General features: G+C 42.2%; 51 protein-coding genes (2 of these 51 cut by a window edge). 31 read left to right on the forward strand and 20 right to left on the reverse strand.

All coding sequences use genetic code 11. From position 1 onward, the window contains the following. From ffh to HWQ42_RS24110, 5 genes are all read left to right on the forward strand, one after another. Nucleotides 1-237, forward strand: the 3' portion of a protein-coding gene (gene ffh / locus HWQ42_RS24090; protein WP_292816729.1) for a signal recognition particle protein. Its footprint begins 1,227 nt before the window's first position; 237 of the gene's 1,464 nt are visible here — the last part of the coding sequence; its start codon lies off the left edge, out of view; the stop codon is at nucleotides 235-237. A gap of 222 nt (nucleotides 238-459) precedes the next feature. After that, nucleotides 460-720: a 30S ribosomal protein S16 gene (gene rpsP, locus HWQ42_RS24095; protein WP_012409382.1), complete on the forward strand. Its 261-nt coding sequence runs from the start codon at nucleotides 460-462 to the stop codon at nucleotides 718-720. Beyond that, entirely contained in the window at nucleotides 683-1,117 is a 435-nt protein-coding gene (locus HWQ42_RS24100) for a KH domain-containing protein (protein WP_292735743.1), read from the forward strand. Before rpsP ends, HWQ42_RS24100 begins: the two co-directional genes overlap by 38 nt. A gap of 404 nt (nucleotides 1,118-1,521) precedes the next feature. After that, nucleotides 1,522-2,475, forward strand: a complete 954-nt coding sequence (locus tag HWQ42_RS24105; protein ID WP_292816731.1) for a PhoH family protein — start codon at nucleotides 1,522-1,524, stop codon at nucleotides 2,473-2,475. Nucleotides 2,476-2,783: 308 nt separating this feature from the next. Continuing rightward, nucleotides 2,784-3,188: a ChuX/HutX family heme-like substrate-binding protein gene (locus tag HWQ42_RS24110; protein WP_292816733.1), complete on the forward strand. Its 405-nt coding sequence runs from the start codon at nucleotides 2,784-2,786 to the stop codon at nucleotides 3,186-3,188. Between the two features lie 5 nt (nucleotides 3,189-3,193). On the opposite strand, the gene HWQ42_RS24115 is transcribed toward HWQ42_RS24110, so the two are convergent. Then, the gene (locus HWQ42_RS24115; protein WP_292816735.1) at nucleotides 3,194-3,532 is read right to left on the reverse strand and encodes a carbon dioxide-concentrating mechanism protein CcmK; all 339 of its coding nucleotides are present in this window, start codon (nucleotides 3,530-3,532) and stop codon (nucleotides 3,194-3,196) included. Nucleotides 3,533-3,648: 116 nt separating this feature from the next. Here HWQ42_RS24115 and HWQ42_RS24120 point away from each other — a divergent pair, with 116 nt between their 5' ends. Then, on the forward strand, nucleotides 3,649-4,449 hold the full coding sequence (locus tag HWQ42_RS24120; RefSeq protein ID WP_292816737.1) for a DUF6816 family protein: 801 nt from the start codon (nucleotides 3,649-3,651) through the stop codon (nucleotides 4,447-4,449). A gap of 87 nt (nucleotides 4,450-4,536) precedes the next feature. Next, nucleotides 4,537-6,357 carry an ABC transporter ATP-binding protein gene (locus HWQ42_RS24125; RefSeq protein WP_292816739.1) on the forward strand — a complete coding sequence of 607 codons (1,821 nt, stop codon included), beginning with the start codon at nucleotides 4,537-4,539 and terminating at the stop codon, nucleotides 6,355-6,357. 433 nt (nucleotides 6,358-6,790) lie between these two features. Here HWQ42_RS24125 and HWQ42_RS24130 read toward each other — a convergent pair whose 3' ends face one another. Continuing rightward, nucleotides 6,791-7,747 (reverse strand): hypothetical protein, encoded by a 957-nt coding sequence (locus HWQ42_RS24130; RefSeq protein WP_292735760.1) that lies wholly within the window; start codon nucleotides 7,745-7,747, stop codon nucleotides 6,791-6,793. 506 nt (nucleotides 7,748-8,253) lie between these two features. Here HWQ42_RS24130 and HWQ42_RS24135 point away from each other — a divergent pair. Beyond that, on the forward strand, nucleotides 8,254-10,359 hold the full coding sequence (locus HWQ42_RS24135; RefSeq protein WP_292816740.1) for a M3 family metallopeptidase: 2,106 nt from the start codon (nucleotides 8,254-8,256) through the stop codon (nucleotides 10,357-10,359). A gap of 77 nt (nucleotides 10,360-10,436) precedes the next feature. Here the strand turns inward: HWQ42_RS24135 and HWQ42_RS24140 are convergent, their stop codons facing one another. From HWQ42_RS24140 to HWQ42_RS24165, 6 genes are all read right to left on the reverse strand, one after another. Next, the gene (locus tag HWQ42_RS24140) at nucleotides 10,437-11,237 is read right to left on the reverse strand and encodes a DUF928 domain-containing protein (protein ID WP_292816742.1); all 801 of its coding nucleotides are present in this window, start codon (nucleotides 11,235-11,237) and stop codon (nucleotides 10,437-10,439) included. Between the two features lie 218 nt (nucleotides 11,238-11,455). After that, nucleotides 11,456-13,798, reverse strand: coding sequence for a CHASE2 domain-containing protein (locus HWQ42_RS24145; protein ID WP_292816744.1), 2,343 nt, complete (start codon nucleotides 13,796-13,798; stop codon nucleotides 11,456-11,458). A gap of 184 nt (nucleotides 13,799-13,982) precedes the next feature. Further along, entirely contained in the window at nucleotides 13,983-14,951 is a 969-nt protein-coding gene (locus HWQ42_RS24150) for a DUF1822 family protein (RefSeq protein ID WP_292816746.1), read from the reverse strand. Between the two features lie 312 nt (nucleotides 14,952-15,263). Next, nucleotides 15,264-17,969: a CHAT domain-containing protein gene (locus HWQ42_RS24155; protein ID WP_292816748.1), complete on the reverse strand. Its 2,706-nt coding sequence runs from the start codon at nucleotides 17,967-17,969 to the stop codon at nucleotides 15,264-15,266. Nucleotides 17,970-18,269: 300 nt separating this feature from the next. Continuing rightward, complete coding sequence (locus tag HWQ42_RS24160) at nucleotides 18,270-18,920, reverse strand: sigma-70 family RNA polymerase sigma factor (protein ID WP_292735778.1); 651 nt, start codon at nucleotides 18,918-18,920, stop codon at nucleotides 18,270-18,272. Between the two features lie 365 nt (nucleotides 18,921-19,285). Beyond that, the gene (locus HWQ42_RS24165; RefSeq protein WP_292816750.1) at nucleotides 19,286-19,714 is read right to left on the reverse strand and encodes a DUF4363 domain-containing protein; all 429 of its coding nucleotides are present in this window, start codon (nucleotides 19,712-19,714) and stop codon (nucleotides 19,286-19,288) included. Nucleotides 19,715-20,100: 386 nt separating this feature from the next. On the opposite strand from HWQ42_RS24165, the gene HWQ42_RS24170 reads away from it, so the two are divergent. Then, on the forward strand, nucleotides 20,101-20,385 hold the full coding sequence (locus HWQ42_RS24170; protein ID WP_292816752.1) for a peptidase: 285 nt from the start codon (nucleotides 20,101-20,103) through the stop codon (nucleotides 20,383-20,385). A 219-nt stretch (nucleotides 20,386-20,604) separates the two neighbouring features. Here HWQ42_RS24170 and HWQ42_RS24175 read toward each other — a convergent pair whose 3' ends face one another. Further along, on the reverse strand, nucleotides 20,605-21,999 hold the full coding sequence (locus HWQ42_RS24175; protein WP_292816754.1) for a DUF2330 domain-containing protein: 1,395 nt from the start codon (nucleotides 21,997-21,999) through the stop codon (nucleotides 20,605-20,607). A gap of 67 nt (nucleotides 22,000-22,066) precedes the next feature. Next, on the reverse strand, nucleotides 22,067-22,942 hold the full coding sequence (locus tag HWQ42_RS24180) for an RnfABCDGE type electron transport complex subunit D (RefSeq protein ID WP_292816756.1): 876 nt from the start codon (nucleotides 22,940-22,942) through the stop codon (nucleotides 22,067-22,069). Between the two features lie 210 nt (nucleotides 22,943-23,152). Between HWQ42_RS24180 and HWQ42_RS24185 the strand changes: the two genes are divergently transcribed. Next, the gene (locus tag HWQ42_RS24185) at nucleotides 23,153-23,830 is read left to right on the forward strand and encodes a polysaccharide deacetylase family protein (protein WP_292816758.1); all 678 of its coding nucleotides are present in this window, start codon (nucleotides 23,153-23,155) and stop codon (nucleotides 23,828-23,830) included. A gap of 101 nt (nucleotides 23,831-23,931) precedes the next feature. Here HWQ42_RS24185 and HWQ42_RS24190 read toward each other — a convergent pair whose 3' ends face one another. Continuing rightward, on the reverse strand, nucleotides 23,932-24,363 hold the full coding sequence (locus HWQ42_RS24190) for a DUF6006 family protein (protein WP_292816760.1): 432 nt from the start codon (nucleotides 24,361-24,363) through the stop codon (nucleotides 23,932-23,934). A gap of 458 nt (nucleotides 24,364-24,821) precedes the next feature. Between HWQ42_RS24190 and HWQ42_RS24195 the strand changes: the two genes are divergently transcribed. Further along, the gene (locus tag HWQ42_RS24195; RefSeq protein WP_292816762.1) at nucleotides 24,822-25,025 is read left to right on the forward strand and encodes a hypothetical protein; all 204 of its coding nucleotides are present in this window, start codon (nucleotides 24,822-24,824) and stop codon (nucleotides 25,023-25,025) included. On the opposite strand, the gene HWQ42_RS24200 is transcribed toward HWQ42_RS24195, so the two are convergent. Beyond that, the gene (locus HWQ42_RS24200) at nucleotides 25,022-25,999 is read right to left on the reverse strand and encodes a carbohydrate kinase (protein ID WP_292816764.1); all 978 of its coding nucleotides are present in this window, start codon (nucleotides 25,997-25,999) and stop codon (nucleotides 25,022-25,024) included. The genes HWQ42_RS24195 and HWQ42_RS24200 overlap by 4 nt on opposite strands. A gap of 363 nt (nucleotides 26,000-26,362) precedes the next feature. On the opposite strand from HWQ42_RS24200, the gene HWQ42_RS24205 reads away from it, so the two are divergent. The 4 genes from HWQ42_RS24205 (at nucleotide 26,363) to rfbB (ending at nucleotide 30,094) form a co-directional block, all read left to right on the forward strand. After that, complete coding sequence (locus tag HWQ42_RS24205; RefSeq protein WP_099103136.1) at nucleotides 26,363-26,626, forward strand: helix-turn-helix transcriptional regulator; 264 nt, start codon at nucleotides 26,363-26,365, stop codon at nucleotides 26,624-26,626. A gap of 408 nt (nucleotides 26,627-27,034) precedes the next feature. Then, the gene (locus HWQ42_RS24210) at nucleotides 27,035-27,736 is read left to right on the forward strand and encodes a DUF6391 domain-containing protein (protein ID WP_292816766.1); all 702 of its coding nucleotides are present in this window, start codon (nucleotides 27,035-27,037) and stop codon (nucleotides 27,734-27,736) included. A 222-nt stretch (nucleotides 27,737-27,958) separates the two neighbouring features. Continuing rightward, nucleotides 27,959-28,954, forward strand: a complete 996-nt coding sequence (locus HWQ42_RS24215) for a glycosyltransferase (protein ID WP_292816768.1) — start codon at nucleotides 27,959-27,961, stop codon at nucleotides 28,952-28,954. 78 nt (nucleotides 28,955-29,032) lie between these two features. Further along, nucleotides 29,033-30,094, forward strand: a complete 1,062-nt coding sequence (rfbB, locus tag HWQ42_RS24220; RefSeq protein ID WP_292816770.1) for a dTDP-glucose 4,6-dehydratase — start codon at nucleotides 29,033-29,035, stop codon at nucleotides 30,092-30,094. Here the strand turns inward: rfbB and HWQ42_RS24225 are convergent. Continuing rightward, on the reverse strand, nucleotides 30,021-30,872 hold the full coding sequence (locus tag HWQ42_RS24225; protein WP_292816772.1) for an ImmA/IrrE family metallo-endopeptidase: 852 nt from the start codon (nucleotides 30,870-30,872) through the stop codon (nucleotides 30,021-30,023). The genes rfbB and HWQ42_RS24225 overlap by 74 nt on opposite strands. Before the next feature lie 27 nt (nucleotides 30,873-30,899). After that, complete coding sequence (locus HWQ42_RS24230; protein WP_292816774.1) at nucleotides 30,900-31,163, reverse strand: HigA family addiction module antitoxin; 264 nt, start codon at nucleotides 31,161-31,163, stop codon at nucleotides 30,900-30,902. 220 nt (nucleotides 31,164-31,383) lie between these two features. Between HWQ42_RS24230 and HWQ42_RS24235 the strand changes: the two genes are divergently transcribed. Then, nucleotides 31,384-32,577: a serine/threonine-protein kinase gene (locus HWQ42_RS24235; protein ID WP_292816776.1), complete on the forward strand. Its 1,194-nt coding sequence runs from the start codon at nucleotides 31,384-31,386 to the stop codon at nucleotides 32,575-32,577. Between the two features lie 128 nt (nucleotides 32,578-32,705). Here HWQ42_RS24235 and msrA read toward each other — a convergent pair whose 3' ends face one another. Then, entirely contained in the window at nucleotides 32,706-33,374 is a 669-nt protein-coding gene (gene msrA / locus HWQ42_RS24240; RefSeq protein WP_292816778.1) for a peptide-methionine (S)-S-oxide reductase MsrA, read from the reverse strand. Between the two features lie 173 nt (nucleotides 33,375-33,547). On the opposite strand from msrA, the gene HWQ42_RS24245 reads away from it, so the two are divergent. The 7 genes from HWQ42_RS24245 (at nucleotide 33,548) to HWQ42_RS24275 (ending at nucleotide 40,994) form a co-directional block, all read left to right on the forward strand. After that, nucleotides 33,548-33,985, forward strand: coding sequence for a DUF202 domain-containing protein (locus HWQ42_RS24245; RefSeq protein WP_292735831.1), 438 nt, complete (start codon nucleotides 33,548-33,550; stop codon nucleotides 33,983-33,985). Nucleotides 33,986-34,208: 223 nt separating this feature from the next. Next, complete coding sequence (locus HWQ42_RS24250) at nucleotides 34,209-35,060, forward strand: STAS domain-containing protein (RefSeq protein WP_292816780.1); 852 nt, start codon at nucleotides 34,209-34,211, stop codon at nucleotides 35,058-35,060. A gap of 13 nt (nucleotides 35,061-35,073) precedes the next feature. After that, nucleotides 35,074-35,487, forward strand: coding sequence for an STAS domain-containing protein (locus HWQ42_RS24255; RefSeq protein WP_292816782.1), 414 nt, complete (start codon nucleotides 35,074-35,076; stop codon nucleotides 35,485-35,487). Then, complete coding sequence (locus HWQ42_RS24260) at nucleotides 35,426-35,872, forward strand: anti-sigma regulatory factor (protein ID WP_292816783.1); 447 nt, start codon at nucleotides 35,426-35,428, stop codon at nucleotides 35,870-35,872. The genes HWQ42_RS24255 and HWQ42_RS24260 overlap by 62 nt, the downstream gene beginning before the upstream one ends. A 1-nt stretch (nucleotide 35,873) precedes the next feature. Next, entirely contained in the window at nucleotides 35,874-36,881 is a 1,008-nt protein-coding gene (locus tag HWQ42_RS24265; RefSeq protein ID WP_292816784.1) for an ATP-binding SpoIIE family protein phosphatase, read from the forward strand. Then, a complete protein-coding gene (locus tag HWQ42_RS24270) occupies nucleotides 36,878-39,028 on the forward strand; it encodes an ATP-binding protein (RefSeq protein WP_292816786.1) in 2,151 nt (716 codons plus the stop codon). Before HWQ42_RS24265 ends, HWQ42_RS24270 begins: the two co-directional genes overlap by 4 nt. Next, on the forward strand, nucleotides 39,021-40,994 hold the full coding sequence (locus tag HWQ42_RS24275) for a response regulator (protein WP_292816788.1): 1,974 nt from the start codon (nucleotides 39,021-39,023) through the stop codon (nucleotides 40,992-40,994). The genes HWQ42_RS24270 and HWQ42_RS24275 overlap by 8 nt, the downstream gene beginning before the upstream one ends. Nucleotides 40,995-41,097: 103 nt before the next feature. Here the strand turns inward: HWQ42_RS24275 and HWQ42_RS24280 are convergent, their stop codons facing one another. Next, the gene (locus HWQ42_RS24280; RefSeq protein WP_292816790.1) at nucleotides 41,098-43,305 is read right to left on the reverse strand and encodes a recombinase family protein; all 2,208 of its coding nucleotides are present in this window, start codon (nucleotides 43,303-43,305) and stop codon (nucleotides 41,098-41,100) included. Between the two features lie 78 nt (nucleotides 43,306-43,383). Between HWQ42_RS24280 and HWQ42_RS24285 the strand changes: the two genes are divergently transcribed. Both HWQ42_RS24285 and HWQ42_RS24290 read left to right on the forward strand, forming a co-directional pair. After that, the gene (locus HWQ42_RS24285; RefSeq protein WP_292816792.1) at nucleotides 43,384-44,739 is read left to right on the forward strand and encodes a proton extrusion protein PcxA; all 1,356 of its coding nucleotides are present in this window, start codon (nucleotides 43,384-43,386) and stop codon (nucleotides 44,737-44,739) included. A gap of 118 nt (nucleotides 44,740-44,857) precedes the next feature. Further along, on the forward strand, nucleotides 44,858-46,150 hold the full coding sequence (locus tag HWQ42_RS24290; protein WP_292816795.1) for a murein transglycosylase A: 1,293 nt from the start codon (nucleotides 44,858-44,860) through the stop codon (nucleotides 46,148-46,150). 146 nt (nucleotides 46,151-46,296) lie between these two features. Here HWQ42_RS24290 and HWQ42_RS24295 read toward each other — a convergent pair whose 3' ends face one another. The 4 genes from HWQ42_RS24295 to HWQ42_RS24310 all read right to left on the reverse strand — a co-directional run bounded on the left by HWQ42_RS24295 (nucleotide 46,297) and on the right by HWQ42_RS24310 (nucleotide 49,077). Continuing rightward, a complete protein-coding gene (locus HWQ42_RS24295) occupies nucleotides 46,297-46,530 on the reverse strand; it encodes a DUF3134 domain-containing protein (protein ID WP_094350689.1) in 234 nt (77 codons plus the stop codon). Between the two features lie 207 nt (nucleotides 46,531-46,737). Continuing rightward, a complete protein-coding gene (locus tag HWQ42_RS24300) occupies nucleotides 46,738-47,166 on the reverse strand; it encodes a hypothetical protein (RefSeq protein ID WP_292735864.1) in 429 nt (142 codons plus the stop codon). Between the two features lie 258 nt (nucleotides 47,167-47,424). After that, nucleotides 47,425-47,559, reverse strand: a complete 135-nt coding sequence (locus HWQ42_RS24305) for a hypothetical protein (RefSeq protein ID WP_292816797.1) — start codon at nucleotides 47,557-47,559, stop codon at nucleotides 47,425-47,427. A 237-nt stretch (nucleotides 47,560-47,796) separates the two neighbouring features. Further along, complete coding sequence (locus HWQ42_RS24310) at nucleotides 47,797-49,077, reverse strand: substrate-binding domain-containing protein (RefSeq protein WP_292816799.1); 1,281 nt, start codon at nucleotides 49,075-49,077, stop codon at nucleotides 47,797-47,799. Between the two features lie 1,396 nt (nucleotides 49,078-50,473). Here HWQ42_RS24310 and HWQ42_RS24315 point away from each other — a divergent pair. The 6 genes from HWQ42_RS24315 to HWQ42_RS24340 form a co-directional block, all read left to right on the forward strand. Beyond that, nucleotides 50,474-51,664 (forward strand): choice-of-anchor tandem repeat GloVer-containing protein, encoded by a 1,191-nt coding sequence (locus HWQ42_RS24315; protein ID WP_292816801.1) that lies wholly within the window; start codon nucleotides 50,474-50,476, stop codon nucleotides 51,662-51,664. Between the two features lie 579 nt (nucleotides 51,665-52,243). Further along, entirely contained in the window at nucleotides 52,244-52,855 is a 612-nt protein-coding gene (locus tag HWQ42_RS24320) for a hypothetical protein (RefSeq protein WP_292816803.1), read from the forward strand. Between the two features lie 14 nt (nucleotides 52,856-52,869). Beyond that, nucleotides 52,870-53,241: a hypothetical protein gene (locus HWQ42_RS24325; RefSeq protein ID WP_099101832.1), complete on the forward strand. Its 372-nt coding sequence runs from the start codon at nucleotides 52,870-52,872 to the stop codon at nucleotides 53,239-53,241. Continuing rightward, nucleotides 53,195-55,942, forward strand: coding sequence for a hypothetical protein (locus HWQ42_RS24330; protein WP_292816805.1), 2,748 nt, complete (start codon nucleotides 53,195-53,197; stop codon nucleotides 55,940-55,942). The genes HWQ42_RS24325 and HWQ42_RS24330 overlap by 47 nt, the downstream gene beginning before the upstream one ends. Before the next feature lie 429 nt (nucleotides 55,943-56,371). Continuing rightward, the gene (locus tag HWQ42_RS24335) at nucleotides 56,372-57,205 is read left to right on the forward strand and encodes a hypothetical protein (RefSeq protein WP_292735882.1); all 834 of its coding nucleotides are present in this window, start codon (nucleotides 56,372-56,374) and stop codon (nucleotides 57,203-57,205) included. A 100-nt stretch (nucleotides 57,206-57,305) separates the two neighbouring features. Beyond that, nucleotides 57,306-57,671: the start of a hypothetical protein gene (locus tag HWQ42_RS24340; RefSeq protein ID WP_292735885.1), read on the forward strand. The gene runs 684 nt beyond the window's last position; the window shows 366 of its 1,050 coding nt (coding positions 1-366); it begins with the start codon at nucleotides 57,306-57,308; the stop codon falls past the right edge of the window.

Raw genomic sequence — 57,671 nt, forward strand, 5'->3', positions numbered from 1 at the left:
TCTGATGTGACGAAACTGGTGGGTGATTTCCAAAAAATGCGATCGCTCATGCAGCAAATGGGTCAAGGTGGCTTCCCTGGAATGCCAGGAATGTTCGGCGGTGGCGGTATGGGCAACGCCTTCGCAGGTGCTGGTAATCGTCCCGCAGCCCCAGGATGGCGAGGTTATGATGGTGCCCCAGCCACGAAAAAGAAAAAACCCAAAGATAAAAAGAAAAAAGGCTTTGGTAATCTTTAGTCATTAGGCATGGGGCATTGGGCATTGGGCATTGGTAATTTGCAAATGACTAATGACTAATAGCAGCAAATGCTAGGCAGTGCTAAAATTAGCATTTCGACCTCAGAATTTATTAGCAGAGGAAACTAACCCTTAATTTATCGGCAGCAGCCAGATTTAGGTTACTTTCTCACCAATTAATTGCTAATTAATATCTAACTACAGGAGAATGATTCTTCAACCATGATCAAACTGCGCTTGAAACGATTCGGTAAAAAGCGGGAAGCAAGTTACCGCATTGTCGCCATTAACAACCTCGCTCGCCGCGATGGCCGTCCCTTAGAAGAATTGGGTTTTTATAACCCCAGAACTGATGAAGTGCGACTAGACGTTCCCGGTATCGTCAAGCGACTACAACAAGGCGCTCAACCCACTGACACCGTTCGTCGCATTCTAGTAAAAGCTAATGTTTTTGAGCAGGTCAGTGCAACAGCCGCATCATAATTTCGGAACAAAACTCCCAACAGCTAGCCCCAACTATGTTGAGCTGGTTCGGTTTTTGGTGCAGCCGTTTTTGGAATCTCCAGAGACATTAAGCGTCGATTGTGAAATTTCTCAGGCCCTCAACCGGGTTTGGGTTCGCATCGCCTTTGAAAGCACAGATAAAGGAAAAGTCTTTGGTCGAGGGGGACGCAATATTCAGGCGATTCGTACAGTAATTGCCGCAGCCGCAGCCGCAGCTGGGCAATCAACATACCTGGATATCTACGGCAGCACCACTCCGGGCCGCGAGGGTATGTCTTTTGATGAAGAGACAGAAGAGCGATCGCCACCACCGACTAAGAGAGAACCGCGTGCAAATGATGGGCCAAAACCCATTGTTAAACCACGCCTCCGCTAGGTTGAAACTAGAGAGCAAATCTGAGCGGTTGTTGTTACCTCCGCTCAGAATTTTTATAACGATGGAAAGTAGCAAAAAGATTTTTAAATCTTTTTTTGGACTCTTCACCAGTAGGAGCGTACAGCTTTGCATTGGTGTCAACTTCAGATGAAATCTTCTGAGTGCATGAGTTTTGCCCTCACCCCCAGCCCCTCTCCCATGTTGGGAGAGGGGAGTAAATTCTCCAATACCCCTTCTCACTATAGGGAGAAGGGGTTAAGGGATGAGGGCAAGCTGTACGCCCCTACCACGATTAATTTGTCGCAAAAAATTTTCAAAATGTAGGTAATAAAAGCATAATTTCGCCGTTAGCGAGAAAAAATTAACCTTTGTCAAATACAGATCCTCACCAATTAAGAAATACTATGGCAGGTGCCTTAACAATTCAGCTGCCGAATATTCCCAGTGCGATCGCTCTAGCCGGAGATGGAGAAGAAAATCTCAAAATCCTATCTCGGCAAACAGGAGCCGCTTTAGTGCTACGCGGACAGGAATTAGTGATTTCTGGTACTGAAAAGCAAATTGATCTGGCTTCTCGATTAGTGCGATCGCTTGAAGACCTCTGGATTAAAGGCAATACTATTTCCAGTGCCGATATTTTAACAGCCCGTCAAGCCATAGATAGCGATCGCCAAGGGGAACTGCAAGATTTACAGCGAGATGTCCTCGCCAAAAGTCGCCGGGGTGAAGAAGTCCGTGCCAAAACTTTTCGCCAGCGCCAATATATCGACGCGCTCCGTAAACGCGATCTCACTTTTGGGATTGGACCTGCTGGTACTGGCAAGACTTATCTCGCTGTTGTTGTCGCCGTGCAAGCACTCCTTGCCAACCAAGTTGAAAAGCTAATTTTAACTCGCCCTGCCGTCGAAGCCGGTGAAAAGCTCGGTTTTTTGCCTGGAGACTTACAGCAGAAAGTTAATCCTTATCTTCGCCCACTTTACGATGCTATTTATGAATTCATCGACCCAGAAAAAGTACCCAGTTTAATGGAACGCGGTGTAATTGAAGTTGCACCACTCGCCTATATGCGGGGACGCACTCTCAATAACGCCTTTATAATTGTCGATGAAGCTCAAAATACTACACCCGCTCAGATGAAAATGGTTTTGACTCGTTTGGGTTTCCGTTCGCGGATGGTGATTACAGGCGACATGACACAAACTGATTTACCGCTTCATCAACAATCGGGTTTAGGAGTGGCTTTACAAATTTTAAAACACGTTGAAGGCATTGCCTTTTGCGAATTTTCCCAAAGAGATGTTGTACGCCATCCTCTAGTTCAGCGTATTGTCGCGGCTTATGAACAATATGAAAAATAGGGATTGGGAATGGGGCATGGGGCATTGGGCATTGGGCATTAGCCCTCTTCTGTCACTCTCCGGGAGGGCGATTGCTAGAAACCTTATGAGGCAATGAATACAAGCTATACTATTAGAAAAAAATCGGTCTTGTATTTGTTATTAGAAAATAATCGTGCGATGCCTGCGGCGGGCTACGCCTACGCAGGCTATACAAAAGCTCTAGAATTCAGAAATGGCAAATCTTTTCGGAGAGTGACAGAAGAGGGTTAGTTAGGAATTATCGTTTAACCAACGACAAATGACAAATGACAAAGGACAAATGACAAATGACCACAACATTAAAAGACTTTTTAGAAGCTTGTGAGACTCTTGGAACGTTGCGTTTAATTGTTACTAGTAGCGCTGCTGTTTTAGAAGCACGGGGTAAGATAGAAAAATTATTTTATGCAGAATTGCCTAAAGGTAAATATGCGAATATGCATACTGAAGGCTTTGAGTTTCACTTGAATATGGATAAAATCACTCAGGTGAAATTTGAAACAGGTGAAGCAAAGAGGGGTAACTTTACAACCTATGCCATCCGGTTTTTAGATGATAAACAGGAGCCTGCTTTAAGCCTCTTTTTGCAATGGGGTAAACCAGGAGAATACGAACCAGGACAAGTGGAAGCTTGGGAAACTCTAAAAAAGAAGTATGGAGATATTTGGGAACCTTTACCAGCAGAAATTTAATACAGCTAAACTGATAGGGGTGGAGGAAATCGGATATCTGCACTGAATTGCTTGATATTAACGCTGCGATGAATCGGTAAAACATATTCTAAATTTTCGTGGGGACGGGGAACAATGTGATTAGAAAGTACCTCGCCACCGTCAACTCGCAGCACCGCATTTAGTCCTGCTGTCACTGCTACATTCACCTCGCCTATAACTCCTCGAATTAAAACAGTAATTCGTCCCAAATCAGTGTTTTCATAACCAACAAGGGTTACACGGGCAGCTTTACACATGGCATCTCCCACTTCCACTGCTGTGGGAACGCCATAAACTTCAATCATGCCTAATGCCAATGTCATGCTATCACTATAAATTCGGGATAGGGCTAATTATCTCACTACAAAGTTTTAATTTATTACAGAAAATTACTTAATTTTTAATCGATAAACAATAATTATTAAATACAAAACTGCTAATGCTTGTAATGAAGGTAATTTGGAGTTTTTACTTGCTATTTTTATTCCTTATGTGGGGTGGTGAAGCTTTTGCAGGGGAGTTGTCTGAAAGGTTAGCAAATTTTCCCCAATGGGAAAAGCTAACTTCAGTGCAACCGGCTTCAGGTGATTTAGTTTACCCTGAATGGATGGCTGGTTCTTGGAAAGTTACAAGTACCTTAGTAGATTTAGCTTCACCTTTGGCGCCAGAAATTGTAACTCCAGGATTTGAAGGTAATCGCCGACAGTTAAATCAGCCTGTGAGTTTTGTAGTAAAATTTGTGAGGGAAGAAGCACATACTTCTTGGTTAAAAACATTACCTGAGATAGATGATAAATCACCCAATTTAGTAGCAGATAGAGCGTTTAATAGCTTGAACTTGGCAAGGGCTTATTTAGGGGATGAAGCAGTGTTATCAGTCAAAGTAGATCCAGATTCACCTAATCGTCAAATTACGTTCTTGCGTAGCAGTCGCCAACTAGTTTCTATTGTGACTGCACGTGCTACAGAAACTACCCCTAATGGCAAGTTCATCACCACAGAAGTGTTTCAACAACTATTTAAAGGTGGCTCACGCCCCTATTTAAACTCTGTAGAATCGACTACGGCTTATCATAAAGTTTCAACATCTAATCCGACGATTGAAGCAGATCAAGTTACTGCTGTTTATCTTTCACCCCAAGATCCAGATTACTTTAAAGCGGTTTCTCAACCAGTTGCTCTCTACCGCTATCGCCTCGAATTTTTTCCTCAAGAACTACCAACTACTCCCAAAGAGTGATTTGTCATCTAGCTCTTGACTATCTTGTAATACGTTTGTAGTATATAAATTCCAAGTTTACGATCGCGCTCTTGGACGGTGTGCATCATGGCCAAATTTCAGGATATTGTCAATTACTTTCGCTCTTACTGGAAGCTGAGTGTTTTCAGTATTACAGCATCTAGCGTTTACGAAATTATTGATTTGATTGTTCCTTATGCGATCGGGCAGATTTTAAACGTTTTGTCTGCTCAACCTTTGGACAAACCACTTCAAAGTGCGATCACAAGTTTTTCGGATATCACCAATTACCCAGTTAATAAAACTCTATCTTTGGGTGTATTACTGGGTTTAATTTTCGTTGTCACCGTAGTGAGAGCGCCAACACAACCCTGGTTAACCAATTGGTTTCATTGGGATATAGCCTTCAGGTCGCGTCGAGAAAAAAACGAAACAGCGATCGCTAAAGTTCTGACTCTGCCACTAGAATTTTATGATGAAAATAACCCTGGACGCATTGCCGGAAGAGTAGCTAGAGGTATTTCTAATCATACTTTTAGTTACCCTGAAGTTGCCGGACAGTTGATTCCTAAACTGGCTCGTGTGCTGGGTATTTTTGTGTTTATCTTATTCATTGAGTGGCGGATTGCAATTTTATATCTAATTTCTTTTGTAATTATTCTCAGCTTTAGCTTGAGGAGTTTACAACAGCTAATTAGGTACGAAAGTCGTCTGGATAAGTATGGAGAGGACACCGAAAGCCGCACTTCCGAATTAATTACCAATATCAAAACGGTAAAAGCATTTGCTACAGAAGCTAGGGAACTGAAACGGCAAAATCAACGTTTAGATCGCGAACTAACGGTGCTTGATTACCGCATCCACAAAGGTTATACGATATTGGGTACTTGGCAAAGAACCGTAATTCAGTTTTGTGTATTTACAATTCTGGGTTTGACTTTAGCAGCAACAGTAAATGGGAGAATTTCTCTCGGTCACTTTGTCATGACCTTAACTCTTTCTAGCATGGCTTATGCCGAATTAGAACCTATTAGTAGCTTGGCAGAAGTTTTTGCCCGTCGTTATTCTCCTATGCTGCGGTTTCACGAATTTTTGCAAGAACCAACTGCATCTGATTCAGCTAGTCTTTTAGAAGAAAGCAACCAGACAGAATCACCTTATAAATTTACTGGAAAAGTTGAGTTATCGCACCTCAGTTTTGGATATGATGCCAACCGTCAAGTTTTGCAAGATATCAACTTGTTGATTGAGCCATACCAAACGGTGGCATTAGTGGGGCGCTCCGGTTCTGGTAAGTCTACTTTAGTAAAATTGCTGTTGCGATATTTTGAACCTCAATCAGGTCAAATTCTGATTGATGGTCAAGATATCCGCACTCTGGATGTGGGTAAGTATAGACGGAGGCTAGCGATCGTTCATCAAGAAGTAGACGTTTTCAACGGTACTATATTGGATAACCTGACTTATGGCAGAACAAATGCCAGTTTGGAGCAGGTTAAGGAAGCCTGTAGAATTGCCAGAGTCGATGAAGTAGTGCAGCACTTACCCCAAGGTTATTACACCGTCGTGGGAGAACGAGGTGTCAGGTTATCTGGAGGACAAAGACAACGCTTGGGAATTGCTAGGGCGTTGTTAGTGGAACCAGACGTGCTGGTTTTTGACGAAGCTACCTCTAGTTTAGATTATGAGTCTGAGCGTTCAATTCAGCTAGCGATGCGATCGATTCAGGGCACTTGCACCACCATCGTTATTGCCCACCGCTTAAGCACAGTACGGGAAGCCGATAAAATTGTCGTTCTAGAGCAAGGAAAGATTGTAGAAGTGGGTAGCCACGATGAACTCTTGCGTCACGAGGGTATTTACCGCCGCTTGCACTCCCTGCAAGAAACAGGAGAACTCCTGAGTTAGGAGACATACGCATTTTGGGTTTTGGATTGACCCCACAAATAAATCCGCTTGATTAAATCGACTTTATTCACAATAAGGTCGATTTTTTATAGACATCTCCAGAAATTAAATACAGCAGTTTTCTTTTACATAAAGTACAAAGTTATGAGTTTTAAGGCAGGAGGTAGAAACTCTTTATATTTGATGCGTAAGCCCTGCATTTGTACCTCAGTTACTTACAAGCTGCTGTATGTGTTATCCAGAATCCTTTTGCGACTATTCGGCGGCACAACTAATATTATCAAGTGGGGAATTTACTCCCATTCCCCAAGAAAAGCGTTAGCCATTGAAATTAGTTTTACGCGCTTGGATGAAGCGTGATAAGTAAAGTAAATAATCCATTTCCTACTGCTGGAATACTAATCATTAATCGCAGTCTTCCAATCAGAAAAAACTAAGATTTGCTCTTATCTGCTTCTTTCTGTGCCGCCTCAGTGTATTTTTTATAAAGTTGAGTACGAATCTTGGCTTCTTGATAACGGCTGTGGGTTTGTGGTACCGTACTCATTAAATCTGAAGCCCGTTGCCACTTAGCAGCGATCTCTAACCACTGAGTTGAGGTTGTAGCTGTTTTACCAGATGCAGAAGCTTGGTTGGCAATTCGCACAGATATTTGAAATGGATCGTCAGATGGCTCAGAAAAGTTATTGTTAGGAGAGCGAGATGGTGTTTGGGCTTTCCTATCGTTAGTATTTTCTGTAGTTAAAGATTTGGAACTTTCTGGTTGTATTAGGTTTTTCAGTTTATTACCTAGTTGGGCATAAACAATCCAACTAAGCAACAACAGCGAGCATAAACCAGCTGCTGCTAATATCTTTGTTTTAGGTTTATTTTTGTATTTTTCTTTGTTAATAAGTACTAAAGGACGAGAGACTTGAGTTTTAGGATAATTTGGTTTTCCTAGTTCAGCTTGAGCTTCTGTAAAATCTTTAATTAATTGCTTTACAATATTTGGCTGAATTAATGTAATTTCCTGTGACCAAAGCAATTGATTTTCGCGATCGCTATCTATTTCTTTTAACCATAGCAATTGTTGTTCTCGAACAATCCGACTGTTGATTTTGACGCGGCGAATGTGACGCGGGGCGATAGACTCAAGAATTTGCTGGATTTGTTCTACCAGGGGAGATTGCTCAAGTTGCTCTACTTTAGCTGCCTCGCAGAGAATTTGTAAGACACCATCAGAAAAAATGGCTCTAGTTCTGACACACGACTGGGCTAGCTTTTCGTTCAATAGCTGAATAATCGCTGCAACGCTGCCTTGGTGAGCTTGCCAAGCTATATCGTTTATCCGGTCTACCACCTGAAATTTAGTGATAGCTCTTCCACCCTGACTGATTAACGTATTCATTAATTTAGGGACTCTTTTCTACTGACCTTGATCTTGTCTTCGATTTTATGAGTAAAAAGATGAGTTGCCAAATAATATCATAAATATGGAAATCTGGAGCCTTCCTTTTCGGTTTGCTCGCTGACGCTCAGTTAATTTGTACGCTTCTACGCCTTGAAAACGTGGAATTATTCAGCTAAAACTGCGGTTTCAAGGTAACGCCCATGCTGACGGACGAGTTACCTGTTTGACATAATACACGATCGCGTCTTTTTGCGTAGGCGTAGCCCGCCATAGGCATCGCCTTTAGTCAGAGTGAGGTAGGTCAATACACTCTGTTACCGATGCGATCGCAAGGTTCATAAACTAAACAAAATATTCCTATCGGGATATTTTTGTGAGGAATTATAGTTTTTTTTACCTTTTTGCCACAATGGCAATACTAAATAGCACAGCGATCGTTACATTAGAAGATATATAAGTAAAAATCAACAATGATTTTTTTCGTTCGCAGTTCACACAAAATCATGAGTGCAAGTACCATTATTTCCGATAATCCCTTACTCCAAGGCACTGGTTTACCTCCCTTTGCAGAGATTAAACCAGAACGAGTAGTACCAGCCTTTAATCAGTTGCTAGCAGAACTTGATCGGCAACTTGCCACCTTAGAGGCTAGTGTACAGCCTACTTGGAGTGGTTTAGTAGAACCCTTAGACAATCTGACAGAGCGGCTTACCTGGAGTTGGGGGGCGGTAAATCATTTAATGGGTGTTAAAAATAGCCCGGAACTGCGCGAAGCTCATGAAATCGTACAGCCACTAGTTGTACAATTTATCAACAAACTCGGTCAAAGCCAACCCATCTACAATGCATTTAAGGCACTCCGTAGCAGTGATAGTTGGGCAACTTTAGAATTAGCCCAACAGCGCATTGTAGAAGCCGCCATTCGAGATGCAGAACTTTCTGGTGTTGGCTTAAAAGGAGAAGCAAGAGAGCGTTTTAACGCCATTCAGATGGAGTTGGCAGAACTTTCTACTAAATTCTCTAACCATGTACTTGATGCCACAAAAGCCTTTAGCTTAACCCTAACAACAAAAGCGGAAATTGACGGTTTACCACCAAGTTTGGTGAGTTTAGCCGCCCAAGCTGCACGTGCGGCAAAAGAAGAGAACGCTACACCAGAAAATGGCCCTTGGCGCATTACTTTAGACTTCCCCAGCTACGGCCCTTTCATGCAGCACAGCACCCGTCGAGATTTGCGTGAAAAGCTCTACAAAGCTCATATAACTCGCGCTTCTAGTGGCGATTTAGATAATAATCCGTTAATTGTGCGTATGTTGGAGTTACGGCAAGAACTCGCAGATATACTTGGGTTTAAGAGTTTTGCCGAGTTGAGCCTTGCAAGTAAAATGGCTCCTAATGTTGAGGCAGTCGAAGCACTATTAGAAGAACTACGCCAGGCCAGTTATGATGCTGCTGTCAAAGACTTAAAAGAACTCCAAGGTTTTGCTGCATCACATGGAGAAGAATATCAGGATTTAAAACATTGGGATATCAGCTTTTGGGCAGAACGCCAACGAGAAGCAAAATTTGCCTTTACCGCTGAAGAATTACGTCCCTATTTTCCCCTTCCCCAAGTGCTAGATGGCTTGTTTGGACTTGTTAAGCGGCTGTTTGGTGTTACAGTAACCCCTGCCGATGGTAAAGCCCCAGTATGGCATGAGGATGTCCGTTATTTCCAAATAGCCGATGAAACTGGTTCTCCCATCGCTTACTTCTACTTAGACCCCTATAGCCGTCCTGCAGAAAAACGCGGTGGTGCTTGGATGGATGTATGCATTAATCGTGCCAAAACTGAAAATGGTGTAACTGCCATCCGCTTGCCTGTGGCTTATTTGATATGTAATCAAACTCCCCCAGTAGATGGCAAGCCGAGTTTGATGACTTTCTATGAAGTAGAGACTTTGTTCCACGAATTTGGTCATGGATTGCATCATATGCTCACCAAAGTTGACTATGCGGGAGCCGCAGGCATCAATAATGTGGAATGGGATGCAGTGGAACTACCCAGCCAGTTTATGGAAAACTGGTGTTATGAGCGACCCACTTTTTTTGGCATGGCTAAACATTACGAAACTGGAGAAGCCCTACCAGAGCATTATTATCAAAAGCTGCTAGCGGCACGTAATTATAGGAGTGGTACTGCTATGTTACGGCAAATTCACCTTAGCAGTATTGATTTAGAATTACACTACCGCTATCGTTCTGGTAGCAATGAAACTCCAGCAGATGTGGGTCATCGCATAGCCAAAACTACTACTATTTTACCACCACTTCCAGAAGATTCATTTTTGTGTTCTTTCGGACACATTTTTGAGGGTGGTTATGCAGCAGGTTACTACAGTTACAAATGGGCTGAAGTACTTAGTGCTGATGCTTTTGCCGCTTTTGAAGAAGCTGGGTTAGAAAATGAAGAAGCTATAAAAGCTACAGGTCGGCGTTATCGGGATACGGTGCTAGCACTCGGTGGTGGCAAGCATCCAATGGAGGTGTTTAAAACTTTCCGGGGTCGTGAACCAAGTACGATCGCTTTGCTCAGGCACAATGGTTTAGTAAGTGCTGCTGCAAACTAAACAACACATCTGTAGAGATGTTGTATTGCAACCTCTCTACATTAAATATTGGCTTAACTAAACATTATTTTTTTAGTTTAAGGTGTTCCTAGAAGAATCGGTTCTCCAGCAACATCATCTAAGCGGATGCTGCCTAACAAATTTCGCCACTCTGCTTTCAGGGCTGCGTCTTGAGGATTTTTTTGACGCAGTTCAGCCAACGTCGTCAGTGCCTCGTACCATATCCCATTTTGGGCATAGATAGAATAGCGCTTTAGAGGTTCTGCCATTTCTATTTCTTTGACTGTTGGTTGACTCAGATTAACTCGTTTTATTACCCCTTCAACAAAAGTTGGAGGAGCATTCTTTTCCTTGTCACAGTTAATGGTGAAAAACCAACGGTATTGTGTGTTTACTGCTAAAGCGGGTGCAGTGCTAGGCAAAGAAACGCTGATGACTCCTGGCTTATCCGATAAAGCGATCGCTTTTTTGTATACCTCGTTAGCGTCCCCATCTTGCAGCACAAATTCAACTGTATATGGCGAATCTTTGGTATATGGCACATAGAAAAACCAACTTGGATGTTCTACTGTTGTTTGTCCCCAGACATTAATTACAGAGTTAGCTTCCTGAGTAAAGGGCACTAAAGCAGTCAAGTCAATTTTAGGTGTAGGGCATCCAGATTCCCCGCGCTTCGCTCCACCACGAACGCGACCTCCAGGAGGGGAGCCAGCTGGAATTGGAGGTTGATTAAAGGTTTTGGCTTGAGCAAGGATCGTTTTAGCATCAGAGCGATTAGGGGTTGGTTTCGCCAGTACTGGACTGAGACTAGCTAATAAACTTGTACAGCTAAAAGCTACTACTAAAAACAGTTTTATCGGTTGTGAATTTGAATTCATAGAAACCTGACCTCATAGGATTTTAGATTTTAGATTTTAGATTTTAGATTGGGCACAAGAGGCAGAGGGGCAGAGGAGAGAGATTCTTTATCGTAAATTCAAGGGTTTAGGACCCCTACATCTATATGTAGCATTAGTTTCAGTCAGGGTTTAAATCCCCGTCTGAAATGTCTTTAATTTTGAATTTTGAATTTTGAATTGTTAATGCTCCCCTGCCCCTATTCCCCATTTCCCACCCGCACTTTTGTTTTTGAATTATTATGAATTGACATCAAGCCCACCATACCTACCAACGATAAAGCCGACGGTACAAAAGGCACCCAAGCACCCGAAATTAACAGACCAAAACAAAGTAAATACAAAACGCTAGAAGTAACAGCGATTGCCAATGCCAACCAGGGTAAGGAAAGCCTACGCCAAGCCAGGACTCCCCCAATAAAAGACCAGCCCCAAATCCAAGCGACCTCAGCCCACCATGACCAAGCCCCCAGCAAAGGCCGCCCATCCTGGACTGCACCAAGGATCTGGCTGACCATGTGAGCTTGTACCAGTACTCCTGGCATTTGCTCATCTAAAGGAATGCCATAAGGTGTAGGCCAGGTGTCTGGAGAATCCCCCTTTGCAGTCACACCAATCAGAACAATTCGGTCTTTGATGGCGTTGGGGTTAATTGGACTAGATAAAAATTGCGTTAGCTTTACCTGTTCGGCTATTTCTTTGGAAGCACGATAGTTGAGTAAGATTTGACCGCCATTAGCATCAATATTTTGATAGGCACCAGTACGAGACTTCAGATTCGGAAAAATAGTCTTACCCAACTGCAAATTTCCTTCAGGGGTGAACTTTGTTTGAATTCCTAAAGGGTGCAGATAAAGGGATGCTAGTTGTAAACTGAAGGAATATGGAGCAGAACACAATGATGTCGTCTCCTGATTCATGAACAGAAGATGCCGGCGAATAACTCCATCGCGATCGTGAATAAAGTCACTGAATCCCAGATTTGCTGGAGGGATTTCTGGTGGCGCCTTAATGCCTTTGATATTTCCTGAGCGATCGCTCCCCTTGCATATGCCAACTAAGTTCTGAGTTTGCTGGAGACGAGTAATTAAATCTGGCTCTTTGGCCTGAAAATCACGGTAGACATCCAATCCGATCGCACGGGGTTGGTATTGATTTAGTTTTGTTAAGAGTTTATTGAGAGATTTTTCGGAAATAGAAGCTCCGATCAAGTACTCGCCATTTTGTCTTTGAGTCGCTAGATCCTCATCGTCAATTGTGATGATCAACAGTCGGGGATCGAGACCTTCGGCAGGGCGCGATCGCATCATCAGGTCAAAAGCTTGAATCTCTGGATTTTCTAGCAATCCCACCAATCTCACGCCAAAAACCAAGACTGTAACTGCCAAGCTGAATAACACAGTTCTCTTCAATTTGCGTCTGTTAGACAAAGGTAAACTTGCTTGCTCTTCACCTTCAGATTTTGTAGACCTTAATTCATCCCAAGTCGGTGGTATCTGCGCCGGATTTTGGCAAATTACTGGTAGCCAAGTCGCACAAGGAAATCTATCCTCAAGTCCTTGCAAGCGTTCCCGCGCTTGGCGTACCGCTTGATATAAAGACTCGCCACCGGCAAAGCCTTGGAGAAAATATTTTAAAAACTCCTTAGCAACTTGGTCTGGGACGGGTTCGCGCATGACAATTATTTGAGGAATTTGCAAATCAGCTAATTCTCGCGCCAAACCCAATCCATCACAGGAGTTGAATATAGCTAATTGCAAACCATTTTCAATAGCTTTTTTGAGAGCGTACTTCAACTCGCCAATGGTAAGACTATCAGTTCTATTCAGGTAAATTCGTCCGCTTTCTCCATTTTTGTTACTGGAAGTGTGACCGGCAAAGAAGAGAATATCCCAGTTTTTTCCCCAGAGATGCTCAGTCAATTCCTTACGTTGTGGTTCTACCAAAAAGCTCACCTCTGCGTTACTACACTGTTGCAGTAAAGCTCGATCGGCTTGGGTGTCAATCCCCTTACTATTGCCCACGATTGCCAAAATATTGACTAATTGATTGAGAGTGCGTGGCTTGTGAATGTGATCGTAGGATGGTGAAGAAAGGGCAATTTCAGCTTTGGGATAGCGTTCTAATAAGTCCCACAAATGCCAGGGTAATAGCTGCAATTGGGTATTTTCTGTTTGCAAAATCACCCGTACTTCGTCGCTGGACGATAATCTTTCTAACCATTTTTCCCTCAACGGGCGAAACTCCTCTGCTCGCAGCCAGGTATTAAAGCGTGCCCGCAAAATATGAGAAGCGTTTTCGCAGTCTTGCACCATCGATACATTCGTCACCTGCATTTTGTCAGCATGGAGGCGATAACGATTGCCTATTTGCCGATAACTAGACTGCCAATGACTATAATAGAGCGGCATTTCCGGGAATGATGGGAGCCTCCCGGTGATTTCGGTTGTAGCACGCTCGTGTTCTTCACCAATTTGGAGGGTGACAGCAAACCCCTGCTCAAAACTACCCTCTCCGAATTTGATCGCCACTAACTTACTCATAACCGTCGCTATCTCCCTGTGCCATATCGTCCCCTGTTCTAATGTCCGATCGCAAGCTTCATTAAGCGTCTACAGATTTTTTTCAAAATCCCTAAAAGCTGGCTTGGATTTTTAATTTTTAATTTTTAATTAATGAATTATCTCTTAATAAAGTACCGACAAAAAGGGAAGATAGCTATATCTTTCAAATTCGGAAATATTCGGTAATGCTGGTATTATCCAAGGCTACTCTAACGCTAAATTCTTCTGTGGGTTCACCACGAAACTGCAACTGAATGTAGTTGTCTGATTTTCTAGATTGAGCATCTAGAAATACTGCTCCTGAACTATCTAGAACAGTGAGATGAACTCCTGGTGGTAAGTATATTTGATTTCCAGTGGCGTGCAATTGGAGATGAATACTAGTTTGTTGATCTTTTTCGGGGCTGATTTCCACAATTAACATCACAGGTTGGTTGTGGATTTGGATACCTAAATCAATTACTTTTGCCCGTTTAGTAATTGATTCTGGTTGTTTGAGGGCATCTAATTCCAAAGTTTCAATACTGCGAAAGGCATAAGTTGGTCTGAATTCCGGCACGTTCCACAGCGATTCAATAGTCTCCCAGCCCGTCTCAAATATACCAGCAAACCACTGACTCAAATTCACTAATGAATTAACTGGGGATTGACGCAGTTCCCAGATGTGGTCAATAAAAGCTTCCAATGGTTGCAGTTGCGCTAAAGGAACTGTTTCAGTGGCCACACTAGGGATAAAACCAAGCAGCCTTGTTTCTTCGAGCGATTCATCAAATTGAACTACTAAATAACCCACCCGTTCTTGCCAAGTTTCTGGAGGAATAGAACATATCTGCTGATGCAGATGCACGGGACGACACTCCAGCCGGCCAATTGAGGGCACTTCTAAATCAGCGACATCCCCACAAAGGCGCATGATCGGGTTCCAACTGTCACTAGCTTGAAGATCGGTAGGAATATCCATCATCTGCAAGTAATCATTCACCACCCATACAGCTAAAGTATTCAGCCGGACTTGCTCTGCTTTTTCAGGATTTGGCTGCTGGTTAGCAAATTCCTGGGCAGTTATGCGAGCTGTTTGGGAAATTGGCAATGTTAAAGCGAAATCATCTAGCTGATAGGTGGAGTTATTCATAAGTCAATTTCTAGGGATCAATGCTGCTATATATCTATCACCCGCATTCAATAAATTTATGCCACAAAATTGAATACTGGAAAAAAAACTGAATACTGGAAAAAGACAATTGGGGACTAGGGATTAGGTAAAAATATCCCATAAAATTAAAAAATTGTATATTGAAATGATCTGGGAGATAGAGGTTTTGAGTATTTATACTTTTATGAAGATATCTTCAAGCTGCTAAAAGCGGTTTATCAACTAGCACATAGGTTGCCAATTTTTGAGCGGACAATTTGAGCGATGAATTACGAAAATTTGCTCCTCAAATCACAACCAATTGCCAATCAATACATAGGCAGACCAAAAGCTTGGCGCTCTGTAGTTGGGATGTTTCAGGAGTTGTAGCTGGGCACGATGGACTGCTTCGGCTTTGGTGATTTTGCCACTCTTGAGTTCTCTATAGAAGGCACTAACAAACATTGCTGTTGATTCATCATCAATTTGCCACAGGGAAGCTATTGTACTACGTGCCCCAGCTCGGACAGCTGCTCCTGCTAGACCGAGTGCTGCACGGCTGTCTCCTGTTGCTGTTTGGCAAGCACTCAAAACTAATAACTCTACTACGGTTTTACCCTGACTGCGGAAGAGGGTATCAAAATCTTTGACATTGATCTGACCATCGAAATCTAAAATAAAAGTGTCTTCAAGGCGGGAACTAAACTGACCGTGGGTTGCCAAATGCACTATGTTAAATGAAGTAGCATCAATTTCACTTTCCAAATTCTTTTTCTTAAAATCTCCATCCAATAGGCTGGTTGTCGAAACTCCTGCTTTCGCAATACCGTCAAATTCAGATTTGATCGCCAGTAATGGTGCAAACTTGGGAAATCCTGGCGGCGGCTGAGTTAATCCTGCGGTTAGCGCTCTCAGCTGCTGTTTGATTAGCGGTTTCGGGTCGAGGAGTTGTAGACCGACGCTCAGGGCGATCGCATATTTCTCTACTAAATATTGTTTACCATCGTAGAGAGCTGCCATTGGTAAATTGCGTAATGGCCCATCTAGGACGAACACTAACGTATCGACCCCACTTTGCTGCAATTGCGACTCAATGGGTTTAAGCAGCCAGCTGTAAACTTTTTGCGATTGGGTTTGGACGATCTTAGTAGCAGTTGGATTGACAAGATTTCTTCGCAGTTCTATTAACAGTTTCTCTACTTCTGCTTGGGAAATCTTGGTACTGTAGCTTTGCAGAGGTTGTTTGGGAATTTTGACAATTACCTGGAGTTCGTCACGAAGAATAATTGGATAAAGGATGCCAGCCTTAGAATTATCTTTGTCTACTACTCGATCTAGAGCCACTTTCTGACCTTGCAGACAAGCTTCCTGAAAGAAGTCGTCTAATTCTGCTAGTTGCAGTGCTTCAATCCGCTCGCGTGCTTTCTCCAATATTTTTTCATTTGGTTTTCCTTTTTGAGATTGCAGTAGTAACTCTACTGACTGGCGGTAGACGGGTTCTACGCTGTCCCGGAAGTCAAATTGCACATCTTGGTTCACTAAATCTTTATTGACTATTAAATCTTTGCGGAGAGACTCAAGAGTATCTACAGCAGCATCATAAGCGGCGATCGCACCATTAATATCTTTTTGTGCCCAAAGCAATCTACCTAATTGCCACTCCAAGCTATAGGTAATTTCTGGTGCATTGCTACTCTGTGCCAACGCTAATCCTTGTTTGGTCAAGTCTTGCGCTTCTGACCACTGTTTGGTTTCTTCGTACAAGCCGCCTAAACTCTTCAGAGCATAAGCCTCTGCCCGCTTGTCTCCTAAACTGCGGGATTGCTGGATGGCACTAGCGAGTAATTTTGCTGAGTCTTTTGTACTTAATCCTGAGTAAAAACCCTGACTTGATGCTTGCAATACACCACTCTTGACTTTTGCCAAACTTTGTGAAAAGTTGACATGAGCGTAAATACTCGCACGGCTGAGGGGAAGTTGGTCGAGGTGGGACTCAATGGACGGCAAAAGAGTTTGCACTTTTGCCCATTCTTTATCTTTAATCAGTAGTCCCAGGTGATTGAGTTGCGCTTGAACTTTTGTGAGGGGTGAAGGAGATACTGCGACTGTTTGTTGATAATAGGCGATCGCCTGTTCCTTTTGGTTTTGTTTACGGGCATTATTCCCCAAGCTGAACAGACTAGCCCCAATATCAGCGTTTGAGTGGAGATTTTGAGCAATCCTCAGACTTTCTTCTAGGGCTTGGCGTGACTTTTTCAAATCGCCCAATACCAAAAGGGCATCACCGAGCGATCGCAAACTCACTGTCTTTTCTAGAGAATCTGGTTGAGATTTTAACGTCTGACTTATTCGATCGAGTGTTTTGATCGCTCGCGGGTAAAATCCTTGGGTGCGCCAGGCCTGTGCTTGATTGATTAGCGATCGCACCACGCCACTTTTATCATCTGCTTGTTTGTAAATTTCTTCTGTCTGCTGCCAAGTTGCCAAAGCCGCCTCGGACTTTCCCATTGCCAATTGCAGACGACCTTGTATATCGAGTGATTGGGCAAATATTTGCAGATTTTGGTTTTTATCCTGTCCTTGGAGTAAATTTAAGCTTTCTGTAATTGCTTGCTGCGCCTGACTCCATGCACCGAGTTGTTGATAAGCTAGGGAAAGATTACCCAATGTGGCTGCTAGTGCAAGGCTCTCCCCTTGCTGCTTATATATTTGGACAGCTTGTTGTAATACTTCTACAGCTTTGGCAAATTTGCCATTACTGTATAAAACTTTGCCCTGCTGTAAGAGTGAGGCAGCATCAGTGGGCACAGTCAGCGATGTTGGACTATTTATTGGCAGTTGGGATGAAGAATTGATTGAGCCAGGAACTTTTGCTAGCACTGGTGAACCGACAATGCATAGCAAAGCGACTAGGAAGTACAAAGGTAAACGTAAAAAGTGAGCTAGGGAGGTAAGCCAGCGAACCCTGCTTTTAAACTTTAGAGAATTCGCGCCAAAAATCCTAGTTGTTTTAGCCATAAGTATGACGAGAGATAGGTGATAACCAGAAACACATAGGATGAACTATTAGGCTAACAGGGTAATGTTACCATTCCCATTCCTCAGCAATCTTTGAGCTTCCACAATTTTCTTTATGGCGATCGCTAACCTTAACCAACAACCCATCGAAACAGTGCCGAGTAAAAAGTAAAGTTAACTAGGTCTAGACATTAAATCAATTTCGAGGAATGAATACCTCGGCTGAAAATGAGAATGATTCATCAGTACTACCTCTGACTCAGCACTGGCTCAACCCTAGCTATCTGCTAACAGCACCAATCATAATAATCCCTCCAATTCTGCAAATTTACGCAAACGTGGTAAACATTGGCGTTGATAAAAACTGCTTAATGTCGGAATTGACAACCCAAATTCCTCAGATAAATCTTTCCAGCTAACTTCTGGGGGTAAACGTTTGAGAATTAATACCTGACAATTCACATCTGGACGCCCTTTAATGTAAGTACCGCGCAGTTCCCCATCCGAATCTGTCTTCGCCCATATCTCCAAGTCTTCCAAAATCGGAGGTGCTTGGGGGCTAGCCGGTAGATTATCTACAGGATCAATAGTTTCACTTGTTCCACCGGATGTAGACTGACGAATTCTCAGAGGGACTGTTGTGGCTTGTTCTCGGTTCTGGTTAAGGTAAAAATCTTGTAGTCTCCTTTTTAAGTAAGCATTCAGCCAGGTGATCACACTGCCATAATTGGGATCGTAGATTTGACCTGTCAAACCTTCACAAACATTGCGACAGAAATACAACCAAGTTTGTTGTAGTGCGTCTTGATAGTAGGGAGTAGTTTCCCTCCAGAGTCTACTTGCTGTCAAGCGAATAATTTGCGTAAGCAGCTTCTGACGCTGAGGACTTCCAGGTTTGTGTCCACAGGCTTCTGTAACTAAGCGGCGTAGCTGTTCATCGAATTGAACCATGACAATCTTGGCGAAGAAAGCAAGAATATCTTAGTATTGCGTATAACAACACCCGAAAAAATTACCTTTAGTCAAGATACTGGATCTTTTTTAAAAGGCAGTAGGGAACGGGCATAGACTATTGGGAGATTTGAGGTTCTGAAGTAAATAGAACTTAGATTTGACACTCTCCGGGCTGAAGTGATCGAAGATTCCTAAGACATCGAGCGCCTTAATATCCTGGTTGCTTGGGTTCTCAAACTCACCACGTTTGCTCATAGAGCTTGGTTATACACTCAATTTACCGCTCTTTTGCCTACCCTATGAGTAAATTCAAGGGTAGGCAGAAAGATGGTGCATTCAAGTTATTTTGAATGCATATTTAGTTAAGTTTTTGAAACAGTAGTAATAGTTTTTTCTAATGACTGCAATGCTGTCAATAATTTGTCTTTTTGGGGTTTAGAAGCTTTAAGTTCTTCTGTAACCTGATCCATATTTGTCTCTATAGTTTCATAATTATTACGAGATTTAACTTTAATACCGTCTTCAACTTCTTTCCAAGAATCCTCAAATTTGTCAAATTCTTTTTTAGCTTGAACAAAGTTGCCGGATGTAACTGCGGCTTTAGTTTTGGATACTATAGTTAGTAAACTACTATTACCTGTAGTGGATGTTGTCGCCGGGGTTGATGTTGCGCTAGCATTAGGAGTCACCGCTGGGGTAGTTTGGGTAGTAGCTTGTTCGGGACTGTTACAGCCTACCAAAGCTAGCAAGCTTATACCTACAACGCTCGATATTAGTTGAAAAAACTTCATTGTAAAACTCCTTGATTAATTATTAAGCTGTCGTTGACAAAAAAAGAGTTTGATGTTTGCCAGAATTAACAGCAACATTTATAGGGATGGTCTCTACTAGTTAAATATATCATTTAATCCTATACTTATTTCCATAGTAAGTTTGCAACGGCGAAAAAACGTCAAAAACTCAAAGCCGCTGGAGCAAAAGATGATTTTATCAAAACTGTTTGCCGGTTTGGTATCGGCTTAACCAAAACTTCTATAAATAAAACCAAACTTGCAGTTAAGCGGTCAGGATGCTCACCCCACAAGATGGATAATTTATTTCTTGTCAGTCCCTAATTCAGCAACGCCTAATTTTAATAACCACTAGTATAAAATAATAATCTTTCTGGAGAATGACTATGAAACGAGCATTTCGCAAGTATCACCGCACGATTGGTATGATAATTTGTCTACCTTTAATGTTAACTGTGTTGACTGGAATGCTGACAACTATTGTTAAGGAATGGCCGATTAGTACTGGGCTTTCTTCTAGTTTTCTGTTAAGAATTCATACAGGAGAAATTTTCCATTTAGAAGCGATTTACCCAATTTTCAATGGATTAGGGCTGATTGGGTTGCTGGTTACAGGAATAAGTATGTCTGGATTATTCAATCGTAAAAAACGGAGCGACATCAATAATTAAGATTAGCTTATTCGAGATTTGAGAGATCCGGTGAGGAGTACTTACAACAATACCTTAATTTTTATCATTTGATAAAAATTAAGGTAAGAAAATTACGGCAGATTTAAAGTTAGGGAGTTACACTAGCTAACTCTGTTACCAAGATATAAAACAGGTTTTACTCCTGAATTCTGAATTCTGCTATATCCGATTTTATTTTTATCTTACTCCCCACTCTCCTTAATATAATCCCAGCCAGGATAAGACATTTTCCCACCAAGAATATCGCAGATCACCTACACTCAACTTCATTTTGTTGCGAATATCTTGGATTTTCCAGTTGGTTAGTTTAGCTAGAGTTTGCGCCTCTTGTTCAAAACGCTTGGGCAAAGACCGCTTATATTCTCTACCAGCTTGACATTTAAGTTCCCCTTGGAACGGATGTTGTAAAACATAACGTCCTTGGAAAGATTCACTGTTGGCAGTTTGTTGAAATATCAAGTCTTCAGGGAATTTGTCGCGCGTATAGCGAACATGCAACCGGGAGATAAAAACGTTACTTCTAGGAAAGGGACGACGAAAGCTGGGTGATACTGGCACATTACTTGTAGAATTATCATCTAGCCAAAATACACCTGCTTGCTTGAGTTCTTCTGGAGTCAGAGGTTCGGCAGAACAAGGATCGCAACTACCCATATCCCAAGCGTATTCTAAAAAACCAACTTTCCTGTCTTCTTTGGTATAGATAGTTTGAAACATGGATTTATAGAATTCACCAAATTCATCTTTGACAAATAAGGGAATGTTCGCGTCAGAGGGAATTTTCACAGTCCGATAGTTGGTGATTTCTGCTTGTCCTTGGGGCGAGAGGATGTAGACAATTAAATCCTGCTCTGTCGTAGCATTGATCATGCCTAAACGAATTGGCAGCATGAATTTGGGCGATTGGTAGGAAATTTGTAGCGGACGGAGGAACTGATAGCCAGATTGCTCAAATTTATCTAAGTTGACTTTAGCAACAAAGAATTTCATCGAGGAGCGAATATAAGGCTGAAGTAACTGTTTCGCACCTCTGGGGATCTTGTAGCCATTGCGTTTGAGCCAAGTTTCCAGTCCACCAGATTCTTTCGCACTGAGGATCACAATGTCATATTCGCCAACGTTAAAACGTGCTTCAACCGTCACACCCAAACTAGCATCGCCCCTTGCACCTCCCGCTTCACTTCTCGCGGCGGCTGGCGCTGCTGATAACTCTCTATCGTAAACTGGGGCACAAGGATCTGGGTCGAAATATTCAACCAATCGCGGCGCACTAAAAGCATCTAGCCGCTCGATAATCTTCGGTTCAGTGACGCGAACTTGCTCTTTTTGCAGCACCGTTGGCACTGGTACTACCATTGCAAAATCTTTGACTTCGCCTTGAAAATCGTTTGCCATTGTCATAACAGTGCGATCGCCCTTGGTGTTGGCAAAGCCATCGCTATCCCGCGCGATCACAACCTGAGATGCTTTGTTATACAATTTTGTATCAGCTTTGGCTACATAAAATCCACAAAATGCCCAAGCTGCGGGGGCAAAGCACAAAACAGCTACAATTGCTAACAATAATGGTGGTAAAAGTCGAAAAAACTTCATTATTTTATACCTCTATCTTTTTTAGTGCTAGAGACTAGAGACGTGATGAATCGCGTCTGTACAAGAGTTAGGAGTGCTGAGTTAGGAATTCTACCCCTGCTTCCTCATCTTTCTCTTGCCAAGAAAACCTTGGGGCTAACCAGAAAACATCTAGCAGGATGCTCAACGGTGCAAGAATAAACAGCGCCCAAAAAACTGCTGTGGAAACAAAGAAATAATTTCGCAGGATAAAAGTTAATCCGGCGATGCAGATTGCCCAAACTACACGCCCAATTCGGGAATTAGGAATCGATCGCGGATCTGTAATCATAAATAGGGCGAACAAGAGCAAAGATCCACTCATCAATCGATGCCAGTAAACATCCCAAGTCCAACCCAGCCAGAAATTGCGAATCGCCTCTAGCAAAGAGTAGGAACCCAAAAAAGCTGCTGTGGTGTCCCAGCGACCAATGCGCTGCAAAATCATGCCGCCAGTGCCGAGAAATAATAGCCCATACCACCACTCTTCACCCCATTGCCCCGGCGAAACCCAAGCATCAGGGGTGAGAATCAAGGCAGATATGATGCCAAAATTGGCGGGATTGAAGAAATGCTTATCGCCAACTTGGAAGATAAATTTGCTGACGATCGCAAGAACTGCGGCTATTGCCATTGTCGTCCAGTGGTCAGCCCGTAACAATAGACTCAGTCCCAGTGAGGTAATTAAAGCACTGCGAAAATTTGGGCTTTGTCCTACCCTGCGGGAAGCCGCTAGGGCGTCTATGTCATTTGCTAATGACCAATGACCAATGACTAATGACAATATCCATTGAGTTGCTAGACTTGTGGCGATCGCTACTCCAATTAACTCTGGTCGTAGCGTCCAATCTCGTGTACCGATTCCCAGCACTAGGAATAAGCCGAGAAATAGTATTTGATAATCTCGTATATCTTTAAGCAACATTACCCTTTTATTCAGGGATTCCCCGTAGATTTCTCATCAATTTAGACGAGAGATAGCTCAAATAGCATTGCTGTTACAGATTTTGTTACAAAATAAGATAGTTAAGTCTATAAGTCCCCAATTATTTATGTATTGGCGCATAGATTTAAAATTAGACAGTTTTGAGAAATGAATGTATGAAATTTCTTGACAGTTACGGAAAGACTCGAAATGCAATTTGCACCTCTGTTCCCAATTTTCTACCGCATTCTCCAGCCGAGTTTTCCCAACTGCCTTTGGAGTGGAAATCCCGGTTCTAAAGCGATCTCACTCACATTTGATGATGGGCCCCATCCGCAATACACACCCGAAGTCTTGGCAGTGTTAGATCGTTACAAGATTACAGCGAGTTTTTTTTGGTTGGGTGTTTGCGTCAACCGTTCACCAGCCATTGCTAAAGCCGTTAGCGATCGCGGACACTGGATCGGATTGCATGGCTACGATCATCGCTCTTTTCCTATGCTTTCCCCAAACGACCTAAAGGACAGTTTAGAAAAAACCCAAGCTGCCATTTACAATGCCTGCAATCTGCAACCTGAACAAGTGCGAGATGTTCGCCCCCCCAATGGTTTCTTTACACCCGCGACTTTAAAGTTGTTCTTTCAGTGGAATTACCGCCCAGTAATGTGGAGTGTTGTACCAGAAGATTGGGTGCGGCCAGGTGTCATCACTGTGGTACAGCGAATTATGCAACAGGTCAAAAATGGTTCAATAATTGTCTTGCATGATGGTGCTTGCGGTGGACAAGATGTTGCTGCCACTATTCAAATTCTCATTCCACAACTGCTACAACAAGGTTATGAGTTTGTAACCGTTGATACTCTATGGCAGCAAACTCAGGCTAACTAAAGTATTAGCCTGTCAAGTTAAATAAAAATGTGCTACTGGCGTGTTTAGTACTCAAAGTTAGCGATCGCTTACTTACATATTTTGCATAATTTGGCAAATGTTTATCTGCGATTACGACATTGTAGTGGATAACGCTTACCCCGCCATGTCGTCCAACCATCTGCTATTTTAGTACGACTGTTATATTTGAGATACCAGTTATCTTGTTCTGCACCTAAATAACGAATACCTAAATCCTGTTTTTGTCTGCTGGAAAAACGTTTTCCTAGAGGAACCCACGCACTACCGTTATCACTAAACCGCCCGACGAGACGGACACCAGAAGTAGTAGAGCAAACATCACCGTTACAACTAGTTTGTGGATCATCGACTACTTTCCACTGCATTTTCGCTGGTCTACCGTCAATATTACAATCCCAGAGACCAAAGAACCACTCACCAGCAATTTGACTGGCTTTAACATGACTAGATGCCAATACCAAACTTGCAGGAACAATCGCCAAGCCCAAAAGCCATTTTGTGATGTTTTTCATAATGCTTCACCAATTCCTTAAGCTGATCTAAACTTTCTATTCACTAATACTTTCTATTAACTTATAGATATCAGTATTACTGTTTATGCAGATAATAAAAGTGCAAAGATTTAATATTTTTTGTGCATAGACTGCGACACTTTCCTGTTTGTACAACTGAACGGATTAATCAATTACAAACGGGTGAACTGTTATACAGCAGATTTCAAGGAAAGTGAGGTACACAACGATTTGTCTGTTACCCAGGTATAAAGCGTGTTTTACTCCTGAATTCTGCTGTATTTAACTAACGAATTTTAAAATCTATCTGACCTGATACCATTTCTTTGTGAGGGTGCGCCAAATTTTCTTTTTTCTTTGTGTCCAACTCTTACGAGACGCTGCGCGTAGCTTGCTTCTCCGTAGGAGTATGCGGTTCGTTCCTCATATAGTTTGGCGCATCTTCATACAGAATTGGTATGAATGCATTCCTCTTATGCACTGAGGATAATTCAGAACTTCTAAAAGTAAAAATAGAGCGCGTTAACCTAGTACCGACACTTCTCCATCTGCGTTTATTGTTTAATATGACCGCAGAATGGTATGAAGATTTTCTTACATTTTCTAGTCGGGAGTATCAGCCACTAAAGGCTGATATCCCAGTGGCTTATGCTAGTTCCTAGAGTTGATGTGTGGCTAAAAAAGCTTCGACTTCAGCAGCAGTAGGTTGAGAAGCGATCGCACCTGGTTTAATGGTAGTCAGTGCCCCAACAGCACTGGCATAAGTGACAATGCGTTTTGCTGTTTCTGCATCCCGCAAGCTGTGGATACCATACTGACTCAGTTGGTGAATGAATCCTGCCAAAAAGCTATCTCCTGCACCAGTTGTATCAACTACAGGGATGGAAAACGAAGGTAATTTGCCTTCGTTCTCACCCAGACAATAAGTGCAGCCGTTTTCACCATCTGTCACTAGTACTCCTTCAATTGAAGCTAGGCGATAAGTGATGGCTCCGGGATCTGCGGTTTCAAATAGCCATTCAGCTTCTTCTTTGGAGAGTTTGAGGAAATCGACTCGCTTAACTAATTCTGGAATTTTTTGATGAGCAATGTTTGGCTCTTTCCAAAATACAGGACGCCAGTTGACATCCAGCACAATTTTTAAGTCGTAATGTTCTGCTAACTCTAGAGCGCGATTGATTGCCTCTTCACTTTCAGGATAGGCTAATTCCAAAGTACCCAAAACTAGAAAATCTGCCTGTTGAAACAGCGAATCTGACAATTGTTTAGCTTGCAGGCGAGTATCGGCAAATTCTGCGGTATCGTACTGACCAAATCCGGCAAAGGTGCGATCGCCAGCCAGATCCCGTGTAACATAAACTTGCCGCGTTGGTGCTGTGGGATGGCGTTGTACTCCCGTAATATCTACACCTACATCTTGTAATAGCTTTACCAGTGAATTTCCTGGCTCATCTTCGCCAACAGCTCCAACAAATCCTGCTGACATTCCCAGCTTGACTAAAGCACAGGCTACATTAGCTGGTGCCCCTCCTGGATAAGGAGTCCAAGATTTCACTTCTTCCAGCTTTAGCCCTAATTGATCGGCTAAACAATCAAACAAAATTTCACCAAGGCACAAAACACGGGGATTGCTCATCTCATTTTCAATTTTAGATTTCGATTTGGGATTAGGAATTTACAGTATAAAATCTACAATAGTTTCTACCAATCTGTCGCCAGTCCTTCATAGAATGAAATAGCAATTTTTACTACTCCTATAGCATGTAGGTGCTTCTAATCTCCACTTATTTTGCCTCAGTGCTGAGATTGAAAGAACCTAAAAATCAGTTATATTTATTACATAAAATATATCGTAGGTTATATTTTTGCCAACTTGAAATCCAAAGAAAATATTGACAATCCTATTACTGCTAACACTTGAAACCCCTACCAAGAAAAGAATCTTCTAGAATTAGAAAGAGTGATTAAGTACATATACCAAGGGAGGATAGAAATAGTCATGGCTGGTGGCAAGTCTGAGACCCCCGTTAGTCTGTCAGACAGAGAACTGCAAATTATCGACCTAGTGGCCGCTGGCTTAACTAACCAAGAGATTGCAGGAAAACTGGAGATTAGCAAGCGTACAGTTGATAACCATATCAGTAATATTCTGACGAAGACTGAGACAGATAATCGAGTAGCTCTTGTCCGCTGGGCTTTACAGTGGGGCAAAGTCTGTTTGAATGATGTCAATTGCTGTACTCTGCCTAACCAGATTGAATAAACAATTTACTAGTAGAAGCGTAATTGCTTTGGTCTAGTAAATTACAAACTAATTTTGAGTTTTACTGATTGTTCCCCTCTTTACGCCTAAGTTTTTAGTGTGAACACTCTACCAAAAGTTCCGAGTCCATCACTCAGCCGGAGTTTATGTTAGTGGAGCCAGCTGACCCTCGGACTCGGAAACTATCAAAGATCAGAATTCCTTTCCAAATTCAGCAGAACAGATATAGGACTGGGAATTGGGAATTGGGGATTAGGGACTGGGGAGAAGCATCTACAATGCCCAATGCCCCATGCCCCATGCCCTAACTAAACAATCATCTACAAAAATTAGCAACAATTCAGTGGTGCAAGCGTTACATTTGAAAGAAATCTATGTTGCCCCATCGGCTTTGGGAGTAGTGTTCCAATGAATACTTCCGCTTCTTTTCAGGGTAGCTCGTCTCCCTTTGAATTTTTTAACTTTGATTTTACGATACCTGTATCTGAGAAGGTTTCCAGTCTTGAAGACCAATCTTCAGGCTTTCCGCAAACCACGCAAGATGCCGACTTACTCAGACAGCTATCGTTTATTCCAGGGTTGAAAGAAATTTTGATGCTGCGGCAGGTTCATGCTTTAGAACATGCTACTGTTTGGGTTCTTAGCGAATCAAAAAGCGCTTATTCTGCTCCAAGAGAATCCACTAACGTTCAACTAGATAATGAACTATTAGGCGGTTTATCTACTGAGCAGGGATTCTACCTCTATGGTGAGGTAAATATTAGTGATTTGCGGCGTGCAGTCACACTTGCTCGACATCGCATCACCAGTGGAGAATGGGATTTGGCTGTACATCCCCGTTGTGGCACAAATTTATCAGTAGCAATGCTCTTAACAGCTGGACTAGCTGTCGGTGTGCATCTATTACTACCATTTCGACCAATCGAGCAACTTATAGGTTTGGGGTTAGCAGCAACGACAGCCGCTGAACTCGCACCTGATTTAGGTTCTATGGCACAGCGTTACTTAACAACTGCCATTCCTTTTAACCTAGCAATTGAAAATATTACCCGTACACGCGACCTTTGGGGGCGTGAGGCACATTTTGTTAAAGTGGGCTGGCAAGAATGAAGAGAGCAAGAAGAGATAAGGGGACAAGTTAACAATTCAAAATTCAAAATTCAAAATTCAAAATTCAAAATCAAAGACATTTCAGACGGGGATTTAAACCCTGACTGAAATGGGTGCTACATATAGATTGCAGGTTCTTAAACCCTTGAATTTACGATAAAATTTTCTCTATTGTCTCCCCCATCTCCCCACACTCCCTACTTCCTAATCCCTAAAAAAATTATGAGAAAACTTTACTTCTTACTTCCCGGTACAGATAGCAAATTTGCCTGTGGTGGTCTTTGGGCTGAGTTAAAAGCACTTAATCTAGCTCAGAATTTCTGTAGTGCTGAGGTTGTAACTTACCGTCAACGGGAAAAAGATAAGCTTTTTATTGATGATTTGTTAAAAGAGAAAAATTTAAATGATGTAATTTTTGTAATCAGTTGGGGATTTGATATAGCTCAACTTGTGGCTAAACTTCAGCAATACAATGTCGTTTACCATGCACATAGTCCAGGTTATCCATTTAGGCTACCTGCAAGTATTCCAATCATGACTGTTAGCCGCTATACAATGGGATATTGGGGAGAAAAATCGCCCAATTCTCTGATTTATTATTTGCCCAATCAAATTTCTGATGAGTTTCAAAATTTAGGGTTGGAACGAGATATTGATGTTTTAGTTCAAGCTCGGAAGTCTTCGGAATATTTAATTAAAGAATTAATTCCAGCGTTGCAAAAACGTTGTAAAGTATTGGTTGTTGACTCTTATATAGAGGATTTACCCGGATTATTCAACCGAGTTAAGGTTTACCTCTATGATTCGGCTGAGTACTGGGCACAACAGCGTGTAAGTGAAGGATTTGGTTTACAACCAATGGAGGCACTTGCTTGTGGTTGTCAAGTATTTTCTAGTATCAACGGTGGACTAGCTGATTACTTAGATCCTGGATTTAATTGTTATAAAATTGCTGGATATTCTCAAGAGTATGATGTGCAACGTATTATGAAGGTGATTGAATCTTCAGTAGTTTTTAGCTTGTCTGAAGATTTTTTTATTGAGCATCGGACTGAGAATATTATTAAGCGTTTCCAAGTTATTATGAACGAGTTAAATGAGTTTTTTGATCACAAAATTCAGCAGCAATCTAATATTAAGAGTTTGACGAAAATACGGATGGCGAAATTACTTACTCAGAAGATATATGGGAAGCTGAGGAAGAAATATTTTAAATAATACAAACGTAGACGCGTAGAGGCTTGCCGCAGGCTACCGCAGAGGCACTGAGAACACAGAGAGAAGAGAGGAAATTGAATGAATCGGCGGTTATTAGTTACTGGAGGTGCAGGGTTTATTGGGGCGAATTTTGTCCATCATTGGTGTCAGGTTTATCCAGACGATCGCGTGGTGGTGTTGGATGCTCTTACCTACGCGGGAAATCGTCTGAATTTGGCGCTGGTTGAGGGAAGAGAGAATTTCCGATTTGTGCAGGGGGATATTTGCGATCGCACCATCATAGACAACCTATTATCAACGGAAAATATTGATACTATCGCCCATTTTGCGGCTGAATCTCATGTTGATCGTTCGATTCTTGGTCCGGCTGCTTTTGTGCAAACTAATGTAGTCGGAACTTTCACTCTGCTTGAAGCTTTTCGCCAACATTGGGAAGCACAAGCACAACCATCTGATTATCGTTTCCTGCACGTTTCTACTGATGAAGTCTACGGTAGCCTGGGCGAAGATGACGCAGCTTTTTGTGAAACCACGCCCTACGCTCCCAATAGTCCCTATTCAGCTTCCAAAGCGGGTAGCGATCATTTAGTCCGTGCTTATTATCATACTTATCAACTTCCAACCATTATCACAAATTGCTCTAATAACTACGGCCCTTATCAGTTTCCCGAAAAACTAATTCCCCTAATGTGTATCAACACTTTGATAGGGAAACCATTACCTGTTTATGGTGATGGGAAAAATGTACGGAATTGGCTTTATGTGGGCGATCATTGCCGTGCTTTAGATGTGGTAATCAATAATGGTCAACCAGGAGAAACATACAATATTGGTGGCAATAATGAGGTGGAAAATATTAACCTCGTCCAACTTTTATGTCAGATGATGGATGAATTAGCACCTGATTTACCAGTATATCCAGCAAAGCAGTTGATTACTTTTGTTAAGGATAGACAGGGACATGACAGGAGATATGCAATTAATGCAAACAAAATTAAAACTCAGCTCGGTTGGACGCCTTCAGTAACAATTGCTGAGGGTTTACGTTTAACAGTTGAATGGTATCTCAATCATCGTGATTGGTGGGAGCCTCTGCTATCTGCGGAATATCAAGCTTACTATCGCAAAAATTATCTGTAGAATGACCTAAAATTGGGCTAACTTTAACGAGTAATGGTCTCAAATTTTTATGGGGAACTAATTTGTCATAATGTAAGCGACCAATAATTATGCCTGGATGTCTATTTTGATTTTGAGCGAATTCTTCAACCACCTTACGAGAAAAGACTTTTTTATTCGTAATAATAAATTCATTTAATGTCTGAGGATTTATTAACCAGTCAGCGGCTTTTTCGTTAGCTGCTCTTTCCTCATCATTCTCTTCTAACGCATCCAAGTTGTCTAAATAAGCTCCTTGATGTCCTAAAAAAATATGTGCTAACTCATGCATGAGTGTGAACCAAAATGAATCTATCCGGTCATATCTCAATGTCAACGCGATAACGGGATTACTATTTAAATAAAAGGCTGCTCCATCCAAGTATGTTTTGCTTAAATGCGGCACAATTATAAAATGTACACCTAAATCTGCCAGCAATTTAGGAATCTGCACAATACTTTCTACTTGTTTAGCACAAGCAAGAATTTCAGGGATAGCAGCCTCAAGTTTTTTGCGTTCAAAACTAGCAATTTCTTGTTGTTTCGCTATGTTTTCAACTCGTTTTACCCAAGCTATGCGAGAAGTTTCCTCTGGCTCTCGATGCTCGGAACAACGAAAATTAACATCTAGCTGGAGTGTTTCATCTAAAGAAGATATGCCGAAAAAATCACATACTTGCCGTTCTAAGTCATCAATTGAATCTGCTGCTTGAATCCACTTATTTTTGATTAGTTCAGAGATGGGAGCAATTGTATACAATCGACTTTTACGAGCTATATCTTGCTCTTATTTTTCTTTTCCTACTAGATGAAGCCGATACTTTGCTTCAAGATTTGTCCAGAACTCTGGAGAAGTACCCAAGGCTTGAGAGAGTTTGATAGCTGTTTCAGGTGTAATTTGCTTGCTTCCCCGAATGATTTCATTGATGGTTTGAACTGGACGCCCCATAATTTCTGCTAAATCTTTCTGTGTCCAGCCACGGGCTTCTAATTCTCGACTTAAAATTTTTCCTGGTGTTGGTACTCTTGCTGGTGCTAGCTTCTGGCTCATATTGCTGTCTCCCCTGCTGACGAAAGTTAGTGGTAGTCTTCGATATCGATTATTGTGAGATAATTTCACTGCTCATCCTCATCCACTGTCACAATTAGACACCACTGATTATTCAAACGTAGAGAACGCAGTCAGGGATTGCTGCCACAGTTTCTGTAGATAATGACTATCCTTGAATATAAGGGAATCAGATCAACGTAAATTGCCAGCAGGTGTTAAGATGCTGCAACCAGAACAGATATTACAAGATCGTTATCAAATCCAGCGTCAACTCGGCAACAATGGAATTCGCCAAACTTGGCAAGCATTGGATTTACAAGCCTCTGATGGCGAAAATTCTATCGTTGTGGTCAAACTTTTGGCCTTTGGCGGTACTGTACAGTGGGATGACCTGAAACTTTTTGAGAGGGAAGCACAAATTCTTAAACAGCTAAATCATCCTCGCATCCCTCAATATATAGATTATTTTTGTATCGACGATCGCACACTTTGGTTTGCCTTAATACAAGAATATATTCCTGGTGAGTCACTTAAGGAAAAACTTGCTGTTGGCAAAAGGTTTAGTGAAAAACGAGCGAGAAAAATTGCTGTTGAGGTTTTAAATATTCTCACCTATTTACATGAGTTGAATCCTGGGGTGTTGCATAGAGATATTAAACCAAGTAATTTAATCTGGGGCGACGATAATCGGATTTATTTGGTTGATTTTGGCGCAGTTCAAGATAAGGCGGCTAGAGAAGGCGTTACTTTTACCGTTGTCGGTACTTATGGTTATGCCCCAATGGAACAATTTGGTGGTCGAGCTGTTGCGGCTTCAGACTTATATGCACTGGGAGCGACTTTGATTCATTTGCTCACTGGAACTTCCCCCTCTGATTTACCCCAGCAGGATTTGCGACTGCAATTTACAGACCGAGTTAACTTGAGTCCCAGTTTTGTCAGTTGGCTACAAAAGTTAATAGAACCCGCTCCCGAACAAAGATTTACTAGTGCCACCCAAGCGCTGAATGCTCTTAAATCGGGACTGACTGTCAAATCTGCAAATAATAATCAGCTTTTGCCGCTAAAAGAAATAATCAACAATTCTGGATGCGGCATAAGTAATCAGAATGAAACAGTCCCAGAGGAAATTCTCGGTTGGAATTGGGGTGCTTTTCTGATGCCTTGGTTGTGGATGTGGCCGAATCAAGTGTGGTATGGTTTATTCTGTTTTGTACCTAATGCCTGGTGGATAATGGCGATCGCACTTGGTGCAAAAGGCAATGAATGGGCTTGGAAAAGTAGGCAGTGGCGGAGTATTGAACAATTCAAAGCCCATCAGAGAGGCTGGGCGATCGCTGGTATTCTACTTGGAGCGCCTATTAGTATTATGTTGTGGGTGCGAGCGATCGCTTTGCTCAAAGCTGCATTTTAGTGGGGCATTGGGCATTGGGCATTGGGCATTGGGCATGGAGAAGAGACGAGGTAGACAAGGAAGAGACTTGTTCAAGAATTCCCCCTTGTCCCCTTGTCCCCTTGTCTCCCCTGCTCCTCTGCTTCCTTCTAACTACTAACTTGCGATTCAACTACACCCACAGGACAAGAAACATTTGTCCCTCCCAAACCACAATACCCATTGGGATTTTTAGCCAGGTATTGCTGATGGTAAGCTTCAGCGTAGTAAAATTCCGGCGCATCCAAGATTTCTGTAGTAATCTTGCCATAACCTGCGCTATTGAGGGCTTGCTGATAAGCTTCCCGTGATGCTTCTGCTAGCTGCTTTTGATTTTCGGAATATACATAAATTCCTGAACGGTATTGAGTGCCAGTATCATTTCCTTGGCGCATCCCTTGGGTAGGATTGTGGCTTTCCCAAAAGACTTTGAGCAGTTCGGCATAACTAATCACTTTGGGATCAAACACAACCAAAACCACTTCATTGTGACCGGTTCGCCCACTACATACCTCTTCATAAGTGGGGTTGGGTGTTAAACCTGCAGCGTAACCGACTGCGGTGGTGTAAACTCCTTTAAGTTGCCAAAATTTGCGTTCTGCACCCCAAAAACAGCCCAAGCCAAAGATTGCCTTCTCTAATCCATCGGGATAAGGAGGCTTCAGGGGATTCTTGTTGACATAATGAGCTGCGGGTACTGACATAGATTGTGCCCTTCCTGACAAAGCTTCTTCAGGTGTGGGCATAACTGACTTTTTGCCAAATCCGAATAGTGCCATTGATTTTGACTCTGATATATATCTTTACCTTATTTACTATTTTAACGCTGTAAAGATTCTGGCATCGCTTGGGCTGTAAGTATTAATACCTTGTTGATATTGAAGGTGCGCTTTTGCCGCATCAAAGGCGATTGTGCCAGTTGCGTAAGTCCTGTTAGCTTCAGAAGATAATTATGGATAAAATACCGAAAATTGACCGTCAAAGGGAGCATCAAGCGAACGAACGTACCTTTTTGGCTTGGCTACGCACTTCTATTGCATTGATTGGCTTTGGTTTTGCGATCGCGCGATTTGGTATATTTCTGCGTCAGTTGAATACTGCTATTACTCAACAAGAACCTCCGGTAAGTCCATTATCTAACTCGGAAAATTTGGGTGTTGCTTTGGTAATTTTTGGAATTTCGACTATTGCCTTAGCTGCATGGCGATACAACCAAGTTTTCTGGCAAATTGAAACAGGGAACTATAGACCAAATAGGTTAATGGTTTGGATCATGACTGGAGTTGTAATTATTTTGGGATTTTTCTGTATTCCTTTACTTCTATGGCGCGATAAAGTACCTTCTCGTTCTCCGGTTCCCATGCAACCACAGTCCCGAAATTTGCATTAAATACACTTTTTAGACGAGCTCATTTTTTTGTAACTTTTTTGCCGATTCTTAATCAATCTTAGCGTAGGCGTAGCCCAACCCAGGCATCGCTCTATATCTGCCCAATTTATCGCACTTCATATCTAGCAAGCTTTTAGGCTTTTTGTAATCATCACTTTCACCTTGGACTGAATCGTCATACACTGATTTTTAACTAACGAAAGCGGTTGCCCTCACAGAAACGATGAGTGAAAGTAAGATATCAGAGATATTAGAAAGCTTCGAGGCAGACTTGCTGTCGGAGTGGACTCAGGAACTAGCCATTGTCAATATTCGCAGAGGCTTGATTAAAGAAGCCCAGCTAAAGGAGGAGTGCCGAGAATTCCTGAGTTTGTTTCGGATTGCCGTTGGACGGGGCAACTTTACCAATATTCAGGCAGCGGCGTGGCAGGAGATGCGGGAGATGCTCAACAGCATTTCTCGATCGCGATCGCAAAATGGTTTCACACCCTCAGAAACGGCTACATTCGTCTTTTCGTTCAAGCAGCCCCTCTTCAAGCGAATGCGTCAGCAATTGCAAGACCCGATTGAGTTGGGTGAAAATATCTGGTTAGCCACAAACTTACTAGATCAGCTAGGATTGCTGACCATTGAAATCTATCAAAAGGCGCGGGAAGAGGTGATTTTGCGGCAGCAGGAAGAGTTGATGGAGCTGTCTACCCCAGTGGTTAAACTCTGGGAGGGAATTTTAGCATTGCCAATAATCGGCACTCTGGATAGTGCCCGGACTCAAATGATGATGGAATCGTTATTGCAGAAGATTGTCGAAACCAGTTCCGAAGTTGCCATCATTGACATTACCGGGGTTCCCACTGTCGATACCCTGACTGCTCAACATCTGCTCAAGACTGTTACTGCCGCCCGTCTCATGGGAGCTGATTGTATGATCAGTGGCATTCGTCCTCAAATTGCCCAAACAATCGTCTATCTCGGTATTGATTTGGCTAATGTCACAACAAAGGCAACGTTAGCCGATGCCTTTCTGACGGCGCTAAAACGGTTAGGAACGACCATTACCCGCTCTCAATCCAAATAGCTGGAAGAAAGCAATGGAACGCATTCCTATACTCAAAATGGGCAATTTTCTACTTGTGACAATCCAAGTAGATATGCACGATCGCCTCGCCATCACGCTACAAGAAGACCTGACAAACCGCATCACTCAAACTCACGCTCACGGTGTCCTGATTGATATTTCGGGATTAGATATTGTTGATTCCTTCATTGGGAGGATTTTAGCGAACATTGCCAGAATGTCACGGGTGCTGGATGCTGAGACAGTTGTCGTCGGGATGCAGCCTGCTGTGGCAATCACCCTAGTGGAATTGGGGCTGTCGCTGATGGGGATTCGCACTGCCCTAAACGTCGAAAAGGGTATGGCATTGTTGCAATCGTCATTCAATGAAACCACAAATCAAATCACTGCCAATAAATGGCGTGCAGATGATGATGCAGAAGACTGAAACGATCGACATTCAATCTTCTACAGATGTAGTTTTAGTTCGGCAGGCCGTGCGCCAGCTGTCCGTGGAAATTGGCTTTGGCTTAGTAGACCAAACTAAAATTATCACCGCCGCTAGTGAGTTAGCCCGCAATACCCTAGACTACGGAGGGGGCGGCACAGTCAAGGTAGAAACGCTTCAGGAAGGGCGACGACGAGGACTCCGGCTGACCTTTGAAGATCGGGGGCCGGGAATTTCCGATATCGAACTGGCACTCAAGGATGGGTTCACTACGGGCAGCGGGTTAGGTATGGGGCTGGGTGGTGCCAAACGACTTGCCAACGAGTTTGAGATTCAGTCTGCGGTGGGAGAAGGAACACGGATAATAATTGTACGATGGAAATAAAATGAGAGAATCTGTCGCCGTCACAATTACTGAATCTAGCCAAACTGGGGAAGCCAGACGGGTAGCGATGGGTTTAGCAACTCGGCTCGGTTTTCAGGAAACAGAACGGGGCAAGGTTGGGATTGTGGTGACAGAAATTGCGAACAATCTGGTACAGCACGCTCACGGCGGAGTCGTGTTGCTGCGATCGCTCAAGGAAGATTCCAGAATTGGCATTGAAATCTTATCGCTAGATAAAGGACGGGGAATGGTCGATGTGGATGAGTGTTTGCAAGATGGCTTTTCCACAGCCGGAACTTTGGGCAATGGTATGGGTGCAATTCGTCGCCTTTCTGGTTTATTTGAAATTTACTCCATTCCCAACCAAGGCACAGCGCTCTTGGCTCACCTCTGGCCAGACCCAGCACCCCATCAACCTGAAAAGTTTTTAGAAATTGGAGCGATCTGTTTGCCCAAACGAGGAGAAGAGGTTTCAGGAGATGCCTGGGCATCGGAAGTCGATTGTTGTCGTAGCCTGTTGTTAGTAGCTGATGGTTTAGGGCATGGGCCTGCGGCGGCTTCTGCGGCTTCCGCAGCCGTGAGAATGTTTCAAGAACATCTTCACCGTTCTCCTGGTGCGATCGTCGAAGCTGCCCACGCCGCCTTGCGAAGTACGCGAGGAGCAGCACTCGCCATTGCCGAAATCGACTTTGACCAACAATCTATCCGCTTTGCTGGCATTGGCAACATCGCTGCCAGCATTTTCTCCTTTACTGAGCATCGCCATCTGTTATCTCACAATGGCACGGTCGGACATGAAATCCGCAAAATTCAAGAGTTTAGCTATCCCTGGTATGCCAACGGAATTTTAATTATGCATTCTGACGGATTAGGCGCTAAGTGGCAAATCGATCGCTATCCCGGCTTAATTCAAAAACATCCCAGTCTGATTGCAGGTGTGCTATACCGAGACTTTAACCGAGAGCGGGATGATGTGACGGTGTTAGTTGCGAAAGGAATGGTCAGATGACAAGCGTTTTCACGATCGCCATCCAGTACGAACAGGATGTTGTGCAAGCTCGGCAACGAACTCGTGAGATCGCCGAGCAGTTGGGCTTTGATGCTCAAGATCGGGCACGATTGGCAACGGCAGTTTCTGAAATTGCCCGCAACGCCTTTCAATATGCCCAAGGTGGAACAGTTGAATTTTCTGTGGCAGGAGAGCCGCAAGCGTTTCTGATTCGGATTCAGGATCGGGGTGGGGGCATTCCTGATTTAGCAGATGTTTTGGCCGGACGCTACACCTCTGATACGGGAGCGGGGCTAGGCATCGTGGGTACTCGTAGATTGATGGATTTCTTCGAGATTGAATCGCTGCCGGAGCAGGGAACAACGGTAACAATCGGCAAAAGGTTGTCGAAGCGCACACCTACTTTCACCGATTCGCAATTGCAGCAGATTCGAGAAACCGTAATTGGGCGATCGCCTGAAAATCCCTATCAAGAAGTCCAGCAGCAAAACCAGGAATTACTCCGGGCTATGGCAGAGCTACGGAAGCGTGAGGAAGAACTGAGCCAACTCAATCAGGAATTGGAAGATACCAATCGCGGTGTGGTTGCCCTCTATGCAGAACTGGATGAGAAAGCCAGCTCCCTGCAACAGGTAAACGAGCTAAAAACCCGCTTTCTCTCGAACATGAGCCACGAGTTTCGTACACCCCTCAACTCGATTTTGTCCCTCTCTCGGATGCTGTTGGCACGGATGGATGGCGATTTGACCATCGAGCAAGAGAAGCAGGTGACATTCATCCAAAAGGCGGCAAGCGGATTATCAGAACTGGTCAACGACTTGCTGGATTTGGCAAAGGTGGAAGCTGGGAAAATTGAAGTGCATCCCAGTTCCTTTGAAGTTAGTGAATTGTTTGCCACGTTGCGGGGGATGCTGCGCCCATTATTGGTTCAAGGCTCCTCTGTGACGCTGATTGTTGAGGAACCTGAAGACATTCCACCGCTCTATAACGATGAGGGGAAAGTCGCTCAAATTCTGAGAAACTTTGTCTCCAATGCCCTCAAATTTACCGAGCAGGGAGAGGTGCGTGTCAGCGCTGTGCAAACGGGTCATACCGTCACCTTCTCTGTATCGGATACGGGCATCGGCATTGCTCCCGCCGATCGAGAACGGATTTTTGAAGATTTTATGCAAATTGAGTCCCCTCTGCAAAAGCAGGTGAAGGGAACCGGGTTAGGATTGCCGTTATCGCGCAAGCTAGCGGAGCTAATCGGTGGCAGCATTTCGATGAAAAGTCAGCCAGGTGTAGGCTCTACCTTTACAGCCTTGATTCCCATCGTCTACCCAGATGCCACCGAATTGACCACCGTACTGCAACCAATCGCATCAGTTGAGCCAACTCGCCTGCCGATTCTGGTGGTTGAAGATCATCCAGAAACCCTATTTATTTACGAAAAGCACCTTCAGCAATCAATCTATCAATTGATTGCTACCCGCACCTTAGCTCAGGCAAGGCTTGCCTTACAAAAACTTCGACCAACGGCGATTATGCTAGATATTCTGCTGGAGGGGCAAAACGGCTGGACGTTCTTGCGAGAAATCAAAGGGGATGAAATGACCCGTAATATCCCTGTACTTGTTATTACCATCATTGATAACGAGAAGCAAGCACTGGCGCTAGGAGCAGACGGTTTTCTAATTAAGCCGGTAGACAGATTGCCGCTGTTGAACAAACTCAATAGGCTAATTAGTAAGAACAAGCCTCAAAAAATCTTGTTAATTGACGATGACTCCGCCTATCGGTATCTGGTGAAACAGTTGTTAATAAATACACCGTTGAGTATTTTAGAAGCTGCGAATGGAAAAGAAGGATTAAATTTGGCACAACAAGAGCAGCCAAACGCGATCGTGCTGGACTTGGAGATGCCAGAGATCGGTGGGTTTGATGTACTCAAGCAGCTTAAAAACAATTCCGTCACTCAGTCGATTCCTGTGATTATTCACTCATCTGCCCAACTGGATGCAGAAGCACATAGCCGGTTAGCGGAACAAAGCATAGGCATTGTTTCCAAAGAAACAGGCTCTCAAACCACGGCGATCGCTCAACTTCAAGATGCGCTTGTCAAAGCCGGACTTGTTCTAGAGGTTTCAGGGAAAAGCCATGTCTGAGCCACGGGTTAAGATCCTGCATGTTGACGATAACGAAGCCAATCGTTACGTTGTTACTCGGATTTTGCAAAATGCAGGCTTTAGTGTCGTGGAAGCGGCAACTGGAACCACAGGCTTAGAAGCTGTTGCTAACTTTCAGCCTGACTTAGTAATTTTAGATGTCCAATTACCAGATATCAGCGGCTTTGAAGTCTGTCGCCAAATTAAGGCAAACCCGGAAACGGCTTTTATTCCTGTGCTACACCTTTCTGCAAGTTTTGTCCAAAGCCAAGATAAAGCAGAAGGCTTGGATAGCGGTGCTGATGCTTATCTGGTGCAACCCGTTGAACCAATTGAACTGCTTGCCACTTTGCGATCGCTGCTGCGAATTCGTCGGGCGGAGGAAGCTGCTTTGTCCTCAGCGCGGGAGTGGCAAACCACCTTTGACTCGATGAACGACGGCGTTTCTCTGGTAGACCGAGAAGGGATAATTATGCGCTGTAATCGAGCGATGATGCAGCTTTTTTGCAAGCCCTCCCACGAAATCTTAGGTTATGCCCACCACGAACTGATGGGCGCAAAATTGGGAATCGGCGATGGCACTTGTTTTCGCCGTGCGAAAGCAACTCACCAACGGCAAATTCTCGAATTTCAGTCCCAAGAACGCTGGTTTGCCAAAACCATCGATCCGGTAATTGATGGGTATGGGACTCTTACAGGCGCCGTTTTCATCTTGTCTGATATCACCGAACGTAAGCAAGCAGAAGCCTTGCTGCAAGAGCAAAACGATCGCCTCAATCAACTAATGATTTCTTTGCAACAAAAGACTGAACAAGCGCAGCAAGCCAACCGCATCAAAGATGAGTTTTTGGCAGTGCTGTCTCATGAATTGCGATCGCCCTTGAATCCGATTCTGGGTTGGGCAAGAATTCTGCAAAAGAGTCACCAGGATGCAGCCAAAACTCAGTACGCCCTCGAAACCATCGAGCGTAACGCGAAACTGCAAGCACAACTAATCGAAGATTTGCTCGATGTGTCGCGTATTCTCCAAGGTAAGTTGAGTTTAAACACAGTTCCAGTCGGTCTGAATTTTACTATCAAAGCTGCCCTTGAAACCGTGCGGCTGGCTGCTGAAGCTAAATCCATTCAGATTCAAACAATATTTGAACCGAATGTTGGGCCAGTGTTGGGTGATTCTGGTCGCCTGCAACAAGTTGTTTGGAATCTACTTTCTAACGCGATTAAATTTACCTCACAGGGTGGTCAAGTAGAGGTGCGGTTAGAAACAATCAAGGATGAAGTAGATACCCATTCTGCGGAATACACTCAAATCACTGTCAGCGACACTGGTAGGGGGATCTCTGGTGACTTTCTGCCCTACGTCTTTGACTACTTCCGCCAAGCCGATGGGACAACGACGCGAAAATTTGGCGGGTTGGGGTTAGGGTTAGCCATCGTGCGTCATTTGGTTGAATTGCACGGCGGAACGATTCAGGCAGCCAGTCCTGGAGAAGGGCAAGGAGCAGTATTTACAGTCAAACTTCCACTGATCACTGCTTCAAAATTAAATCAAGTTAATACTGCCGATCGCGATCGCTCAGATTTAAATCTCAATGGATTGCAAACGCTGCTTGTAGACGACGACAAAGATTCGCGGGAGTTCATTGCCTTCGTGCTAGAACAGTACGGGGCACAAGTGACTGAAGTGGACTCAGCACATGATGCTCTAAACATCTTGATGCAAACAAAATTTGATTTGTTAATTAGTGATATTGGTATGCCCGATATGGATGGCTACACACTAATTCGTCAAATTAGAAAGCAGTCACCCGATCGAGGCAGAGAAATTCCAGCGATCGCTCTAACTGCTTATGCAGGAGAAACCGATCGACAACAGGCGCTAGCTGCTGGATTTCAACACCATATCTCCAAACCAATTGAGCTAGAAGTTTTAATACAGGCTATTTTGACGATAGTAACGGTTTAGCAACCTGAATTTTTGAGAGGATGTGTAGACGCAAAGCGTCTTGTCATCAGAAATCGCTCTATTTTAACTACACCTTGTGATATCTTGCGATATAAAGTTGTACTCAATTAACATTAGCCTCAGAAATAACCGTCACACAGGCATTCACTAAGGGTAACAGCGGCCCTAATTGCTCTTGTCCATTCACTGCTAAATCGCTGTGACACAAATAAACTCTCTCGGATACACGAGAGAGTAAATCTGTCAAAATTCTTTGCAGTCGTTGTTCTTCTGCCAATTTTTCATCTTCTGCTGTCCAAGGTTCGCCTAACCTGTCTCGCAGGAAAAACGGCGCACCGAACAAAGTCGCTGCACCACCTTTCGCCCACAGGGGTGAACCAGCATCCAGCCAAAAATGCCATTGGTGTGATCGCCTACTAGATCGATATTGAAATATAGTTGCTAAGGTGACAGCCTTTCTCGCTCCACCAATGGGGCGCACAGGGTAAGCGTTGGCGGTAATTGTACCCCGTCGCAGTAGTTGAATGAATTCAATAATAGTTGTATGAGGGGTTGTTTCAACTGGGGCAATTTGTCGTAATCTGGTGTCAATTTCCCAGTAGTGTTGGGCGGTTTCTAATAATTCCCGCAATGCTGCTAGTTGTTCGTAGGGAAGATTGCTACCATTCCATAAAAAGCGCTGAATTGCTCTGTCTAAAAGGGAAATAGGACTGGGAATTAACCGCAATTCTTGTTGCGATCGCTGCTGTTCTAACCACTCTAATATTTCACTATAGGCTGTAGTCGCTGCATAACCAATTCGATCCCAGCGCTCGAAGACTGACACTGGTAGCAAGTTGGGGCGATCGGGATGGGGTACAAAGCAGTAATCTGCAATTAAACCAGCACGTACCGGATCAATATTTGTAGAGACGCGATTCATCGCGTCTGTTGTAGATACCCGATTCATCGCGTCTGTAGAGTTTTCTGGTGGTTGTTGTTTCCTGCTCAATACAACCAGCATTTCTGCGACGGCATCCCGATCTACGAGGCGTCCTAAGCCGGGATAAACTAGTGCCAGCATGGTGAGTAAGGCGCGAATGATGGGCGAACTAATTAGAGGACGTTGGTCGTTGAGCGATTCTACTGGGATATTTTGTTTGACGAGGATTTCTACTAGAGTATAACGAGCGATCGCATCTAAACCTGGTGCAATAATTGCCACTTCTTCTGGTTGCACTTGCTGCGATTGGATGGCGTTAGCAATTACCTCTGCTGTTTGCCGCAATAATTGGGCGCGGGAGGTGGTTTGAATTGAATGCACTGTTTTTGGTAAACTCAACATTACCATCGGTTCTGTGACTAATTCCACCATCTGTTTAGTCAGTTGCTCGCTCAGAGACTCTAGAGGCGGCCCATTCAAGATTTCTACCCGACAACGCTCTGCTAACCCTTCTAAATAGTTAGGATCTGCTCCCAATCCCAATCGCACCGCACCATCAGGATTGTAACTAAATGCGCCAACGGCACCTCGATCTAATAGCAACTCAAACAAAAGACGCGCTACGCTAGGATAGTCATCGACATCATCCGCCAGTACTGCCTGATAGCGTTTAGTTAGGTGCTGTTGGTAGTTGCGATCGCTTAATAAGTGCTGACTATAAAGTTCGGTAATAATCCCATAAGTCAGTAAACCCCTCTCTAAACACCAATTACGCCAATCTAGCAGCAAAGATGCCAAAAATTCCGGCTCTAAAGTTGTGGCATTTTCCCCCAAACCTTTGGCCAAAATCTGGGCAATATCTTCGCAAGGTACACCACTATAAGCTGCTAGTTGTAATAAGTCCAAAATGCGACGCACCAAGCGAGATTCATTCACTCCCGCAATACGTAAAATTTCTTCGTCTAATTGGGGACGCCAAAGTTTGGTTGCTAACTCTTGCTCCGTTTCTGGTCGCAATCTTACCGGAAACTGTGCCTTCAGGTTCAATGAGTTAATCAGTAACGGCCAAAATAAAATGACTTCATCCTGAAAAAAACCTAGTGGTGTCTTGGCACGAACCGGATATTTACCCAAGGTGGAGGTAACAATTATATCTCCTAATTCTCGACGATTATCATCATTGGCAGCTAAAACTAAAACTCCTGGCTCTGTTTGTTTAAGATATAAAAATTCGGGTACATGACCAGTTTTTTTACGTCCTGTTTTTTTCGTATAAAATGATTCAGTATATTCTTTTTCTGATGCTACCCAATTATAAAATTGCTCTACTAAGCGAGCTGTCTTACCACTGCGGCTAGTGCCAACAATCCAAACCGAATGAGAAACCACAAACTTTCTCCTTGTAGATTTGTTAGTATACCTCGTGCGTTAACTTAAGGTTAATAGTCACCAAATAATGCTGAATGATTGTCTGCAATGAAAAACTCTGTTTTTAGTCAAAAAATCTATTCTTTCTTACTTGCTGCTTATCGATGGTACTTACAGACTCCTGAACGTTCTTTAGATCAAGCTTACGATGCAGCATTAAAAATTCAGGAAATAGAAAATAAGCATTTCAATGGTAATAAAATAGACATTGACTCGGCCATGTACAGTAACAGTGTGATGGATTATTTTGAGTCAGACCTCAACAAGCTATTAAAAATTGCCAGGATGCGGTTGACGGAGTTTAGAGGAAGCCGTTGGTTTCTAAATGAAGAGAATCAAAAAGCTGCCGAGAAAGCAGGTATAGAGTATCTAAGTCCTTCTTTAGTTTTAGAAAAGCTAAACTATATCGACCAAGTTATATCTAAATACACAACAAGTTCCGATCAAACAACTTCCAAAGCTTTAGTAGTACAACCTCCAAATCTCCCAGTTACCTCTGTCACATCTGACGAAAAATCGCTGCTCGTCAAAACTCCAACATTACCACCCAAAATACCAAATCAAGACTTAAATAATAAACCAAAAGGTAAGAGTAAAACCGATACAATGGGTGTTTTACCTCGTTCTATTTTAAGTACTATCAGTCGTCTGCAAGTTGAATTAGACCCTAATTCGGAACAAGAAGTAATTCAGAGTTTTCGTCAAACTCAGAAAAGAACAATAATATCTCTCAGGTTTATCTTACTATTAATTATCATACCACTTTTAACACATCAGATAGCAAAAGCTTTCGTAGTCGGGCCAATTATTGAGAAGTTTAGAAGCACTCAGGAAATACAAATATTTCTCAATTCCGAAATGGAAGAGGAAGCCCTTTTAGAATTACAAAGATTTGAAGAGAAACTCAAGTTTGAAAATCTTATTATCAAAGCCCCTCCACTATTACCTGAGCAGATGGAGACTGAAATGAAAAATAAGGCAAAAGAGCTGGCTGAAGAATTTCGTCACGAAAGCTCTGGTGCTATCAAAAATGTTTTTGCAGATATGTTCTCGGTAGTTGCTTTTATCTGGCTTTTGCTAGTTAGTAAGTCTTCTATTGCTGTACTCAAAGATTTCTTTGATAATATTGTCTATGGACTTAGTGATAGTGCGAAGGCATTTATCATTATTTTGTTTACTGATATCTTTGTAGGATTCCACTCTCCTCATGGCTGGGAAGTACTGCTAGAAGGAGTATCACGCCATTGGGGATTACCGGCAAATAGAGATTTTATCTTCTTATTTATTGCTACATTTCCGGTGATTTTAGATACTATCTTTAAGTATTGGATCTTCCGATATTTGAACCGGATATCGCCTTCTGCTGTGGCGACTTACCGTAATATGAATGAATAGGGAATAGGGCATTGGGCATTGGGTGCAATTTTTGGTGTTGTGAAACAATTAAAATTTTTTTTGTTTTTAATTTTGGAATTTGAACGAGGTGGGAAAATCTTAAAAATTTTGAATTTTAATGAAAAAGACAGTTGCTGGGTTAGGAAAATTTAACAAAATTATCACTATCAGCCTACCTGTAGTTTTGTCGATTTTACTGGTGCGGATGCAATCTTTGACGCATCAAGAACTCATTTCGCCAGAATGTCAGGTGAAAAAGTGGCATATCCCAGTGTCCTTGACTGCTGAAAATCAGGATGCATTTCCACAAAAGCAAAAATTACCATTAATCCAAAGGCTACCAATTACTTGTTGTCAAAGTGATACCTCTTGTTTGGATGAAGTAATTTATGGCAAAATAGCAGAGAAAAAAGCACTGATAAGTGCGATCGCTCGCAGTCTCCAATATCTGCAAACAGCTAATGCTGCGGTTGCTTATCAAAACTATCCGGTGGCTGGGATTACGCGCGATCGCGTTATCAAAAGCTTACAAAGATTCCGCGAACTCCTATTAAAAACCAATTCTGCAACAGAATTACATCAAGCCATTGAGCGAGAATTCGTTCTTTATCAGTCAGTCGGTAAAGATAACCAAGGTTCCGTTTTATTCACCGCTTATTATGAGCCACTTTACGCAGCCAGTCGCGTCTCCACAACAGAATATCGCTATCCTGTTTATCGCTTACCTCCTGATTTTAACTCCTGGACTAAGCCTCATCCGACACGCGAGGAGTTAGAAGGAGCAGATGGTTTGCAAAGTGCAAAAGGTAAGTTGCGAGGATTAGAGTTGTTTTGGTTTCGCTCTCGCCTTGAACCATATTTAGCTCAAATTCAAGGTTCAGCGAAACTTCAGCTTCCCGATGGGACTCAAACTACAATCGGCTATGCGGGTAACACTGCTTATAACTACAAAAGTATTGGGCGAGAATTAGTAGATGATGGCAAATTACCGCAAGAAGGTGTAACTATGCCAACTATTCTCGATTATTTCCAAAAACATCCCCAAGAATTAAATATTTATATTCCGCGCGATCGCAGCTTTGTTTTTTTTCAAAAAAATCACGGTGAGCCAGCCCAAGGTTCGATCAATGTACCACTAACAGCAGAGCGTTCTATTGCTACAGATAAATCTCTCATGCCTCCTGGTGCTTTAGCGTTGATTCGCGCTTCTATTCCCTTGGTTAATCCTACCGGAAAAATCCAGGAGCGCATTATTAGCCGCTATGTTCTTGACCAAGATACTGGAGGTGCAATTAAAGGTGCAGGTAGAGTGGATTATTTTTTAGGTACTGGGAAAATAGCAGGCGATCGCGCTGGTGTTACAGTCAGTAATGGACAATTATTTTATCTCTTACTCAAGTCCAAAAATTAAACACACTGCCATTTCAATACTAAAATTCCCGACTTCTCTAAAAAGTCAGGAATTTTAGCCTTTTGGTGAAAATGAAGCACCCATTCCAAATCAATGAAACGCTTACGCATATAGTAATTACGAATTACGAATTACAAATTACGCTACTAGGCTTCTAAATCCATTTCAGCATCATCATCATCATGATCGTAAGGGATATCGTCAAGGTCTATCATTTCGGAAATTTCTTCTACTTCAGTTAAATACTCAGATTCTTGATGTTCGCGTTCGATTAGACGACCAGTTGACTTCAGCCATTCCAAGAGAATAAATTCATTACTTGTACGAATTACAGGCGCTCGCTGGTTACGAGGTTCTTCACGCAAAGGACTAATAGGCATAAAAAAAGCTCACTTTAAACTACAGGTTAGCGTACAAAAACGTCAAAATTGTACATTAAGGTTAAAAGTCTTGTATGACAAGTCTTTTCTCAACAGACAAAATATGACCCATTGAAGTTTTGTCTCAAGTCCATTTAGCTACTTACCATTAAAATGTCCTGGTGTCAGTTTTAATAATAAATATTTCAGCAGATGCAATATATAATATTACAAAGCATTTGGGACCTTGACGAGAGTTTCATACATATCAGAGGGTAATGCAGACAGTCTATTAGCTACAGCGACTGCATCAGCTAAGTTACTAAATTGACACCGGACTATTTCTTGTCCATTTCCTGAAGGGAATCGTTTCCTAGCTTTATTAGATACAGCACAAATAATCGCTAAAGCTTTGGCGAACCCATCTTTTGTCAATATTGTTTCTTGAGCGAACCCTTCGACAGGGATAAGACAAACCTCAAACCGATAGCCAGGTCTGGGAGAAACAGCTATGTCGATATATGGTTTATCTTCTTTTCTGATTCGCCGTAAATATTTGGCTGTTAAATTAGTATCGTGCAAATCAGTCCCAAGGGCGTAAGTAAAAAAGCAATCTTCAGTGAGGGACTCAGGACGAGTAATTATATCCGTGGGCATAAGTTCCAGTAGTATCTGTATGTTGTCTGCGTGTTTGACACACTAGACTTGTCCGTTCTTCTTAGCACATTTTTTTGACAGCTAGGTGTATCAGTGTCACACGAGACATTGCAATACATCTCGGCTAACTCAAATTCCAATTTTTGAAATACTTATGACATCAAACACCTTCAGAATCAAAGGGTGTAGAGATTTAGATTCGGAAAGGGGTCTATATAGTCAATTACGTGACCGAAAATATTTCTCAACATAATAAAATCATAACATAGTTGCCGCCAAATCATGCGATCGCTTCACCTGACAGCATCGGTGAATACCTAAAAGCGCTCGCGATCGCAAACTATCTGAATATTTATTTATACCCATCAACTTATAAACTTTAAGGGTACTCAATTTACTATCTCTAGTTGAATGAGATAAACTTCTAAAACGCTTGACTATTACTGCTAATAATGCCTGAAATTTGCTAAATCAGGGCATAATTAGCAGTTAGTGAGATCAAATCATCGCCTCAATAAATCCCCAAGATTATAAATATAATCCTGGGGTATAACTTTCATATCTTTGTCAAGACATGTAAAAATCTAAAGGAGACAAGGGAGGATAATACCAAAAACAGTATTCACCCAATTATGGTTTGACGTAAGTATTCACAACATTTTGAGACAGAGTTTTAATGGCAGCAGGAAGAGGAGCGTATCCCCGATTTTTAGCAATAGTGTCCCCGGCTGCTCCGAAAGCCCAACCGATCAATCCTTTAATACCAGATGCTACTTTAGCGTCTGCGTATTTATTATAAAATAGCACGTAAGTTGCGGTAACAATGGGATAAGCATTTGCAGCTGTTGGATCGGTAACTACGAGTTTAATCCGTTGAGCATTTGCATCCTGGTCACTCGCACCGACAAAAGCATTTGAAATTGTAGTTGGTGAAATGGCATTGTAAGTACCTGCCTTGTTCTGCAAGAGAGCAGCTTTCAGATTCTTAGCTAACTGCGTAGCACTATCCACATAACCAATTGCACCAGGAGTGGTAGCGATCGTGGTGGCTACACCTCCACCTCCTGTAGCACCTTTGGAACCGACTGGCCAAATAACTGTATCGGCTGGTATTGTTGAGGGTACAGAGCCAACAATACTTTTTTTACCAGTTCCTCTGTTCCATGTAGGAAATGCCGCCTTGAGATGACTGCTTAAAGCAAAAGTAGTACCGCTGTCGTCACTACGATATACTAGAACGATGGGCTTATTTGCTATTGTTGCGCCGCCGTTATCTGCTTTGATTTTGGCATCATTCCAATTTATGATGTTGCCTTTAAGAATACCAAGGTAAGTAGCTCGTGAAAGCTTAATTCCACCTGCTGGCACGTTTAGACCAGTGGGGTTATAAGCTAAGGCGATTCCAACGGTGATTGCAGGTACTTGGACGTATGCATTTGCGGGCGTGCCAGCGTTATTAGGACTGCCACTAACTTTTTCTGTTCCTACTACGGGGTCGTCACTAGCTGCAAAAGAGACAGGGCGATTGATAGTAGGGCTACCAGCTGGTACGGTTTGAGTGAAAAAAGCTGTTAAGCCCTTACCACTACCAACCGAAGCATATCTGAATGTGACAGCCGCATTTACCGGGCCGGAAGGATTGAGGCTTGAAGGATTTCCAACACCGTAAGTGTTAAACCATGAGCCTTTCGGATCAAAAGGAGAGGTAGTTCCTGTACCTATAAACAAAGTAGTTATACTGCTTGCACCTGCACCATTTATGGAAGTTACTCCAGTTGGGGGAGGAGTGGTAGAGGTCTGAGCTAGAGATTTATGAGTAGCAGATTGACCTACTACTAAACCAGTTGCTATAGCAAGTACAGAAATTGAACTTGCTAAATAGGTCAATTGACGATTAGGATAAAAAGTCATGTCAAGCTCCTTCAAATTAATTTCCGGTTCAACGCCTATCAAATCAAAATCAAGTGTCAAATTGACGATTGTAAATAACCTTTTATATGCATAAATAATGAACATTGCAAAGGTTATTAACAAACTATAAATTGATACCAAATTATGAAAAATATAGAGCAAAATCAAGGTAAGATTTTCAAGTATTAGAGGACATTAAGCTATTGCTGAGCCACCCTAAGACATGATTTTTTGCTAATTAAAAACTCTACATTCATAAAGTAAGTTTGTATAAATATTCAATGGCTTCACTATAAGAAAGCAGTTATTAGGTAATATGAATCATCGTTCAATTACTATTATCTATCAGTCTCTTATTACCTTTTAAAAAGCCATGTTTAATTTTACCCACTTACTTATTGAGGATGGCAATTTATCTGAGGTATGGAAATCAATTTCTTTAATGTAGATATACAGCAGTTTATTACAAACTACCGCTAAGTCCGAAGTAAAGAAATTCAGACTTCCACGTTTTTTTATAACTGCTATAGGTAATAGCTGTTAAATTTTGCCAACGAAATCAACAGTATAATGTGAAGGTAAAGCTGAAGTCATGATTACATTATGAAATGATTAAAAAGCTTAAATATATTTTGGGAATTTAGAGGTTTTTTAAAAGCGGTTTTTATAGCATTTTTATTACTTTCTTCAGAGGAAAATCAAAAGCTTTCACTTAATATGTAATTTTGCTTATTAAGATTTTTTAGAGGTCTTAATCAGTATTTAATAGAGTTTACTAATTGCTTGACAAAAAAACCACTACATGAATGCTTTAATTCGAGTTTTATGACTATATTCTGTCAAAATCGTGGATTTTTCACTGTTTTTTGTGTTTTTCACGACATCAAAAACATAAATAATGGTTTATGCTACCGAACGAAATCATTAATCGTGCCATTCACGTTATTGACTCAGTGCTAGTACGGTTTTTGTGGTGTAGGTAAAACAGGCTTTCTGAGTCCTTTTCAAATAGGGCTATACCAACATTTAAGGCATTTTCTCATTAATGCCTAAGCTGACAAATTATACCAATTTTAGATAAAAATGCGCTCAATACGTAGATTGAGTCGTAGCAATATCTCGTAGATTACGGGGTAAAACTCAACATATACAAGATGTTGGGGCTTTGGGTTTCGTCCTTTTGACGCCAATTGCTTCTCCTTTCAACCAAAGGCAGAGGTTAGGCGTAGCTTGCTTAAACGCAGAAAAGCTGGGAAATCCTTCGACAGCAGTAGCTTCCTAACCTACTTTGTAGCAATCATTTTTCAAATTGGTATTAGTCATGAGTAGCAGCCATCACAAAATCCGTAATAACTAGCTACCATTCCGTCTCTACTAAACTTTTTTGAGGTATTCAATGAACAAGATTAATCTGTACAAACAACACCAGGCCAAAAATCAGGTATTGATTTTTACTTCTTTGACTGTTTTGGCTTCTTCATTAATACTACCCTTCCAGCAAGCCTTTGCTGCAACATTGACTACTGTTGTAAATTTCAACGGCACCAATGGAGCTACACCAAGAGCTGGTGTACTTAAAGGTAACGGTACTGATGGCAATCTTTATGGAACTACTTCTGCTGGTGGCACTTCTGGCAACGGAACTGCATTCAAGTTAACTCCTACTGCTTTCACTACTCTGACTACACTGATAAACTTCACCGGAACCTCTGGAATCAACAAAGGGACTAATCCAGTCGCTAGATTATTTCAAGCAGCCGATGGCAATTTATATGGGGCAACCTTTACAGGTGGTACAAGTAACCTCGGCAGTGTGTTTAAGTTGGCGAAAACAGCTTTTACAACCCTGACAACTCTTGCGAATTTCACAGGCGCTAATGGGGCTAACCCAGCAGGCCGACTGATTACAGGTACTGATGGCAATTTGTGGGGCACAAGCTCTACAGGTGGGGCCAATAATAAAGGAACTATATTCAAGGTTTCGCCCACTACCGGGGCACTCACCACCATCAGAAGCTTCAGCGGTACTGATGGGGCAACTCCATTAGCAAGATTACAACTGGCTACCGATGGAAACTACTACGGCAGCGCCTCTGCCGGTGGAGCAAGTGCTAAAGGAGTTGTATTCAAGTTAACTCCCGCAGGAATACTGACTTCATATAGCTTTAGTGGCACCAATGGAGCCAATCCGCAGTCTGCATTAATTGAATCTAGTGGATTCCTCTATGGCACCGCTAAACTGGGTGGAGTCAACAATAAAGGAGCTGTATTCAAGGTTCCAGTCGGTGGCGGTACACCCGTTTTAGTTGCCAGTTTTAATGGCACCAATGGGGCCAACCCAACGGCTGCACTCATAAAAGCAAGCAATGGTAACTTCTATGGCACAGCTTCTGCTGGTGGGGCAAATAACAAAGGAGTTATCTATCAGCTGACTGGGGCAACCATTACCGGCTTAATTAGTTTTAATGGCACTAATGGGGCAACGCCAGAGTCCACGCTAATTCAGCTCTCGAATGGTGCCTTTTACGGTACTGCCTCTTTTGGCGGTACTTCTAATCTAGGAACTGTGTTTAAGTTTGTAATTTAGTTGCAAATCTAATTGGGGTGTAGAAAATGGTAAAAAGTACATTTGAACCTTTACCATTTTTCTACAATCGATCTAAACTTTTCAAGGCAGGTATTTGAATTTCGGTGACTCAATACTGTTTCATATCATCTTCCCTTGATTACTTGCTTAAACCCGAAGTACTCCAAAGAGCCAAAGCTACACTTGGTCTTCCCGAAGAATAAGCCTACGGTGTACATACAAGTCTGAAATGTTTATAGCAGTTCGCTAAAATACCTGTATAGGTAGAGAAAGTCAAGGCTTTGAAGTTGGTTTATCGAGGCTATCTGTATGAGAAGATTGAGAAAATTATCAAAATCGAGAGGACTATAACAGTTCAATCTCGATATTTGCAATCCAGCTTTTCAAATCAGAGAAATTTAGTTTTAGATAAATCTTAATATCATGTTAACTTAACTTCAGAATACTGATGTAGAATATATAACTTTACTACAGGTTTATAATTTGATTAATAATGAATGATGTTAAAGTATGTTGAATTGTAGCAGTCGTAAAATTAGATACAAGGATTGATTATAGTACACATAGGAAAATTAGCAAATGTTTAGACAAAGTTCTCACAAGAGAAACTTTTTCAAAGCTTTAACTGGTAGTGCGGCGAAAGAATCTCACAAGGTAAGACTGGCATTTAAATCCTGTCTGACTATTCTGCTTGAATCTGTACCTTTTTTGATTGCTTGTGCTGTATTGGTTAGCGTTATCAGCCTCAAAAGTCCTATTCTGGTCTTTTGTTTACTTGTTGGTAGTTTAATTGCAGTCATCATCCAGCAAATTGGGCAGCAAGTGAATTTACCAAGGCGATCGCTAATATTATTACAAATTTTAGCAGCAGCGATTGTTCTGAGTTTATATTGGTTAGACTGGTTTGCAGCCCCCGCACAAGCACAGTTTTTTGGGGAAGCTGAAAAGTTTTTCAAAAAAACCTTAACAGCAAACAATGCTGGTGCTAGCGACACACCAGTAAGCCTGATATTTAATGTGTTACGGGCAATTTACTTACTTTATATTGCAATCTCCCTAGTTGGTGTGATTAATGCAGTGCGTAAAGATGAAGATTGGCAAAGCATCGCCAGAACTCCCCTATTAGTGGTTGTTGCTGTTACCATTGCTGATGTACTCACACGCTTTGTAATTGGCGATAGCAGTAAATAATTCAGATATTTCAAATGTCTCAAGAGCGGGAACAAGAATTTCGTCCAGTCAATCAGGTTTTGGGAAGTCAACCTTCATTAGGGCCAATTCCTGCCGATCAAATTCTTCCTTGGACGGTAATTGCCTTAGCCTCCTATTTTATTATCAATGGAATTTTTGGGGGTCTTTTTGAAGAAGAGTTTCAAAAATGGTTGTGGACAGTACTAATGACTGGTTGGGGAATAGGAACTTGGTGGATTTTAACTGGTGGTAGGAGTTGGAGTTTTTTAAGTAAATTTATTGGCGTTCCCGCTTGGACACGAGGCTTTGCTCGTTATCAAAGCTTACTGGAAGTTAACCATGAAGCAAAAAATCGGAAAACAAAGCGTCGGCATCGCCGGAAATGAAAGTAGATTAACGCCATTTGAAGACGCCTTGCACTTGGCGACAATGCTGCGTGTTGCAATGAATGGACGTGATATTGGCGCTTACCTGTTGACAAAAGGTACTCAAAAAGATCGGTTCTGCTTTGTTTTTGGTTTTGATTGTAAGGGAATTCATACCACCTTAAGACCGGAACAAATTGATACACTTTTTAATAACATTGAAGCCGGATTAAAAGACATTCCTAGTGGTGAAAGGATGACGCTACACTTGGGTTCTTTTAGTTCAGACAAAGAGCGCCAAAAAGAGTTAGCAACATTAATCAGAAATACATCATCGCGAGACATCAAATATTTGTTGATGGCAGAGAGAGCCAGAGTTAAAGAACTGACTATTTCTGGAATTCGTAAGCCTAAATCTTTGCGGATTTATGTAACTTACACCATTGAATCTAACTCGCAACACGCAGATGATTGGATAGAAAAGCTTTTAGTCAAAGCTGAATCCTGGTGGTTGAAATTTAAAGGCGATCTTTTAGAAGTAGAAAATCAACGTATCGAAACCCTGATTACAAATGCTTACAACCAGGGTTTTCTCCGCTGGGAACAAATCTTATCTAACAAAATGGGATTGGATGTCAAACCTTTGACTGCTGATGAACTCTGGGGGGAAATCTGGAAAAGGTTTAATGATACGCAGCCAATAGCTATTCCCCAGTTAATGACTTTAGATGAAGAAGGATTACACGAACAAGTTAATTCCGATTTAGCTAGTACTAAATTACTTCTAGAGAATATCCACGGCACAACTTTGCTGATGGAATCTAGTGTACCTTGTGCCGATCGCCGCTGGGTGAATGTTAATAATCGTTATATTGGCGCACTGTCATTTCTGGAAAAACCCGGTGGTTGGCCGAATAAATCGTCTCAACTGCGCTATTTATGGGAACTATTGGCCAGAGAAACAGTAGTAGATACAGAAATTTTTTGTGAGTTGACTGCTGCCAATCCAGCATTGGTAAAAACGACTCTGCAACGAGTGCTGAAGCAGTCAAACATGACAACGATTATGGCTCAAGAAAAAAGTAAAACTATTGATGTCAACGCTCAATTAAAGTTAAAAAAGTCGGTAGCGGCGCAAGAACAGTTATTTGAAGGTGCAGTCCCGATTTATACGAGTGTCGCTATTTTAGTACATCGTCCGACTTTAGAAAAATTAGATGAGGCGACAAGATATATTGAAAACTGTTTTCAACGTCCAGCCAGAGTAATTAGGGAAACTGAATATGCCTGGAAAATTTGGCTGCAAACTCTACCAATAGTTTGGGAGGGTTTATTAGCAACACCTTTCAACCGCCGCCAGCTATATTTAACCAGTGAAGTTCCGGGATTAATGCCTCTAGTTTTAACCAAAAAAGGTGACAAAAAAGGCTTTGAGTTGATTGCTGAAGAAGGCGGAACACCCATACATTTAGATTTATTTAATCAGCACAAAAATTTAGCTTTGTTTGCGACAACTCGTGCTGGTAAATCGGTGTTGGTATCAGGGATTTTAACTCAGGCTTTAGCGCATGGGATTCCGGTTGTGGCGTTAGATTTCCCGAAACCTGATGGGACATCTACTTTCACTGACTACACAGAGTTTATGGAGGGGAATGGAGCCTATTTTGATATTTCCAAACAATCGAATAACTTATTTGAACAGCCAGATTTACGATCGCTAGAAGTAGAACAACAGCGCGATCGCTTTAACGATTATACCGCCTTCCTGGAATCAGCGTTAATGACAATGGTTTTAGGATCGTCGACTGAAAGTCAAATTTTATCGCAAACCGTGCGATCGCTGCTCAACCTCGCTTTAGAAGCCTTCTTTAGAGATGAGGGTATCAAAGAGCGATATCGACAGGCGATGGAGGGAGGATTTGGCACTCTTGCTTGGCAGAAAACCCCCACTTTAAAAGATTTTCTCTTTTTCTGCTCACCAGAACACTTGCAGCTAAGTTCTTTAACTGGTAGAGTCGAAGATGCTCTCAGTCAAATTCAGTTGCGCTTACGATTTTGGCTTTCTAGCCGCGTGGGACAAGCCATTTCTGCACCATCCAGCTTTCCTACCGATGCACAACTTTTAGTCTTTGCTCTCAGAAACCTATCAGATAGTGAAGATGCAGCCGTACTATCCTTGAGTGCTTATTCAGCCGCACTGCGACGCGCATTAGGCAGTCCAGCTTCCATATTCTTTATCGACGAAGCACCAATTTTGTTTGAGTTCGAGCAAATTTCTGATTTAGTTGGTAGAATTTGTGCGAACGGCGCTAAAGCCGGTATCAGAGTCATCTTATCAGGACAAGACCCTGACACCATTGCTAAATCTAAAGCTGCATCGAAAATATTGCAAAACCTGACAACACGATTGATTGGACGCATTCAGCCAGTTGCAGTAGATAGTTTTGCAGACATCTTGAAATATCCCCGCCAAGTTATTTCTCGTAATGCCTCAGAAAGCTTTTTTCCGCGCAAAGAAGGTGTTTATAGCCAATGGTTATTAGATGATAACGGTATTTATACATTCTGCCGTTACTATCCAGGTTACGAACAATTGGCAGCAGTTGCTAATAACCCTTATGAACAAACTGCACGTAGCCAAATGATGCAACTTCATAGCGATAAATATGAAGCAATTTCTGCGTTTGCGCGTCAATTAGTGGCTACTCTACGTAGTAGTTAATTGAGTTATGTAAGTAGTTAATACTGAATCAAAGAAGTTTGGATTTTAGATTTCCGATAGAGTAGCATTAGCGAGTTACGAGCGTATTTTAGATTTACTGCACCCATTTTTGGTTATAGCTTAGAGGATGTTTGAAAAGTCATGATTGATGTATCAAATATTTTTTACCCCACCCTAACCCTCCCCTTGGAAAGGGGAGGGAACTAGATTTCCGGTCTCCCCCCAATGCATCGGGGGGATTAAGGGGGGTGATTAAAATCACAGCCAACCATTTTTCAAACAACCTCTTAGGAATTTTAGATTTTAGAATAGCGTCGGGGATTGAACCGAAAAACTAATTCTATTATCCAAAACATAAAATTAGCACGGTTCAAAAGCTAAATTTTTACCTCACTATATAATGTAGTTTACCTTCTTAGGCACAGATGTATGCGAAAAACTACCATTTTAACTTTTACCTTGCTATCATCCCTGGCAATACTACCAGCAGTAGCACAAGTTCAGACGAGCGGATTAGGTCAGGTTTGGACTGACTTTCAATCATATTCCAAAGATATGCAAGATTACTTTCAACATAATAATGTTAAGGATACCTTAAACACTTTAGAAGAAGGTCAGAGTCGAATTGCGATTGAGAATGCTAAGGGAGATTTGAGGATACCTAACCCCGTCGCTGCGGGACAAAAAATTCGTGATGATGTAATTAACTATTCTTATAATTCAGATGCGAAATCAAGTCGTTTTGAGAATAATTCAGCAGTGCGCGGAAATTTAGTTAGCAATGAACTTAATCGTATAATGACCCGTGGAGTAGCGGTAGGTGTTCTTGGTAAAAATGGACAAATTCGGACAAAAACGAAGTTAGAAAATACAGAGAAAAGTCTGGAAGATATTGAGACATTAGCCCAGGCAACAGAGGGGACCAATGATACACTTCTTACTCAAATTAAGACCAGTATTAATGCAGTTAAAACACCTGATCTAGCTGCAAATGCTATTTCTGTATTGGCAGAATTGCTAGGTGCTAGTCAAGTGCAAATGATGAAAATTCAACAGGAACAAATAAAAATTTTAGCTGAAACATTTGGTCAGACTTTACAAAATAATCAGGCTTTGCAATACTCTAACTTAAATTTGGCAAACATTTCTCAGCAGACAGAAGAGGCGAATCGCGCTCGCCGAGTAGAAACATCTACAGAAGCGTCGCGACTTTTACGAGCGACTTCTCAACTAGATTTGTTTGGCAGAAAAGTTAATAAGTAGGATTTTCATAAAACAACTCTAAACATCTAGCCTAGTTTTAAAATCCTTTAACTTCTGATCAACCAACAGGAAATCTAAAAAAATAGCCCAGAAACTCAAAATGCAAGTTGCTATCAAACTAATTTTTGCCCAAGTAGGCATCGATCAGATTCTCGATACTGGTGCCGCAACTTCCCAAAGTATTGCCGAAGGTTGGGACAAACAATGGCTGGATTTATTACAAAATAACACCAGTAATAACTTGTATGGAGCGCTGACAAATCTGGGTATTTTTTTTGCTGTAGGAACCCTGTTATTTTTTATGATACAATTCCTCAAAGACTTAATATCCTACGAATACACGCGTCCCATATCAGCTTTAATTTGGCCTTTTATTGTGGTAGTACTCTTAAGTAATTCAGGCAATGGAAGTATACTGTCTAATCTGACACTGGGAGTGCGGAATTTTTTAAACACTGTGAATCAG

The organism is Nostoc sp. JL23 (assembly GCF_017115065.1).
GTDB lineage: Bacteria > Cyanobacteriota > Cyanobacteriia > Cyanobacteriales > Nostocaceae > Nostoc > Nostoc punctiforme_A.

What these genes read in the sequence shown, in the direction of transcription:
- HWQ42_RS24190 (WP_292816760.1), bottom strand. Translation starts at nt 24,363, where the DNA reads ATGAAAAACATCACAAAATGGCTTTTGGGCTTGGCGATTGTTCCTGCA.
- HWQ42_RS24155 (WP_292816748.1), bottom strand. Translation starts at nt 17,969, where the DNA reads ATGGCTAAAACAACTAGGATTTTTGGCGCGAATTCTCTAAAGTTTAAA.
- HWQ42_RS24335 (WP_292735882.1), top strand. Translation starts at nt 56,372, where the DNA reads ATGCGAAAAACTACCATTTTAACTTTTACCTTGCTATCATCCCTGGCA.
- msrA (WP_292816778.1), bottom strand. Translation starts at nt 33,374, where the DNA reads ATGGCACTATTCGGATTTGGCAAAAAGTCAGTTATGCCCACACCTGAA.
- HWQ42_RS24310 (WP_292816799.1), bottom strand. Translation starts at nt 49,077, where the DNA reads ATGACTTTTTATCCTAATCGTCAATTGACCTATTTAGCAAGTTCAATT.
- HWQ42_RS24275 (WP_292816788.1), top strand. Translation starts at nt 39,021, where the DNA reads ATGTCTGAGCCACGGGTTAAGATCCTGCATGTTGACGATAACGAAGCC.
- HWQ42_RS24205 (WP_099103136.1), top strand. Translation starts at nt 26,363, where the DNA reads ATGGCTGGTGGCAAGTCTGAGACCCCCGTTAGTCTGTCAGACAGAGAA.
- rfbB (WP_292816770.1), top strand. Translation starts at nt 29,033, where the DNA reads ATGAATCGGCGGTTATTAGTTACTGGAGGTGCAGGGTTTATTGGGGCG.
- HWQ42_RS24210 (WP_292816766.1), top strand. Translation starts at nt 27,035, where the DNA reads ATGAATACTTCCGCTTCTTTTCAGGGTAGCTCGTCTCCCTTTGAATTT.
- HWQ42_RS24175 (WP_292816754.1), bottom strand. Translation starts at nt 21,999, where the DNA reads ATGAAGTTTTTTCGACTTTTACCACCATTATTGTTAGCAATTGTAGCT.
- HWQ42_RS24295 (WP_094350689.1), bottom strand. Translation starts at nt 46,530, where the DNA reads ATGCCTATTAGTCCTTTGCGTGAAGAACCTCGTAACCAGCGAGCGCCT.
- HWQ42_RS24315 (WP_292816801.1), top strand. Translation starts at nt 50,474, where the DNA reads ATGAACAAGATTAATCTGTACAAACAACACCAGGCCAAAAATCAGGTA.
- HWQ42_RS24120 (WP_292816737.1), top strand. Translation starts at nt 3,649, where the DNA reads ATGCTTGTAATGAAGGTAATTTGGAGTTTTTACTTGCTATTTTTATTC.
- HWQ42_RS24245 (WP_292735831.1), top strand. Translation starts at nt 33,548, where the DNA reads ATGGATAAAATACCGAAAATTGACCGTCAAAGGGAGCATCAAGCGAAC.
- HWQ42_RS24185 (WP_292816758.1), top strand. Translation starts at nt 23,153, where the DNA reads ATGCAATTTGCACCTCTGTTCCCAATTTTCTACCGCATTCTCCAGCCG.
- HWQ42_RS24180 (WP_292816756.1), bottom strand. Translation starts at nt 22,942, where the DNA reads ATGTTGCTTAAAGATATACGAGATTATCAAATACTATTTCTCGGCTTA.
- HWQ42_RS24235 (WP_292816776.1), top strand. Translation starts at nt 31,384, where the DNA reads ATGCTGCAACCAGAACAGATATTACAAGATCGTTATCAAATCCAGCGT.
- HWQ42_RS24330 (WP_292816805.1), top strand. Translation starts at nt 53,195, where the DNA reads ATGAAGCAAAAAATCGGAAAACAAAGCGTCGGCATCGCCGGAAATGAA.
- HWQ42_RS24150 (WP_292816746.1), bottom strand. Translation starts at nt 14,951, where the DNA reads ATGAATAACTCCACCTATCAGCTAGATGATTTCGCTTTAACATTGCCA.
- HWQ42_RS24115 (WP_292816735.1), bottom strand. Translation starts at nt 3,532, where the DNA reads ATGACATTGGCATTAGGCATGATTGAAGTTTATGGCGTTCCCACAGCA.
- HWQ42_RS24145 (WP_292816744.1), bottom strand. Translation starts at nt 13,798, where the DNA reads ATGAGTAAGTTAGTGGCGATCAAATTCGGAGAGGGTAGTTTTGAGCAG.
- HWQ42_RS24130 (WP_292735760.1), bottom strand. Translation starts at nt 7,747, where the DNA reads ATGAATACGTTAATCAGTCAGGGTGGAAGAGCTATCACTAAATTTCAG.
- rpsP (WP_012409382.1), top strand. Translation starts at nt 460, where the DNA reads ATGATCAAACTGCGCTTGAAACGATTCGGTAAAAAGCGGGAAGCAAGT.
- HWQ42_RS24165 (WP_292816750.1), bottom strand. Translation starts at nt 19,714, where the DNA reads ATGAAGTTTTTTCAACTAATATCGAGCGTTGTAGGTATAAGCTTGCTA.
- HWQ42_RS24135 (WP_292816740.1), top strand. Translation starts at nt 8,254, where the DNA reads ATGAGTGCAAGTACCATTATTTCCGATAATCCCTTACTCCAAGGCACT.
- HWQ42_RS24215 (WP_292816768.1), top strand. Translation starts at nt 27,959, where the DNA reads ATGAGAAAACTTTACTTCTTACTTCCCGGTACAGATAGCAAATTTGCC.
- HWQ42_RS24230 (WP_292816774.1), bottom strand. Translation starts at nt 31,163, where the DNA reads ATGAGCCAGAAGCTAGCACCAGCAAGAGTACCAACACCAGGAAAAATT.
- HWQ42_RS24140 (WP_292816742.1), bottom strand. Translation starts at nt 11,237, where the DNA reads ATGAATTCAAATTCACAACCGATAAAACTGTTTTTAGTAGTAGCTTTT.
- HWQ42_RS24270 (WP_292816786.1), top strand. Translation starts at nt 36,878, where the DNA reads ATGACAAGCGTTTTCACGATCGCCATCCAGTACGAACAGGATGTTGTG.
- HWQ42_RS24300 (WP_292735864.1), bottom strand. Translation starts at nt 47,166, where the DNA reads ATGCCCACGGATATAATTACTCGTCCTGAGTCCCTCACTGAAGATTGC.
- HWQ42_RS24160 (WP_292735778.1), bottom strand. Translation starts at nt 18,920, where the DNA reads ATGGTTCAATTCGATGAACAGCTACGCCGCTTAGTTACAGAAGCCTGT.
- HWQ42_RS24255 (WP_292816782.1), top strand. Translation starts at nt 35,074, where the DNA reads ATGGAACGCATTCCTATACTCAAAATGGGCAATTTTCTACTTGTGACA.
- HWQ42_RS24105 (WP_292816731.1), top strand. Translation starts at nt 1,522, where the DNA reads ATGGCAGGTGCCTTAACAATTCAGCTGCCGAATATTCCCAGTGCGATC.
- HWQ42_RS24320 (WP_292816803.1), top strand. Translation starts at nt 52,244, where the DNA reads ATGTTTAGACAAAGTTCTCACAAGAGAAACTTTTTCAAAGCTTTAACT.
- HWQ42_RS24265 (WP_292816784.1), top strand. Translation starts at nt 35,874, where the DNA reads ATGAGAGAATCTGTCGCCGTCACAATTACTGAATCTAGCCAAACTGGG.
- HWQ42_RS24195 (WP_292816762.1), top strand. Translation starts at nt 24,822, where the DNA reads ATGAATGCATTCCTCTTATGCACTGAGGATAATTCAGAACTTCTAAAA.
- HWQ42_RS24250 (WP_292816780.1), top strand. Translation starts at nt 34,209, where the DNA reads ATGAGTGAAAGTAAGATATCAGAGATATTAGAAAGCTTCGAGGCAGAC.
- HWQ42_RS24290 (WP_292816795.1), top strand. Translation starts at nt 44,858, where the DNA reads ATGAAAAAGACAGTTGCTGGGTTAGGAAAATTTAACAAAATTATCACT.
- HWQ42_RS24170 (WP_292816752.1), top strand. Translation starts at nt 20,101, where the DNA reads ATGAAACGAGCATTTCGCAAGTATCACCGCACGATTGGTATGATAATT.
- HWQ42_RS24110 (WP_292816733.1), top strand. Translation starts at nt 2,784, where the DNA reads ATGACCACAACATTAAAAGACTTTTTAGAAGCTTGTGAGACTCTTGGA.
- HWQ42_RS24260 (WP_292816783.1), top strand. Translation starts at nt 35,426, where the DNA reads ATGAAACCACAAATCAAATCACTGCCAATAAATGGCGTGCAGATGATG.
- HWQ42_RS24125 (WP_292816739.1), top strand. Translation starts at nt 4,537, where the DNA reads ATGGCCAAATTTCAGGATATTGTCAATTACTTTCGCTCTTACTGGAAG.
- HWQ42_RS24200 (WP_292816764.1), bottom strand. Translation starts at nt 25,999, where the DNA reads ATGAGCAATCCCCGTGTTTTGTGCCTTGGTGAAATTTTGTTTGATTGT.
- HWQ42_RS24100 (WP_292735743.1), top strand. Translation starts at nt 683, where the DNA reads ATGTTTTTGAGCAGGTCAGTGCAACAGCCGCATCATAATTTCGGAACA.
- HWQ42_RS24325 (WP_099101832.1), top strand. Translation starts at nt 52,870, where the DNA reads ATGTCTCAAGAGCGGGAACAAGAATTTCGTCCAGTCAATCAGGTTTTG.